This is a genomic window from Vibrio sp. (assembly GCF_984391705.1).
In genome coordinates, this window is sequence record NZ_CFHWOM010000010.1 from 1 (window position 1) to 57,671 (window position 57,671).

Here is a 57,671-nt window from a genome sequence, read left to right on the forward strand (position 1 = left end):
GTGCCAGCAGATTTACAGTCTGATCCCTTTGGCCACTCGGGAACCCCTCCAGGGTATTTTTATCCTTAACTAATGTTTTCCCAACACGTTAATCAAGTGTTTCCCACAACTTATCAAAAGGTTGTTCACCTAAAGTAAGTCACAAGAATAAATATGGTGGAGGGGGACGGATTCGAACCATCGAAGGCAGTGCCAGCAGATTTACAGTCTGATCCCTTTGGCCACTCGGGAACCCCTCCAGGGTATTTTTATACTTAAGCTTTGTTTTCCCAACACAACTCTCAAGTGCGGAGCGAATCATAGCAAACTCGCTCAAGCTGTAAAGCGTTTTCTTATAATTTTGAATCGAATGGTGCCTTTTTGGGCAAAGGTGGCAGGAAATGACCATTAAGCTCAAACAATCAACGGCTTTGCTTACATAATATTTATTCCTCTTTACATTACTTGACGTTCCAGTTGCGTATAAAGGGATACAATAAACAGAGTTAATCTATGCAGAATACCAACATGAAAAACAAAATTGTTCTGAGTCTAATATCCTTGTCTATTATCGCCGCGTCGCCAAGTGTTTTGGCTAAGAGGCAAGGTCCATCATCTGTGACTGTTGTTACCGAGCAAGTGCAAACCCACCAAGTTTCTCAATCTCTTTCACTTGTCGGTAAGTTAGCGGCCGATCAATCCGTCATTATTGCACCTGAAATTGCTGGTAAGGTTGATGTGATCGCGGTTAAAGCAAATCAAGAGGTGAGCAAAGGCCAGCTCCTCGTTCAACTAGATGATGATAAAGCGCGAGCAGCCGTCGCGGAGGCACAAGCGTATCTCAAAGATGAGCAGCGTAAACTGAAAGAGTTTGAGCGATTAGTTAAGCGCAATGCAATTACGCAAACTGAAATTGATGCTCAGAAAGCAAGTGTAGACATTGCAAAAGCTCGCTTGGATGCCGCTAATGCAAACTTAAAGGACCTACATATCAGCGCACCTTTTGCCGGTACGGTGGGGCTTATTGATTTTAGCCGAGGAAAGCTTGTAAGTGCGGGCTCCGAACTATTGTCGCTTGATGACCTATCTGTGATGCAATTGGATTTGCAAGTGCCAGAGCGTTATTTGTCTCAGTTGAGTAAAGGGATGCAAGTAAAGGCGACAACGGCTGCATGGCAAGGTTTGGTTTTTGAAGGTGAAGTGGTCGGAATTGATTCGCGGATTAATCAAGAAACATTAAACCTCCGAGTTCGAATTCACTTTGAAAATAGAGAGCAAAAGTTAAAGCCTGGCATGTTAGTTTCTGCTGATATGGATTTCCCAGCGATTGAAGCTCCGATCATTCCGGTTCAAGCGCTTGAGTATTCCGGTACTAAACGATATGTGTACGTCGTCGGTGAAGACAATAAAGCCGTTCGAACCCAGGTGATTTTAGGTGCGCGCGTTGATAACTTAGTTGTGATTGAAGACGGATTGTCTATCGGTGACAAGATTGTCGTTCAAGGTATCGTCAATATGCGTAATGGCGTTACGGTCGCCGAACTAGGCAGCGATGGACGTCCCAAAGGCGAGCCAAATCATCAAGAGGGCAAGTAATCATGTTGCTCTCTGATGTGTCCGTAAAAAGACCAGTCGCAGCGCTAGTATTAAGCTTGCTGCTTTGCGTGTTTGGTATTGTTTCGTTCAGTAAGCTCGCTGTACGTGAGATGCCTGACATTGAAAGCCCTGTTGTATCGATCAGCACGCGTTATGAAGGGGCATCTGCCACCATCATTGAAAGCCAAATCACCTCAGTACTGGAAGACCAGTTATCGGGGATAAGCGGTATCGATGAAATCTCCTCGACAACCCGCAATAGTATGTCGCGGATTACGATTACCTTTGATTTAGGCTATGACTTAAATACAGGGGTAAGTGATGTTCGAGATGCCGTTGCCCGTGCCCAGCGCTCACTGCCTGATGAAGCTGATGACCCTGTTGTGTTTAAGAACAATGGTTCCGGAGAAGCCTCTCTCTACATTAACTTAAGCTCTTCTGAAATGGATCGCACTCAGCTTACTGATTATGTTGAGCGTGTCTTGATGGACCGCTTTAGCTTGATATCAGGTGTTAGCTCAGTGGATATTTCTGGCGGTTTGTACAAAGTGATGTACGTTAAGCTAAAGCCAGAGCAAATGGCAGGTCGAGGCGTCACCACATCCGACATTACTTCAGCATTACGCAGCGAAAATATTGAAAGCCCAGGGGGCGAAGTGCGTAATGACCAAATTGTTATGTCGGTACGCACGGCGCGCAGCTATAACCAAGCCGAAGATTTCGAATACTTGGTGGTTAAGCGTGCCAGTGATAATTCGCCAATCTATTTAAGAGATGTGGCAGACGTATACATAGGAGCGGAAAACGAAAATTCCACTTTCAAAAGTGATGGCGTAGTCAATGTGAGTATGGGGATAGTGCCTCAATCTGATGCGAACCCACTGGAAGTTGCAGATCGAGTTCACGCGGAAGTAAAGAGCATTCAGCAATTTTTGCCGGAGGGAACTCGTTTAGCTATCGATTATGACTCTACAGTGTTTATCGAGCGCTCGATTGCCGAAGTATATAGCACACTCTTTATTACTGGCGGATTGGTGATTCTCGTCCTGTACATCTTTATTGGTCAAGTCAGGGCAACTCTGATTCCTGCGGTGACTGTGCCAGTATCCTTAATTTCCTCTTTCATTGCTGCGTATTACTTTGGCTTTTCAATTAACCTGATCACCTTGATGGCATTGATTCTATCAATCGGTCTGGTTGTCGATGATGCGATCGTTGTCGTCGAGAACATTTTCCACCACATCGAAAATGGTGAAAAGCCGCTGCTCGCTGCGTACAAAGGCACGCGAGAGGTAGGTTTTGCGGTGATCGCCACTACGCTGGTTTTAGTAATGGTCTTCCTACCGATATCCTTTATGGATGGTATGGTCGGTCTCTTGTTTACTGAGTTCTCAGTATTACTGGCAATGTCGGTTATCTTCTCATCTTTGATTGCCTTGACGCTAACTCCGGTTCTGGGGAGCAAGCTTCTAAAAGCTAACGTAAAACCGAACCGCTTTAACCTGTTTATTGACCGTATGTTTGGCCATCTTGAATCAGGTTACCGTAAAGTTCTAAAAGCGGCACTGAAATGGAAATGGGCTGCGCCACTTGTCATCCTTGCTTGTATTGGCGGTAGTTGGGGGTTAATGCAGCAAGTGCCAGCGCAGCTCACACCATCGGAAGACCGGGGAGTAATCTTTGCTTTTGTTCGTGGCGCTGATGCGACCAGTTATAACCGCATGTCGGCGAATATGGATATTGTTGAAGAGCGCTTGATGCCTTTGCTTGGTCAAGGTTTCTTGAAATCATTCAGTATTCAGTCGCCTGCCTTTGGCGGTAACGCAGGTGACCAAACGGGCTTCGTTATCATGATCTTAGAGGACTGGAATGACCGTGATGTCACTGCGCAGCAGGCGCTTGGCCAAGTCCGTAAGGCGTTGGCTGGTATCCCTGATGTTCGCGTCTTCCCATTCATGCCCGGTTTCCGAGGTGGTTCGAGTGAGCCGGTTCAATTTGTCTTAGGCGGTAGTGATTACCCAGAGTTAAAACAATGGGCGGAAAAATTGGAGCGATTAGCGGAAGAGTCGCCTTATATGGAAGGTGCAGACATCAATTACTCCGAAAAAACGCCTGAGTTAGTCGTCACAGTGGATAAGCAGCGCGCAGCAGAGCTGGGTATTCGAGTCTCGGATATTTCCGACACGCTTGAGATTATGCTTGGTGGTAAGAGTGAAACTACGTTTGTCGAACGTGGTGAAGAGTACGATGTTTATCTGCGAGGTGATGAAGATAGCTTTAATAACGCCGCTGATCTGAGCCAAATCTACATGCGCACTGCTTCTGGCGAGTTAGTCACTCTTGATGCCGTGACTAAGATTGAAGAGGTGGCTTCATCCATTCGTCTTTCGCACTACAACAAGCAAAAGGCGATTACGATTACGGCCAACTTATCCGATGGCTACACGCTTGGCGAAGCTCTCGACTTTTTAGATCAGCAAGCGATTGAGTTACTTCCGGGGGATATTTCCGTCAGCTACTCCGGAGAATCGAAAGATTACAAAGAGAATCAATCGAGCATTTTAGTGGTCTTTGCTTTGGCTCTGTTGGTTGCGTACTTGGTTCTTGCTGCTCAATTTGAAAGCTTTATTAACCCGCTGGTGGTGATGTTCACGGTTCCTATGGGCGTGTTTGGTGGATTCCTTGGATTATTCTTGATGGGGCAGGGGCTCAACATCTATAGCCAAATCGGTATGATCATGCTGATAGGTATGGTGACCAAAAATGGTATTTTAATCGTTGAGTTTGCTAACCAACTTCGTGATAGAGGTATCGAGTTTGAAAAAGCAATTGTAGATGCATCGGCTCGCCGTTTGCGTCCAATCATGATGACTGCGTTTACGACACTGGCGGGGGCGATTCCTTTGATTGTGTCTACTGGAGCAGGCTATGAAAGCCGAGTGGCTGTCGGTACTGTGATTTTCTTCGGTATGGCTTTTGCCACGCTAGTTACTCTGTTCGTTATTCCTGCTATGTACCGCTTGATTTCGGCAAGTACACAATCACCAGGTCATGTAGAAGCAGAGCTAAACAAAGAGCTCAGCCATGACGTGAAAGCGCGAACCTCTCATGGAGAATTGAGTTAAAAAGAAAAGGGTTGATGCTGATGCATCAACCCTTAATTTTATGAGCGGTAGTTACTAGCCGTAATTCACGGAGTAGCGAGTTGGTTTATGGTTCATTGCCAGTACAAGGTTTAGAGCAATAGCGCCAAGAATCGATAGACCAATGACTTCTGGTGAAACGAAGAAGCAAGAGGCAACTAAGATACAAAAGTCGATGGCTAGCTGAGATTTACCCACCGAAATGCCAAACTTGTCTTGAATAAATAGACACAAAACGTTGAATCCACCTAAGCTCGAACGATGGCGGAATAAAATCAACATGCCTAATCCCATCAGTAGTCCACCTGCAACTGCGCAGTACACTTCATTAATGGTATCTAAGCTAATCACTAGGTAGAGGTGGTCGGCAAAAATAGAGACTAAAGCACCGGAAACGGCACTATTAAACGCAAATCGTGCCCCAAAGCGCTTCCAGGCCAATAAATAGAATGGACAGTTAGCAATAAAATAAAGCGTACCGAATGAAATCGATACAAATTGGCTAACTAATAATGCTAAGCCCGTAGTTCCGCCAGTCAGTAAAGAAGCGGATTGTAAGAAGAAGACACCTTGAGCGACTAAAAATGTGCCAGTAAGAATTGCGACCCAGTCTTCTTTTCTTGAGTGTTTTTCCATCAATTTGAAATTTAACCAGTAAATAATGGCGTGCATACTATTTAAAAAATAAGGATTTCGGTAGCTTGAGAGGCAAATTTAAGGTAAACCTATGTAATTATCGTTTTACGGGGTGTAAAGGATAGATTTGACACTTGTCTCAGTGAGAGGCGTAAAAAGTGTCAACATGACGATCCTTGTAATTCATTATGAAAAAACTGCATGAGAAAAAATTCAATTTTCTCTTTATGACCCAGATCAAATTATGTAGAATGCGCGTCATTAGCTTAATGCAAACGTTTGCGTCGGTTAAAAACGTCGGTATTGAGGTCAGAAATCAGTTTTTTTGCAATTTTTAAGTCTTAATCTGAGTCAGGAGATACAGATGCTAAAGCGTGATATGAACATCGCAGATTACGATGCGGAACTGTTCGCAGCAATCCAAGAAGAAACTCTTCGCCAGGAAGAACACATTGAACTTATCGCTTCTGAGAACTACACAAGCCCACGTGTAATGGAAGCTCAAGGTTCTCAGCTAACTAACAAGTACGCTGAAGGTTACCCAGGCAAGCGCTACTACGGTGGTTGTGAGTACGTTGATAAAGCAGAAGCTCTTGCTATCGATCGTGCATGTGAGCTTTTCGGTTGTGAATACGCAAACGTACAGCCACACTCTGGTTCTCAAGCAAACAGCGCTGTTTACATGGCTCTTCTGAATCCAGGCGACACAGTTCTAGGCATGAGCCTAGCGCACGGTGGTCACCTGACTCACGGTTCACCAGTAAACTTCTCTGGTAAGCACTACAACGTAATTCCTTACGGTATCGATGAAGCTGGCCAAATCAACTACGATGAAATGGAGCAACTTGCCCTAGAGCACAAACCAAAGATGATCATCGGTGGTTTCTCAGCTTACTCTCAAATCGTAGATTGGGCTCGCATGCGTGAAATCGCAGACAAAGCAGGTGCTTGGCTATTCGTAGATATGGCGCACGTAGCGGGTCTTATCGCTGCAGGTGTTTACCCAACACCAGTACCACACGCGCACGTTGTGACAACAACAACGCACAAAACACTAGCAGGCCCACGTGGTGGTTTAATCCTGTCTAACGCTGGCGAAGAGATGTACAAGAAGCTGAACTCAGCAGTATTCCCTGGCGGTCAAGGTGGTCCACTAATGCACGTTATCGCTGGTAAAGCAGTGGCGTTCAAAGAAGCAATGGAACCTGAGTTCAAAGAGTACCAAGCTCGCGTAGTTAAGAATGCAAAAGCGATGGTTGCTCAGTTCCAAGAGCGTGGTTACAAAATCGTATCTAACGGTACTGAAAACCACTTGTTCCTAGTCGACCTAATCGACAAAGATATTACAGGTAAAGATGCAGATGCGGCACTAGGCGCAGCAAACATCACTGTAAACAAGAACTCAGTTCCAAACGATCCACGTAGCCCATTCGTTACTTCAGGTATCCGTGTAGGTTCTCCAGCAATCACTCGCCGCGGTTTCACTGAAGAAGATGCGAAAGAGTTAGCGAACTGGATGTGTGACGTTCTAGATAACATCGGCAACGAGGAAGTTATCGAAGCAACGAAAGCGAAAGTACTCGAGATCTGTAAGCGTCTACCAGTTTATGCTTAATTTTTCTTCGTAGAGTGAACGAACTTCTGTGTCGCACATACTCATTTGCTAGCGCAAACTCCGTGTGAGCTCCTTGAATTTCGTCCATCTACTTTGAAACTATTTTGAAAGGGCTCATTGAGCCCTTTTTTGATCTTGGTTTTTTGTCATTCCATAGAGTGACGAAGGAGCGAGTAGGGAATCTCTTGAAGATGATACATAAAACAAAAAGGGCTGATGTTTTTACATCAACCCTTTCAGTAATGGTGTACCGAGCTTATTTTGAAATGCTCAGTAATGTTCCTGATTTGCACTTGAACGAGTAGTATTTTCTGCTCTCGTTAAATTTACCTAGACCTTCTCCGTCACAGTAGTCGATATTAATATCGCGCATGGTTTCTAGCGTATCTTCACTTGTTAGAGCGAATTTAGAGCCGTCTGAACAAACGATTCTTACACGACCATCATCACTGACGGAGTAGATATCTACTTCAGTGTTACAAAGCTCAAAAGAAGCTTCACGAAAATTATCTTGCTTTGTATTTGAAGCGCAGCCTACTGAAAGTGCAGCGAGAGCGATTGCAGCTAATCCCAACTTTTTCATATTTGATCCTTGGAAAGATTACCTTATTCTAGGTTTTGTAATAGTCATAGACTAAGCCTATAGAAGAGCTCTGTCTCATTCAAGATTCCATAAAAAAAAGGCTGACTTATTCAGTCAGCCTTTCGACAATATGAGTACTTCAATTAGCTTACTTCTACACCTTGTGCTTGAAGGTCGGCGTGGTATGAAGAACGTACAAATGGACCACATGCTGCATGTGTAAAGCCAAGCTCAAGTGCGATCTCTTTTAGTTCATCAAACTCTGAAGGTGGTACGTAACGCTCAACCGGTAAGTGGTGACGACTTGGCGCTAAGTATTGACCTAAAGTCAGCATAGTCACGCCGTGCTCACGAAGATCTTTCAGTACTTGGACGATTTCTTCTTTGGTCTCACCTAAGCCCATCATGATGCCAGACTTAGTTGGGATATCAGGGTGCTGCTCTTTGAACTTTTTCAGTAGATCCAAAGACCATTTGTAGTTCGCGCCAGGGCGTGCTTTACGATACAAGCGTGGGGCTGTCTCTAGGTTATGGTTAAAGACATCTGGTGGATTGTCTTTAAGAAGCTCAAGTGCGACATCCATACGACCACGGAAGTCAGGGACCAAAGTTTCAATTTTGATGTGCGGGTTTAGCTCACGGATTTCACGGTTACAGTCAGCAAAGTGCTTAGCACCACCATCACGGAGATCGTCGCGGTCAACCGAAGTAATAACCACATATTTTAGCTTCATGTCTTGGATGGTTTTTGCCAGCTTTTTCGGCTCTTCCGCTTCTGGCGCCAGAGGGCGGCCATGAGCAACATCACAGAATGGACAGCGACGGGTACAGATTGCACCTAGGATCATAAAGGTAGCAGTACCGTGGTTGAAACATTCAGCAAGGTTAGGGCATGAGGCTTCTTCACAAACTGAGTGCAGATTGTTTTTACGCATCGCAGACTTAATGTCCTGAATACGTTGACTATCTGCTGGTAGCTTGATTTTCATCCAGTCAGGTTTACGCAGAACTTCTTTCTGTTCGGTTGGCATATTTTTTACTGGAATCAATGCCATTTTGTCAGCGTCGCGGTACTTAACGCCTTTTTCCATTTGGATTGGTTTACTCATGCTTCTTTTGCTTCTCTTTACTTCTTATCGTACAGAAGGAGCTTCTGTGCTGAATTCTACTTGCTCGTAACCTAGCAGAGTCACAAGTTCATCGACTAATGTCTTTTCTACTTGCTCTAGATCTTTTGGTCCACCCAATTGGCTCACCTGAACCATTTCCATTCCGGCATAACCACAAGGGTTAATGCGTAAGAATGGGCTGAGATCCATGTTTACATTTAATGCTAGACCATGGAATGAGCAGCCTTTACGGATTCTTAGCCCTAGAGAGCAGATTTTTTTACCGTCGACATAGACGCCAGGAGCGTCAGGTCTTGCTGCTGATTCGATATTGTAATGCTTAAGAGTGCTGATCACGAGGTTCTCAATATGAGTAACGAGATCGCGAACGCCCAATTTTTTACGACGAAGGTTAATCAAAAAGTAAGCTACTAGCTGGCCTGGGCCATGGTAGGTTACTTGGCCACCACGGTCACTTTGGACTACCGGTATATCACCTGTGTTTAAAAGGTGCTCAGCTTTGCCTGCTTGCCCTTGAGTAAAAACTGGGTTGTGCTCTACAAGCCAAATTTCATCGCTGGTTTCTTCAGTTCGGGTATCAGTAAAGTCATGCATCGCTTGCCAGATTGGCTGGTAATCCTGCCGACCTAGATACTTCACTACAAGCTGGTTTTGCATCGCTGATCCTATCGTCGAGTCATAAAGTTGAAAGATTATAAACTGGATCCACAGAATCAACTATATACCAGTAACACATTTTTAACCCTAGAGATTCTGCAGGATTATTATCTATCTGATATCTAAAAAGAAAGCAGCTTTCGCTGCTTTCAAAAAAAATTGAATAACTCAAAAAATATTATAGAACCATGCGAACAATATCGATCTCACCTAGCTCTTTGTAGAGAGTTTCAACTTGCTCAATCGAAGTCGCGGTGATGTTTACCGACACTGAGTGGTAGTTGCCCTTTGCACTAGGTTTTACAACTGGGCTGTAATCGCCTGGAGCATGACGTTGGATTACTTCAAGAACCTTTTCTGGTAGTTCAGGTTTTGCATAACCCATTACTTTGTAGGTAAATGAGCATGGGAACTCTAGCAGGTCTTTCAGTTTTGCATCTGAGTTAATAGTCAGCATAGGACACTCCAAGTTGAACAGATTTTTTAGCAGCGCGGAATAGTACTGCTAATAACGTTAAATCTCAATACATCAGCGATGAAGCCAATGTGATAAAAAAAGCCGCTATTAAGCGGCTTTTTCGATGAATTCGTTATGAATTACAGGAAGCTCTTAAACAGCATTACGATGTAATCCCATAGACGACTAAACAGACTACCTTCTTCTACGTCTTCAAGAGCAAGAAGTGGGTACTGTGCGACATCTTCGCCTTCTAGTTGATAGTATAGCTTACCAACTACGTCACCTTTACTAATTGGGGCTTCTAGCTCTTTTTCAAGTACGAAGCTAGCTTTTAGGTTTTTAGCTTGGCCACGAGGCAGTGTTACGTATGTATCTTGGTCAAGACCTAGAGCAACCATATCTTTGTCACCCATCCAGATCTTCTCTTCAACAAAGGTTTCACCTGCTTTGTGTGGTGCAACTGTTTCAAAGAAGCGGAAGCCGTAGCTTAGTAGCTTTTTACTTTCTGACTTACGAGCATTCGCATTCTTAGTACCCATTACTACAGCAACTAAGCGCATTTTACCTTCGGTTGCTGAGCTTACTAGGCTGTAACCTGCATTACTTGTGTGGCCTGTTTTGATGCCGTCAACGTTCATGCTCTTATCCCAAAGTAGACCGTTACGGTTGTACTGGGTAATGCCGTTGTAAGTGTATTTCTTCTCAGAGTAGATTCGGTACTCGTCTGGCACGTCTCGGATAAGAGCGCTGCCAAGAAGTGCCATGTCGTATGGCGTAGAGTACAGATCTGGATTGTCTAGACCGTGCACGTTAGCAAAGTGCGTGTCTTTCATGCCAATGGTATCAGCCCACGCGTTCATCAGATCAACAAATGCATCTTCAGAACCAGCGATGTGTTCAGCCATTGCCACACAAGCATCGTTGCCTGATTGAATGATAATGCCGCGGTTTAAGTCTTCAACTTTAACGGTCGTACCAACTTCAATGAACATCTTTGAAGAGTCCGGGAAGTTTTTCGCCCAAGCGTTTTTGCTTATGGTGACATCGTCTTGAAGTGAGATATTGCCGCGCTCAAGCTCTTGGCCGATGACGTAACTGGTCATCATTTTGGTCAAGCTTGCTGGAGACAACTTAGTGTTCATCTCTTTTTCGGCAAGAACTTTGCCTGAATGGAAATCCATCAGCACATAGCCTTTAGCAGCAATTTGTGGTGCATCTGGAACAACAATTGGCGTCGCGAAAGTAGAAGTTGCGAAAGTTGCAGAAAGCGCAATAGAAGACGCAAAAACGGATTTAATTAGCGTTGTTTTTTTCATATTGACTACAGGTTTATCTTTAACTGTCCATATCTTAACAGAATCACTCTTCCAAGCTAGTGTCGTTGCATTAGCTTGGAGGATTAACTCTACAAGGATTTAATAAATGCACTTGGATAGCCAAGTGTTTTTACTTGTTCTAATGTTTTTTGAGTTTGCATGTAGTCATTGAAAGGTCCAAGAAGTACTCGGTGGACGTTTTTCTCTGAGCCTACATAACTCTCTACCGCAAGCTTTTGACCTAAGTCTTGCGCTAAAGTTCGCACTCGTTCGGGATGTTGTGACGAAGCTACTTGTACCACGAATTTTGGTAATGCTTGCTGTTTATGCGCTTCGGTCGGTTTGTCGACTTTAATCACGCGTATCGAGACATTAGCCGTTCCGGTTTTTATCACATCCAACTTGGTTGCGGCCGCGTAGCTAAGGTCAATAACACGACCTGGGTGAAATGGACCTCGGTCATTGACTCGAACGATCGTTGTTTTGCCGTTGTCTTTGTTGGTCACTTCAACATAGCTAGGTAATGGCAGCGTTTTGTGTGCCGCTGTCATGGAGTACATGTCATAGATTTCGCCATTAGAAGTAAGGTGACCATGGAATTTTTTACCGTACCACGATGCAATGCCTTCTTCGCTAAACCCTGTTGAGTCTTTAACTATCTTATAGTGATTGCCACGCAGGGTGTAATCCTTGTTGCCGCCTAAACTATAGGGTTCATACTGTGGAACCGCATCTTCAATGTGGTCGACAGAGATTGGTTTCTCCGGTGCGACATCATCATCAATCGAGTAGCGCTTAGATGGTGATGATGAACAACCCGCCAGAATGATACTCGTGCATGCGAACGCCAGCAGTGATTTGTTTTTCATATTATGTTGCCTTAGAAAACGCTTTTCTGTGGGTGTGTATAGACATCAGGATGCCGAAGCCTGCCATTAATGTCACCATTGATGTGCCGCCGTAGCTGATTAGCGGTAAAGGCACCCCAACAACCGGAAGAATACCGCTCACCATACCAATGTTTACGAATACGTAAACGAAGAAGCTTAAAACGATACTGCCTGCCATCATGCGTCCAAAAGCCGTTTGAGCTTTGCTGGCCAGATATAAGCCGCGTCCAATGATGTAAAGGTAGATGCTGAGCAGAGCTAGAATGCCAATTAAGCCCCATTCTTCAGCAATTACTGCAAAAATAAAGTCAGTGTGGCGTTCTGGCAGGAACTCTAATTGTGATTGAGTTCCTTGCAACCAACCCTTACCCGCAAGTCCACCAGAACCAATAGCTATTTTACTCTGAATGATGTGATAACCTGCGCCAAGTGGATCTGACTCTGGGTTAAATAGAGTTCTTACGCGTACTTTTTGATACTCGCGCATCAAGAAGAACCAAAGAATAGGTAAGAAAGCACCGAGACCACAGGCTGCAGCAAAGATGATTTTCCAGCTAATACCGGCGAGGAAAATAACAAAGATGCCTGACGCAGCGATAAGGATTGATGTACCCAAATCCGGTTGTTTTGCAATTAGGATCGTCGGAACAAAAACCATCACTAACGAAAGAACTAAAGTCTGGAACGTTGGCGGCAGGGCTCGTTTACCTATATAGCGCGCTATCATCAAAGGTACCGCTAGTTTGAGTAGTTCGGATGGCTGGAAGCGAACAAAACCGAGATTCAACCAGCGCTGTGCACCTTTAGAGGCTTCACCAAAGAAGAGTACCCCGAGCAATAGCATGATACCGCCAGCAAACATTAATGGCGCAAGGCTTTCGTACGTGCGTGGAGGAATTTGAGCAAGAAAGAACATCACGCCCAGTGATAACCCCATACGCATTGCTTGGCGATCCATCATCGCGAGACTCTGACCACTCGCGCTGTACATCACGATAAGTCCGAACCCCATCAGTACTAGAATGCCGAGCAGTAGAGGCAAATCGATATGGAAGCGCTCAAATAGAGCTCGGTTCTGGCCAGTTGAAGGATCAAAATCCATTATTTATCAGCCTCTTTCTTTTCTACGAGTACATGGTCAAAGACACGGCGTACGACAGGGCCACCATTGCTGGAGCCACCACCTGCGTTTTCGAGGACGATGGTTACGACAATTTTGGGGTCTTCAATTGGGGCAAATCCAGTAAACAGAGCGTGATCTCTTAGGTGTTCCGCGATTTCGTCTGCGTTGTATTTTTCATCCTCACCTAGACCAAAGACCTGCGCTGTTCCTGATTTTCCTGCACTGACATATTCTGTGTTAACGAAAGATCTACGCGCGGTGCCTTTCTTACCGTGGTTTACTAGACGCATGCCTTCAATCGCCATATCCCAGTACTTTTCTTTTACACCTTCGATTGGTGGATAAGTATAGGTTTCCAGACCAGACAGCTCTTGTTTGTCAAAACGCTCACCATTCACAATGGTGGCACGTAATAAGTGTGGAGCAATGCGAGTACCACGGTTGACCAGCACCGACGTGGCTTTGGCAATTTGCATTGGTGTAGCGGTCCAATAGCCTTGGCCAATACCGACAGGGATAGTATCCCCTTGATACCAAGGCACACGGTGTCTAGCCATTTTCCATTCGCGAGTAGGCATGTTCGCTTTACTCTCTTCACGAATATCGATACCTGTGTAATCACCAAAACCAAACATCATCATCCAATTGGAGATCCTGTCGATACCCATGTCATAGGCAATTTGGTAGAAGAAGGTGTCGACTGACTCCTCAATAGATTTGACGATATCGACTTTACCGTGACCCCATGGAAGCCAGTCACGGAATGGACGAGTTTTAGAATTTGGAATTTTCCAATAACCCGGGTCGTTACGTGTGGTATATGGAGTGATAACGCCTTCCTGCAAAGCAGCAACCGCCATAAAAGGTTTGATTGTTGACGCAGGAGGGTAAATGCCTAATGTCGCGCGGTTCACCAGTGGGCGATCTTTGTCATTGAGCAGTGCTCGGTAAGCTTTTCCAGAAATACCATGGACAAAGGCATTGGGGTCGTAGCTAGGGCTCGATACCATAGCTAAGACTCCATTGTCTTTCGGGTCGAGTACAACAGCGCTACCCCGTCGGTCCGCTAACAGTTCATGTATATAGAGCTGTAAGTCGATATCAAGGTTTAGAACGATGTCTTTACCTGGTACTGGTGGTACATACTTAAGTGTTCGAATGATGCGACCACGGCTATTGACTTCGACTTCTTGATAGCCAGCGGTGCCATGTAATAGGTCTTCATAGTAGCGTTCGATACCTAGTTTTCCGATATCACGCGTAGCTTGATAGTTGGCATCTTTTTCTTCGCGGATCAGTCGCTGCATATCTCTGTCATTAATACGAGATACGTAACCAATGACGTGAGTGAGCACTTCACCATACGGGTAATGACGCTTGAGCGCTGCATTGACCGACACGCCAGGGAATTTATGCTGGTTGACGGAAAATTTTGCGACTTGTTCCGGAGTGAGCTGGGTCAAGATTGGGACGGACTTAAAGCGGCGCGTTTGACGACGTTCTTTTTTGAAGCGTTCAACTTGCTCTGGGGTTATGGTCAAGATTTCTTGCAGGTTCGCAATGGTCTCATCCATGTCCTTAATTTTTTCTGGCGTGATTTCTAAGCTAAAAACCGGTCGGTTTTCTGCCAGTAATTGGCCATTGCGGTCGTAGATCAAGCCGCGGTTTGGTGCGATAGGTACAACTTTGATACGGTTGTCGTTTGAGCGCGTTTTGTAGTCTTGGAACTGGTTAACTTGAATATTGTACAAGTTCGTTACCAGAAGCCCCATCATGGTAACTATGCCCATAAAAGCGACAATAGCACGACTTTTAAATAGTCGTGCTTCTTCTTGATAGTCCCTTATTTGGGAGCGCTTCCGTAACATGGATAGATTATTCTCGGTGGTATGGGTGGTTGGCAGTAATGCTCCACGCTCGGTATAAACTTTCCGCCATCACAATACGGACTAGAGGGTGAGGTAAAGTTAGTGCTGATAGAGACCAACTCTGGTCGGCAGCTGCTTTACATGCAGGAGCGAGACCTTCTGGGCCACCAATCAAAATAGACACATCCCTTGCGTCAAGCTTCCAACTTTCAAGCTGTTCGGCAAGTTGCGGCGTATCCCATTTTTTCCCAGGAATATCTAGCGTAACAATTCGATTGCCTTTTGGCACGGCTGCAAGCATAGCTTCGCCTTCTTTTTGCAGAATCCTTGCAATGTCGGCGTTTTTCCCACGCTTTCCTGCTGGAATTTCAATCAGTTCCAGTGGCATGTCATGAGGGAAGCGGCGTTTGTACTCTTGAAAACCTTCTTCCACCCACTTTGGCATTTTTGTGCCTACGGCAATCAATTGTAGTTTCATTGCTTAGCCCCAAAGCTTCTCTAATTGATAAAGCTCACGTTGCTCTTCTTGCATAACATGGAGGATAGTTGTGCCCATATCTAGAACAACCCATTCACCTTCCGCTTCGCCATCAATACCTAAAGGTACGATACCTGCTAATTTAGACTCTTTAGCCACGTGATCTGCGATTGATGATACGTGACGCTTTGAAGTTCCCGTACAGATAATCATGTAGTCAGTAATGCTTGATTTACCTTGAACATCAATAGTTTTGATGTCTTGAGCTTTCATATCATCGGCTTTGTCTACTAAGAAATCATTCAGTTCTTCAAGTTGCAAGGTGTTGTCCTCGTTAGTTCAATTTGGTTCTTATATGGGGCTCTCCCCAAAAGGCGGCGCAGTATATCACGCTTTTTATAGCTTCACCTGAGGTAAGCACATTTGAGTACTTAACTGGTGTAATAGTGGCCAACTGGATTGGTCGTATTGAGTTTTGGTCAATATTTCAATCTTGGCTAACAGTTGTAAAAGCTCGCTTACGTTAGCGATAGATAATCGGTTTAAGGCAGCAGAGTAGAGCGGGCGCTTAGATTGCCAGATTCTGTAAGACTCAAACACTCGATTAATTGGCTCAGTTTGCATCATCTGCAGCATGGCAAGGAGTTGGGACAATTCTTTTTGAATGGTCCGAGCGAGAATAACAATCTCAATTCCCTCAGCTTCGAGTTGACGCATAATGCGTTGGGAACGATTTGCTTTACCTGCGAGTAATGCGTCAATCCAGTGGAAAGCCGTAAAATGGTTATGGCGGCTGAGGGACTCTTCTAATCGAATTAAATTCAATTGCCCGTCGGGGTAGAGCAATGCCAATTTTTCCAAACTTTGCGTTAGCGCAAATAGATTGCCTTCATGCCACTGTGCCAGCATTTGGACCGCTTCTGGATCTGGCTTTAGATTGAGCGCACGACAGCGAGCTTGAACGAACTGAGGTAAACGCTGAATATCAGGTGTGAGGCAATTTACCCAGCAGCCATTTGTTGAAAGAGCTTTAAACCACTTGGCATTTTCTTGCGCTTTGGTGAGTTTGGTACCGATAACGACAAGAATGATGTCTTCGTGGAGTAAATCAGCGATCGCTAGCAACTCTTTGGCTATAGAGGCGTTAACCCCTGCTTCCGGAAGCTCTAACTCGATTATTTGGCGAGCAGAGAATAGGCTCATCGCTTGGCAACAGTCATAAACAACATTCCAGTCAAATGAGCTGTCTACCGCAAATCGGTGGCGTTCTTCAAAACCTTGGGAAAAGGCACTTTTTTGAATAGCTTGACGCGATTCCTGTAGGAGAAGAGGTTCATTGCCAAAAAGGAGGTAGGTTGGGTGGAGCTGCTTGTTCAGCTGCTCCAAAAGTCGATCGGCGAAAATGCGCATTAGTACCTCTTACTGACCTACTGAGTCAGTCGAAAAGGTTTTGATGCGATACTGTTCATCATCATCTTTTAATGACAATTCTTCTGCTTCATCATTGAGTTCATCGTGCTCGATATCTGCTCTCAATCGAGCCATCTGGCGAACAATTTGTGTTGCAGCAAGTTTACGCATTTCGTCTTCAATCATGTCACGCTCAACCGACTTTGCTAGTGCACTTAGCGGGTTATCTAGATAGCTTCGCGTTACACTGGTTGAATACGTCTTTGCACCAACTTCGGGAATGGTTACGCGATAAGAGGCTCGGAAGGTGATCTCTTTTTCTGCTGCTCGAGTGTTTTGGTATAAAGATAATGTACGCTCACCAACACCTTCACTTACTAGGTGAAGATTAGGTACGTTAGCTGCGGGTGGGACAATATCCACTTCACTCAGGCGCAGCTGACCTTTCATCATACGGGTAAAGGTGCTGTATGGGTCATAACTGGTCAGAGATAATGTATTGAGTTCATCAGGAACTGAGTAATCACCGCGTAGGTGAAAGCCACAACCAGCCAATAGGCTTGCAATGAGTACAACAGAAGTGAGCTTTGCAGTGGAATCAGAAAACAGGCGCAATACACGGCGAAACATAGATTAATAGCTCTCGGTTATGGGTTTACTTATCTTACTGCTCTATACAGTGATGACTGGTTAGAACTTTAAGATAAATAAAGCAGGGCAATGAGTTGCCCTGCTTATGACTTATTTATCTGCGATTAGTTCGCCACAATGTTCAGAAGTTTACCTGGTACGTAAATAACTTTACGAACTGTTTTGCCTTCTGTGAACTTAGTAACGTTCTCATCGTTTAGACCTAGCGCTTCGATATCTTCTTTCGAGATATCAGCTGGTACTGTCAGCTTCGCACGTAGCTTACCGTTAACTTGAACTACAATAGTTTTCTCGTCTTCAACAAGCGCTTTCTCGTCGAATGTTGGCCATACTGCGTTGTCGATATCTGACTCGCCTAGTACAGTCCACAATTCGTAAGAGATATGCGGAGTGATTGGGTAAAGCATTGCAACCACGGCTTTTAGTGCTTCATCAAGGATTGCACGATCTTGCGCAGACTCTTGAGGTGCTTTCGCCAGCTTATTCATCAGTTCCATGATTGCAGCGATAGCCGTGTTGAACGTTTGACGGCGAGCGATATCGTCAGTCACTTTCGCGATTGTCTTATGCACGTCACGACGAAGTGCTTTTTGGTCACCAGAAAGTGCTGCTGCATCTACTGCTTCTGCTGCGCCTTTTGATGCGTGCTCGTTCACTAGCTTCCACACACGTTTCAGGAAGCGGTTTGCACCTTCAACGCCAGACTCTTGCCACTCAAGCGTCATGTCTGCAGGAGATGCAAACATCATGAATAGACGTACTGTATCAGCACCGTATTTGTCTACCATTTCTTGCGGGTCGATACCGTTGTTCTTCGACTTAGACATCTTGATCATGCCTGAGTGTGTTACGTCACGGCCTTCGTTGTCTTTAGCTGAAGTGATACGGCCTTTACCGTCACGCTCTACAGCAACGTCAGTTGGAGCAACCCACTCTTTACCGCCTTTGTCGTTCTCGAAGTAGAACGCATCCGCTAGAACCATGCCTTGACATAGAAGCTGTTTGAACGGCTCGTCAGACGTTACGTAACCTGCGTCACGTAGCAATTTATGGAAGAAGCGAGAGTACAGTAGGTGCATACAAGCGTGCTCGATACCACCGATGTACTGGTCTACTGGTAGCCAGTAGTTTGCTTTTTCTGGATCTAGAATGTCGTCAGCTTGTGGTGAACAGTAACGTGCGTAGTACCAAGAAGATTCCATGAACGTATCGAATGTATCTGTCTCACGTAGAGCAGGTTCGCCGTTGAATGTTGTCTTCGCCCATTCTTTGTCAGCTTTGATTGGGCTAGTTACACCGTCCATTACCACGTCTTCTGGAAGAATGACTGGTAATTGGTCTGCTGGTACTGGGTGAACTTCACCATCTTCAGTGGTTACCATTGGGATTGGAGCACCCCAGTAACGCTGACGAGAAACACCCCAGTCACGTAGACGGAAGTTAACTGTCTTAGTACCTTTGCCTTCTGCTTCTAGCTTCGCTGCGATTGCATCAAATGCCGCTTGGAACTCAAGACCGTCGAACTCGCCTGAGTCAAACAGCACACCTTTCTCAGTGTATGCTTCTTCAGCGATGTTTAGCTCGCTGCCGTCAGCAGGCTTGATTACAGGGATGATATCCAGACCGTACTTAGTTGCGAACTCGAAATCACGTTGGTCATGTGCAGGTACTGCCATTACAGCGCCTGTACCGTAGTCCATTAGTACGAAGTTAGCGACGTAAACTGGCACTTCACGACCGTTCAATGGGTGAATAGCAGTAAGGCCAGTCGCCATACCTTTCTTCTCCATTGTCGCAAGCTCAGCTTCCGCTACTTTGTTGTTCTTACACTCTTCGATGAAGGCTGCTAGCTCTGGGTTGTTCTCAGCTGCTACTGCCGCTAGAGGGTGACCTGCTGCGATACCTACGTAAGTCACACCCATTAGTGTGTCTGGACGTGTTGTGTAAACTTCTAGGTCTTGTTGACCTTTCACTTCAAACTTAAGTTCTACACCTTCAGAGCGACCGATCCAGTTGCGCTGCATGGTCTTAACCATTTCAGGCCAGCCATCTAGGTTATCTAGATCGTCTAGTAGTTCTTGAGCATATTCAGTGATCTTAATGAACCACTGCGGGATTTCTTTTTGCTCTACAGGCGTGTCACAACGCCAGCAGCAGCCATCTTCAACCTGCTCATTTGCAAGAACAGTTTGGTCGTTTGGACACCAGTTAACTGATGACGTCTTCTTGTAAACTAGGCCTTTGTTGTAAAGTTTAGTGAAAAACTCTTGCTCCCAACGGTAGTACTCAGGTGTACACGTTGCGAACTCACGGTTCCAGTCGTAACCAAAGCCTAGAAGCTTAAGTTGGTTCTTCATGTACTCAATGTTTTCGTAAGTCCATGGTGCAGGTGCAGTGTTGTTTTTTACCGCTGCGTTTTCTGCAGGAAGACCAAACGCATCCCAACCAATTGGTTGCATTACGTTTTTGCCTTGTAGGCGTTGGAAACGAGATACCACATCACCGATAGTGTAGTTACGCACGTGACCCATGTGCAGTCGGCCACTTGGGTATGGGAACATTGATAGACAGTAGAATTTTTCTTTATTTGGGTCTTCACTTACAACAAAGGTCTTGTTGTTATCCCAGTGCTGTTGAACTTTTTGTTCAATATCTTGCGGGTTATATTGTTCTTGCATCGATGATATCCGGTTATCTTGGAATTTGTGAGTTCGGTTAGAACAGACATTAATAGATCGTCATAGAATACCTAAAGGAGAGGGGCACAACAATAGCCAATACCCACTCAAATCACGTAAAGATGGTGATGTTTATTGCCTTTAACTGGCTTTATGAATGTGCATCAGTGAATCGAAAAGGAGGTTAGCGATGCCAAAACGCAAAACAGGTTATGAGGAGATGTTTGAAGACGTGGTCGAAGCTCTCAAACATAGCCCTGATGAAGTTAACCACGTTTTAGAAACCTCGGGTAAAGTTGTTAATGCAGCCAATGACTTAACCAAAGATGAGCTGGCTTTGGTTTCTGCTTACGTGAAGTCGGATTTAAAAGAGTTTGCTGACAACTATGAAGACTCAAAAAGTGGTCCGTTTTACTTGATGATTGCTGACTCCATCTGGCAAGGCTTGTTGGAGATTACTGATCGAACTAAAGTGGAATGGGTTGAATTGTTCGAGGATCTGGATCATCAAGGCTTGTACGAAGCTGGCGAAGTCATAGGCTTGGGCTCGTTGGTTTGCGATGACTGCGGCCATAAAACGGAATACAACCACCCAACGATTATCATTCCATGCACTAAGTGTGGCTGCAAAGGCTTTAGTCGCCAAGCGCTGAAACCATAATGCAGGCTCAATTTTCACCAAATATGAAAAGGGCTGACATTTTGTGTCAGCCCTTTGGTGTTTATGAATCTGAGTGTTTGCTTCTCATTTTCCAGCCGATGGCTAAGCTCAACAATACCCAGATATAGAGTGGCCAAGTACCTACCTGGCGGTAAGGCGTCTGCCCCTCAGTGGAAATGATCTCGGTTCTTAACACACCTGTTTCAAACTGAGGAATCTGAGCGACCACATGACCTTGATAGTCTGTCACTGCCGTTACGCCATTATTGGTGGAACGAATGACAGGCTTACCTAACTCTAAAGCACGCATTCGCGCGATTTCCATATGTTGCAGTGGGCCAATCGAGCTGCCAAACCATGCGTCGTTTGAGAGCGTAAGGATGAAGTCTGTATCGTCGTTAACGTTTTGGCGTACTTGCTCATTAAAGATGATTTCGTAGCACAGCGCGGGCGCCATTTGTTTTCCACTGGCGTCGATGTTCTGTTGAACAAAGTCACCTCGGCTAAAAGATGACATTGGCAAGTTAAAGAACGGAGCCAGTGGTCTTAAAATGGTTTCAAATGGTACAAACTCACCGAAAGGCAGGAGGTGGTGTTTATGATAGCGTTGGTTCATGTCGTAACTATAATCACCGTAGGCGGTTTCACCGACAGTTAGGATACTGTTATAGAACTTTCTATTTTCCCCTTGGTTTACCACGCCGGTAATTACTGCACTTTGGTTGAGTTTGGCGGCGGAATCTAAGTTGCGCAGGAAAGACGAAATTTCAAACTCAAAAGCTGGGATGGCAGCTTCTGGCCAAATGATAATATCTGCATCCCAGTTTTCACGGGTTAAGTCAGTATATTTCATAATGGTTGGCCAGCGTTCGCTTGGTAGCCATTTTAGTTCTTGAGCAATGTTGCCTTGAATCAATGCGAGCTTAGTACTGCTATCAGGGTTTGGCGTCACCCAACTTGCCGCTTTTAGCCCATAGCCAGCCGATAAGATTACGGCAGGGATAACTAAATGCAGCCATTGGCGATGCAGTGATGCGTAAGCGATAGCTCCAGCACTTAGTACAACAAATAACGTCAGTAACTCTACACCTCCGATTGGTGCAAAATTAGCCAGCGGGCTTTCTATTTGGCTGTAGCCAAGCCATAACCACGGAAAACCTGTCATTACCCAACCGCGTAGCCAATCAGCAATAAGCCAAAGAGCAGGAGCGACTAGCAGTAAACGAGTTCTATTTGATTGAGGGAAGAATCGGTTCAGTGCCCAAGTGAAAAGAGCGCTATAGATGGCTAAATAACCGATCAATAACGTCATTAGGAATACACTGGCTATCTTGGGCATACCGCCAAAATTATCAATACTGATATGAACCCAACTGATACCAGTGGCAAATTGGCCGATGCCCCAAGCATAACCAATCCATAAAGCTCGTTTTGCGCTTTGCTGATGAATAAGCAGCAATAATAGAGCAGGGGAGAGAATGGCTAATGGCCAGAGTTGGTATGGAGCAAAAGCTAGTGTGGTTATCGCGCCAACAAAAACGGCCGCAAGCGGCCGTTTTAGGCGATGAAAAAGAGTATTTAACATCGTTATCTTTTCTGAATATCCCACAAGGGAAATTAGCGTTACTCTTCGGCAGGTTCCGGAAGAGACTCTTCGTCTGGAATAGTTACTTGTAGCTGTAACACACGACGGTTATCTGCAGAGGTAACTTTAAAGCTGTAGTGTTCAATCTCTACGACTTCACCACGTGAAGGTAGGTGACCAAACGCTGTCATTACCATGCCTCCCACTGTATCCACTTCATCATCGCTGAAAGAAGTGCTGAAGGTTTCATTGAACTCTTCAATGGTGGTAAGTGCTTTAACTGCATAGGTGTGTTTACTCAGTTTGCGGATATCGAGTTCTTCTTCATCGTCGAATTCATCTTCGATTTCTCCAACGATTTCTTCAAGAATATCTTCGATAGTCACAAGACCAGAAACCCCACCGAACTCATCTACGACAATCGCCATGTGATAACGTTCCTCGCGGAACTCTTTAAGTAGGCGATCGACTCGCTTACTTTCAGGAACAACGACCGCAGGGCGGATCACTTGCTCAATATCAAATGGCGCACTTTGAGAGCCTAAATACTTTAGTAAGTCCTTCGCTAACAGAATACCTTCTACATGGTCTTTGTCTTCACTGATAACTGGGTAGCGTGAGTGCTGTGCGTCAGTGATCAAGTTGACTAGAGCGTCTAAATCGTCGCTACGGTCAACCGTAACCATTTGCGAGCGTGGGATCATAATGTCGCGCACTCGCATTTCAGAAATCTCCATAACACCTTCGAGCATGTCGCGGGTATCGTGGTCGATTAGGTCATTTTCCTCAGAGTCACGGAACACTTCCACAAGCTCTTGGCGATCTTTTGGTTCACCTTGGAATAATTGACCTAGGCGTCCGAAGAAGGACTTTCTACTCGGACCTTCAGATTTTTCTTTCTTACCTTCTAGAGAAGAGGGCGAATTGTCTTCGTTCATTGTTTCTCATTTAAGTAACGCTATCAGATGTGTGATAGCACACGTTCATAGAAACGAAAGGGGATATACGCATTCAGGATGAAAATGCCTGTTTACGTGGCTTTCGCTTCTACTCTTTCTCAGCTAAGTATGGGTCTTCAAAACCCATCTCTTGCATGATTTCTGTTTCGAGTGACTCCATCTCTTCGGCTTCGTCATCCTCGATATGATCATAACCTAGCAGATGCAAGCTACCATGTACAACCATATGCGCCCAGTGAGCCATAAGAGGTTTATTTTGCTCTACGGCTTCACGCTCTACGACCTGACGGCAGATGATCAAATCACCCAGTAGGTTGATTTCCATACCTGGAGGCGCTTCGAATGGAAAAGAAAGCACGTTAGTTGGCTTATCTTTACCGCGATATTCGTGATTGAGCTGGTGGCTTTCTTCCACATCCACAATACGGATTGTTAACTCAGCATCCTTTTGGAACGGGATGATTGTTTTATCCAGCCAAGTTTGAAGATCTTGCTCACTTGGTAAGCCTTCTTCATTTTCGACTGCAAATTGTAGGTCGAGTTCAATACTCATTATTTACCTTCAGATGCTTCTGCTTGGACTTGCTTAGAGAGCTCAGCTTTTGCTGTTTCTAGTAGCTTTGCTTCTCTCTCTTCGCGACGCTTTTTCTCGAAATCTTTACGCTCTTTTTGGTCTTGCGCTTCCCACTTTTCGTAAGCGTTAACGATACGGGCGACAACCGGGTGGCGTACAACGTCATCAGCTTGGAAAAAGTTAAAGCTGATGTCATCCACTTCGCTTAATACTTCGATAGCATGGCGCAGGCCAGACTTCGCGCCGCGAGGCAAGTCAATCTGAGTGATATCACCGGTAATCACAGCGCGAGAGTTAAAGCCGATACGCGTTAAGAACATCTTCATCTGTTCTACGGTTGTGTTTTGGCTTTCGTCTAAGATGATGAATGCGTCGTTTAACGTACGACCACGCATGTAAGCCAGCGGTGCAACCTCAATAACGTTACGCTCAATCAGTTTTTCTACTTTTTCGAAGCCTAACATTTCGAAAAGGGCATCGTATAGTGGACGAAGGTATGGGTCGACTTTTTGGCTTAAGTCACCAGGTAGGAAGCCTAGCTTCTCTCCAGCTTCTACAGCTGGGCGGGTGAGCAAAATACGACGAATTTCTTGCCGTTCTAATGCATCTACGGCAGCAGCAACCGCGAGGTAGGTCTTACCAGTACCAGCAGGACCAATACCAAATGAGATGTCATGAGTAACCATGTTCATCAAGTATTGACCTTGGTTCGGAGTACGCGGCTTGATGACGCCCTTCTTGGTCTTAATAAACACTTCTTTACCGTGTTCAAATTCAGACTCAAGGTTCTGTTCTAATACACCCGTTTCTTTGATCGCTAAGTGGATCTCATCAGGCTCAACATCCGGGATGTTGCCACGCACAGGAGCGGTATTGACATACAAGGTCTTGATGATTTCAAGAGCTGCTGCGGACGTGTGAGGTTTACCCACGATGGTAAAAAAGTTGCCACGGTAGCTGATTTCGACACCTAAGCGGCGTTCAAGGTGTTTAATATTGTCGTCGAAAGGACCGCAAAGGCTTGCCAAACGGCGGTTATCTGAAGGTTCTAGATTGATTTCTAGGGTAACAATTTTATTGCTCAAAGTTGCCTCTCATTGTTTGTCACTCTAAAAAAGCCCGATTTAGACCGGGCTTTTAGTGACCTTATATACCTTTCTCTAAGATGGTATCAGAGTCGGGTAAATTCAAGCTAATTTCGAGCTTAAGGTGTAAAGGTTGCTACACCTAGCTCATCTTCACGCTTCGTTTTTGCCATCATTTGTGTCGGCGAAATGATAGTACGTAGATCCATGTCTTTTTCTGTACGCACTAAATCACCACGCAATGAGTTAGCAAATACGTCAGTGATCTTCACATCAACAAACTGACCGATTAGGTCTGCGCTACCTTCAAAGTTCACTACACGGTTATTTTCAGTACGTGCACGAAGCTCCATTAGATTCTTCTTAGATGGACCTTCTACCAGTACACGCTGCTCTGTGCCAAGCATTAGGCGAGAGTAGCGCATTGCTTGCGCGTTTACTGTTTGTTGTAGTTCATATAGACGCTCTTTTTTCTCTTGCTCTGGCACATCACATGGGTAGTCCGCAGCTGGCGTACCTGGACGTGGAGAGAAGATAAAGCTGAAACTCATGTCGAAATCAACGTCTGTGATTAGTTTCATTGTATCTTGGTGATCTTTCGCCGTTTCGCCTGGGAAACCAACGATAAAGTCAGAGCTGATTTGGATATCAGGACGTGCTTTACGTAGTTTACGAATGATCGATTTGTATTCGATAGCTGTGTGAGGACGCTTCATCATCGTAAGGATGCGGTCACTACCACTTTGGACTGGTAGGTGCAGGAAGCTCACCAGCTCAGGCGTATCTTCATAGACTGCGATGATGTCGTCAGTGAACTCTAGCGGGTGACTGGTGGTAAAGCGAATACGGTCAATACCATCGATAGACGCTACTAAGCGCAGTAATTCAGCAAAGCTACAGATGTCGCCATCGTGCATAGGACCGCGGTACGCGTTTACGTTTTGACCTAACAGGTTTACTTCACGAACACCTTGCTCGGCTAGCTGTGCGATTTCAAATAGTACGTCATCCATTGGACGGCTTACTTCTTCACCACGAGTGTACGGTACAACACAGTAAGTACAGTATTTAGAACAGCCTTCCATGATAGAAACGAATGCCGTAGCGCCTTCAGCACGAGGCTCTGGCAGGCGATCAAACTTTTCGATTTCAGGGAAAGAGATATCCATTACAGGCGCTTCATCCGATTGAGATTGTTTGATCATCTCAGGAAGACGGTGCAAAGTTTGTGGGCCGAAAATTACGTCAACAAACGGTGCGCGTTCACGAATGTGATCACCTTCTTGGGTTGCTACACAGCCACCCACACCGATAACAACGCCTGGCTTTTTGTCTTTAAGAGTTTTCCAACGACCTAGCTGGTGGAATACTTTTTCTTGTGCTTTTTCACGGATAGAACAAGTATTCAGTAGTAGTACGTCTGCTTCTTCTGGTTCTTCTGTTAGCTCGTAGCCATTAGCCGCGTTCATTAGATCCGCCATTTTTGATGAATCGTACTCGTTCATCTGGCAACCCCAGGTTTTAATTAGCAGTTTTTTACTCATGTTGTTCGCTCGATCGTTAGTTTAAATTAAGGGAGCAAATCGCCCAATATTTCCAGTAAATCAACAAAACCTATTCAGTTTGATGACTATATTTTAGCCGCCCTCTCGGCGGTAAGCGGCGTATTGTACTGCTTTCAATACCACCTGACTAGTGCTGGCTTAAAATCAGTTAAACCCTATATCGTACAAGGGGTTTACCCAGATAGTAGGTGAGGTTTTTAGTTACATTTTAGTAATGAAAACGTACAATAAAAAACAGTCAGTGAATCAATCAATTGAAGTGCAAATTATGAGCAAATTTGATGTGGCCGTTATCGGTGGAGGCATGGTCGGGGCCGCTATTGCGGTTGGCTTTGCTAAGCAAGGCCGACAAGTTGCCGTTGTAGAAGGTGCTGCGCCTAACCTATTTTCTCCAGAGCAACCTCTTGATATTCGTGTCTCAGCGATTTCAGAGCACTCAGTTTCTATTTTGACAGAGTTAGGTGCATGGGATGCAATCCAATCTATGCGTGTTTGTCCTTATCGTCGTTTAGAAACTTGGGAGCATCCAGAGTGTCGGACTCGCTTTCACTCAGATTCGCTTGGTATGGAACAGTTGGGGTACATTGTCGAAAATCGATTGATTCAACTCGGTTTATGGCAGCAGTTAGAATCGCTTGAAAACGTAACACTTTATTGTCCCGACACACTTGATGATATTGTCTTTGGCGAAACGAATCAGGTTAAGTTGTCATCTGGTCAATCTATCACTGCGGAACTAATCGTCGGCGCAGACGGTGCAAACTCCAAAGTTCGCCAGTTATCGGGTATTGGTATTACAGCCTGGGATTATCGTCAGCACTGTATGCTTATTAACGTTGAAACTCAATTGCCTCAGCAAGATATCACTTGGCAGCAATTTACTCCGACAGGCCCTAGGTCATTCCTTCCACTTGCCTCGCTTCAAGTTGATGGAAACGAAATCGCTCAAGGCTCGTTGGTTTGGTATGACTCTCCAAGTCGAATTAAGCGTTTATCAGCAATGTCTCCAGCACAATTGCGCGAAGAAGTATTGGCTCACTTCCCACAAGAGCTTGGTGATATCAAAGTGCTTCAATCTGGTTCGTTCCCATTGACGCGTCGTCATGCTCAAGCATACTCTGCGAATCAATGTGTGTTGGTTGGCGACTCTGCTCATACGATCAACCCATTAGCTGGGCAGGGGGTAAACTTAGGTTTTAAAGACGTTGAGGTGTTGCTTGCTGTCACCGAAGGTAAAGAAGAGCTTTCCCGCGATGTTCTAGCTCAGTATGAGCGTAAGCGTCGTCCGGATAACTTGTTGATGCAGTCCGGCATGGACTTTTTCTATAAGAGTTTCAGTAACGACATTGCGCCGCTTAAGCTGGTGCGAAATGCAGCTCTTAAAATGGCTGAAAACACCGGCCCTTTAAAAGCTCAGGTACTAAAATATGCCCTGGGCTTAAAGTGAAGTAGATATAAATCTTATAGGCAATAAAAAACGCAGCTATGAGCTGCGTTTTTTTGTGTTTGGCTAAGTAAAATTACTTAGTTACGCGTAGAACTGGAGTTTCACCAACAGTTACAGAACCAGAAAGCTTGTTCAGCTCTTTGATTTCGTCCATGTTAGAGATAACAACTGGAGTTAGTGTTGATTTCGCTTTCTCTTCTAGAAGAGCTAGATCGAATTCAATGATAGTATCGCCAGCTTTAACAGTTTGACCTTCTTCAGCGATGCGCTTGAAGCCTTCGCCTTTAAGTTCAACAGTATCGATACCGAAGTGAACAAAAAGCTCAACACCGTCGTCAGATTCGATAGAGAACGCGTGGTTCGTTTCGAAGATCTTACCGATAGTACCGTTTACAGGAGCTACCATTTTGTTACCAGCAGGTTTGATAGCAATACCATCACCAACGATTTTCTCAGCGAAAACAACATCTGGCACATCTTCGATGTTCACGATCTCACCAGATAGTGGTGCGATGATTTCGATTGCACCTGCGTCAGCGCTGTCGTCAGATACTAGCTTCTTAAGTTTGTCAAACAGACCCATTGTGTCATGCTCCTAACGTTTTTATTTAATTCTGTCGAATTATAGTATACCAATCTTACGAGATAGACGACTTTTTTTACCGTCTATCTCATTGGAATTAGTTGATTATTGAGTTTTCTCAGCGATGAATTTTTCTACAACTGCTTCAATTTCTGCTGCTGTTGGTAGAGAAAGTGCTTCTTCAGCCATCGCTTTTACTTCTGCGAAGTTAGAGTTACGGATAACTTTCTTCACTTTAGGGATAGAAATACCGCTCATTGAGAACTCATCTAGGCCCATACCTAGTAGAAGTAGCGTTGCACGCTCGTCACCTGCAAGTTCACCACACATACCAGTCCACTTACCTTCAGCGTGAGAAGCATCGATAACTTGCTTGATCACTGTTAATACAGCTGGTGATAGTGGGTTGTATAGGTGAGAGATCATCTCGTTACCACGGTCTACTGCTAGCGTGTACTGAGTAAGGTCGTTAGTACCGATAGAGAAGAATGCTACTTCTTTCGCTAGGTGGTGTGCGATAGCTGCTGCTGCAGGAGTCTCAACCATTACACCGATTTCGATATTCTCATCGAATGCTAGACCTTCCTCACGAAGCTCAGCTTTGTACTCTTCGATTGCTTTCTTCAGTTCACGGATCTCTTCGACAGAGATGATCATTGGGAACATGATGCGAAGCTTACCGTGTGCAGACGCACGTAGGATACCGCGTAGTTGGTCACGAAGGATTTCACGACGGTCTAAGCTGATACGAACTGCGCGCCAGCCTAGGAATGGGTTCATCTCTTGTGGAAGATCCATGTAAGGAAGATCTTTATCACCACCGATGTCCATAGTACGGATGATTACCGACTCGCCGTTCATTGCTTCAGCAACTTCTTTGTACGCTTGGTACTGCTCTTCTTCAGTAGGAAGTGCATCACGGTCCATGAATAGGAACTCAGTACGGTACAGACCAACGCCTTCACCACCGTTACGGATGATGCCGTCACAGTCTTTAACTGTACCGATGTTACCGCAAACTTCTACGCGGTGACCGTCTAGAGTTTCTGCGTGTAGGTCTTTTAGCTTAGCCAGTTCTTCTTTCTCAGCAACGAACGCTGCTTTAACTGCTTTCGCTTCTTCAAGTTCAGCTTCAGATGGGTTGATAACAATCTTGTTGTTCATCGCATCAAGAATCAGCATGTCGCCGTTCTTTACTTGCTTAGTGATATCGTTAGTACCAACGATAGCAGGAAGCTCTAGTGAGCGCGCCATGATTGAAGTATGAGAGGTACGACCGCCGATGTCACAAGCAAAACCAAGAACGTAGTCTAGGTTGATTTGTGCAGTTTCAGATGGCGTTAGATCGTAAGCTACTAGGATAACTTCTTCATCGATGTCGCTTAGAGAAACGATGTTGATGCCTAGTGCGTTTTTAACAAAACGTGTACCGATATCACGGATGTCAGTTGCACGTTCTTTTAGGTATTCGTCGTCTAGAGATTCTAGAGCAGATGCTTGCTCTTCGATAACTGTGTAGATTGCGTTATCCGCGTGCATCTTGTCATTTTTGATTAGTGCTAGGATTTCTTCCTCTAGCTCTTCGTCTTCAAGAAGCATGATGTGACCTTCAAAGATCGCTTCTTTTTCTTCACCGAAAGTTTCAAGCGCTTTTTGCTTAACAACTTCGAGTTGAGCTGAAGATTTGTTACGAGCGTCAAAGAAACGCTGAACTTCTGCTTCAACTTGGTCTTCAGTGATAGTGTTAGTGTTTAGAACGATTTCATCTTCTTGAAGTAGTAGTGCTTTACCGATAGCAATACCAGGAGATGCTAGGATGCCTGAAATCATAGCCTTACCTTAAATTGGTCAACTTTAAAAACGGGAGAATAATGAGTGCGCTAACGAATATTTGTAGCTTATATTTTGGCCTATTTCCAACAAAGCCATTTTGCTTTCACAAAATGGCTTTGAAAATAGGAGACCGAATTAGTGTAGTTGGTCCATTAGAGCAACTAGGTGGTCAACAGCTTGTTGAGCTTGTGGGCCCTCAGCTGAGATAGAAACTACTGTACCTTTAACTAGGCCTAGAGTTTGTAGCTTGAATAGGCTCTTTGCGCTAGCGCTTTTACCGTTAGAAGTCACAGTGATGTCCGCGTCGAATGCTTTAGCTTCTTTAACGAACTGTGCAGCTGGACGAGTGTGAAGACCGTTTTCTGCAGTGATTTCTACTTGCTTCTCGTACATGTTATATACCCCAATTGATTTATATTTTGATAGTTTCTTAACCAGAACTAGCTTAACCGTAAATATTATATTCTGCTAGATGCACAACGTTCATTTCGTGTCAGAACTGATACTGGTTGTAAATTTTCCACTAGTGATTCGAATCTTTGTTCAATCTCACTAGCGAGATAAATACTTAATTAGCTCTTTTATTTTGAAGCTAAAAATAAAACTGCCCCGATATTACCAAAGGTGTGGCGAGGATCAACAAAAAAGCCCCTAAATGGGGCTTTTTTGGACGAAAAATTGATTTGACAACATATTACTGTTGGTTTTCTTTCTCGGTAAAGATGCCTGCAAACAGTGCTGTACTTAGGTAACGTTCACCAGAACTAGGTAGAACAGTAACAATGGTTTTCCCTGAAAATTCAGGTAGTTCTGCCAATCTGTTAGCTGCAACCACTGCTGCACCTGAAGAAATACCAGCCAAAATACCTTCTTCTTCCATTAGGCGACGAGCCATTGCGATCGCTTCTTCCGAAGTAACAGCTTCAACACGGTCAATCACCTCTAAATCAAGGTTACCAGGAATGAAACCTGCGCCAATACCTTGGATTTTGTGTGGTGCTGGTTGAATTTCTTCACCTGCTAGAGCTTGAGCAATCACTGGTGACTCTGCAGGTTCAACGGCTACTGAAACAATGTTCTTACCTTTTTCACCTTTGATGTATCGGCTAGTACCTGTGATAGTACCACCTGTACCTACGCCCGCTACGAATACGTCTACTTCACCGTCTGTCGCTTCCCAGATTTCTGGACCCGTTGTCTTTTCGTGGATCTCTGGGTTAGCAGGGTTGTTGAATTGCTGTAGAAGTAGGTATTTATCTGGGTTGCTCGCTACGATTTCCTCTGCTTTAGCAATCGCGCCTTTCATACCTTTCGCTGCTTCTGTTAGCTCAAGGTTTGCACCGAGTGCTTTAAGCAGTTTACGACGCTCTAAGCTCATTGACTCAGGCATTGTTAGCGTTAGCTTGTAACCACGAGCAGCTGCTACGAAAGCAAGAGCAACACCAGTGTTACCACTTGTAGGTTCTACTAGCTCAACGCCTGGTTTCAAAGTGCCTGCTTTTTCAGCTTCCCAAATCATGTTTGCACCGATACGACATTTAACGCTGAAGCTTGGGTTACGTGCTTCGACTTTTGCCAATACTTTACCGTTACTAACTTTATTAAGGCGTACAAGTGGGGTGTTACCGATTGTTTGCGAATTGTCTTCGTAGATCTTGCTCATAGCGATGTTCCTTCATTACACGTTTTGTGAATACAGATAGAAGAATATGTGGTCTGAAAAAAAGGGAAAAGGATTAAAAAGTTATATCTTATTAGTATGCTAGGTGAATCATAATTTGAACGGATACTTAATTTAATCGGTAAGTCAAAGATGAGGCTTGGATTGCTCGGCAATTATAGAGCAGCAAATAGAGGAAACACACTAAGCCAATATAAGAGACTTAGTGTGGATACACGTAGGTGTTATGAAAGGGTTACTGCTGGTTTTTGAACTCAGCTACCCACATCGCTGTAGCACCACAAACCGCTACTGGCATGACAATTAAGTTCAGAATCGGAATCGTAGTGAAGATACTGACTAGTGCACCAAACGAATATGCTTTGCCCTGTTTTTGTTTCAAATTGTAACGCATGTCGTTAAAGCTAATTTTGTGATTATCAAATGGGTAATCGCAATACTGAATAGCGAGAATCCAAGCAGTAAAGGCGAACCAAAGAATCGGACCAATTGTTTGACCTAGAGCAGGAATCAATAGCAGTAAGAAAAGCCCAATTGCTTTTGGCAACACGTAAACTAACTTTCGCCATTCACGCGCAAGAATTCGAGGTGTGTCTTTTAAGGTTGACAATAGTCCCTCTTCATTCACTTTTTGTTGGGTAAGGTGTTCTTCTACTTTTTCTGCAAGCAACCCATTAAACGGTGCGGCGACAAAGTTAGCCAGCGTACTGAAAAAATAGGAAAAAGTGGCAAGTATTGTTAAAACCAATAAAGGCCAAAGTAGATAAGTAAGCCATGAGAGAAACTCTGGAAGCTGACCCATAAGCTGATTAATCCAAACATCTAGATTAGAGAAAAGATAAAACAGTGCGCTGCCCACAAGAAGCACATTGGCTAGTAGCGGTAATAATACAAATTGTCGGATCCCTGGTTTCATAGCCAAATCTAAGCCATAAAAAAAGTAACCGAATCCACTACGTTGGTGTTGGGAAGAATTCATAGTTGAGAGCCATTTACTGGTTTAAAAACGAACGCTGAATATCTTAACAAGAAAAAAGCGTGTTCAAAATCACAACATTCTCGGAACTTCTAACATTAAGTTGTTCTAAAACAGGGGAGAGTTTTGGTAGAGTTACTGAAGTTTAGATATAACCTAATTCAATACGGGTGCTTTTGAAGCATGATTATTGAGTAATTGAGAGCTAAAAATGCAGGAACTGCGATTCGTACTCATAATTGTTGGAGCGTTAGCGATAGCCGCTTTATTGTTCCACGGTTTATGGACAAGCAAAAAAGAAGGGTCGACAAAGTTTGGCAATAAACCAATGCGTAAACTGGATGTCGATAATGAAGAAGAGTCTGAAAGCATCCCTGATCGAGGATTTGCGCCAGAAGATGACTTCGAAATTATTCGTAAGGAACGCAAAGAGCCTGAATTTGCGCCAGAACCTGTGATGGCTGATCCACTAATTGATAGTTATCAGGACGAGGCTGAAGCTAAGCTCCAATCAAAGATCATCGATGAACCTGAACTCGAAGTCCCATCGATTTCTACTCAAGCTTTTGATGAAATTGATGCGCGTATTGAACCATCTGTTCCGCCTGAGACGGAGTTAGACGTCCAACCTATAGCCGTTAAGGAAGAAGAGGCAGAAGCTCAACCTGAACCAGAGATGGAAGTGATCGTTTTAAATGTTCACTGTGCTGGTGAAGAACCGTTTGTTGGCACAAAGTTGTTCGATAGTATGCAACAAAATGGTTTGTTATACGGAGAAATGGACATTTTCCATCGTCATTCCGATTTGTCCGGTACGGGTAAGGTTCTGTTTAGTGTTGCGAATATGATGCAGCCAGGCACATTAAAACATGATGATCCTGCGGAGTTTTCAACCAAAGGTATTTCGTTCTTTATGACGTTACCTTGTTACGGTGAACCCGATCAAAACTTCAAATTGATGTTAAAAACGGCTCAGCAGATTGCTGACGATTTAGGTGCCAATGTTCTTGATGATGCACGCAACCTAATGACACCAAATCGTATTGATGCTTATAAAGCTCAAATACAAAAGTTTAAAGCAGCGACGTCTGCGTAAATCGTCGTACAATCTATTCCTAAGGCTCCGAATCGGGGCCTTTGTTGTTTCTAGCGTGTTCATGATGATTGATAACTTGAGCACGCCTAGCCATACTAAATGGCAAATTATTTCTACCGTACCGTTGTGCGGTTTGTGATTCCAAATTATTAACAACCAGAGTTAGTTATGCCGCAACAGATTCAAGAAAAACTCAACCAGTTACGTGAGAGCCTGCATTATCACGGAGTGAAATACTATGTTGAGGACTCTCCGGAAATCCCCGATGCAGAATATGACCGTTTGATGAGAGAGTTGATTGAGCTAGAAGCGCAAAACCCTGATATGGTAACTGTTGATTCCCCGAGTCATAGAGTCGGGGGAGCACCGCTTGACGGCTTTAATTCAGTCGCTCACGAAATCCCAATGCTATCGTTAGATAATGCTTTTGATGATAGTGAGTTAGATGCGTTTTACAAACGTATGTCAGATCGCATTGTCGGTGCCTCTGTAGACGCGTTCTGTTGTGAGCCCAAGCTAGATGGCTTAGCCGTGAGTTTGCTCTATGAAAACGGTGTGCTTGTCCAAGCTGCGACGCGTGGTGATGGTACTACCGGAGAAAATATCACAGAAAACGTACGAACTATTAAAGCCATTCCGCTGAAACTTCAAGGTGAAGGGTGGCCACAGAGAATTGAAGTGCGTGGCGAAGTGTTTATGCCTAAGGCGGGGTTTGACAAACTCAATGAACAAGCATTAAAGAAAGGCGAGAAGGTGTTCGTTAACCCGCGTAATGCAGCTGCTGGTAGTTTACGCCAATTGGATTCTCGCATCACAGCGACTCGTCCTCTCAGTTTCTATGCTTACAGTGTCGGTGTTGTCGAAGGAGCAACATTGTCAGAAAGTCATTACGAGCGTTTTTTACAGTTAAAGGCATGGGGATTACCCATGTGTCCTGAAACGCGAAAAGTCGCAAATTTAGACGATGTGAAAACGTACTACCAAGACATTCTGCAGCGTCGCGATCAGTTAGCTTATGAAATAGATGGCGTTGTCATTAAGGTTGATGCTATCGCGCTTCAAGAGCAATTGGGTTTTGTTGCCAGAGCTCCCCGCTGGGCCATCGCGTATAAATTTCCAGCTCAAGAAGAAATCACGTTGTTAAATGATGTTGAGTTTCAAGTCGGGCGTACGGGGGCGATTACGCCCGTAGCTAAACTTGAGCCTGTATTTGTAGGTGGGGTGACGGTCAGCAATGCGACGTTACATAACGCTGATGAAATTGCTCGTCTCGGTGTAATGGTCGGTGACAGCGTTGTCATCCGTCGAGCTGGTGATGTGATCCCTCAAATTGTATCGGTTGTGTCAGATCGCAGACCAGAAAACGCGAAAGAGATTGTCTTTCCGGCTCAATGCCCAGTTTGTAGTTCGCAAGTAGAGAGAGTTGAAGGAGAAGCTGTTGCGCGTTGTTCTGGTGGCTTGGTTTGCCAAGCACAACGTAAAGAAGCGTTAAAGCACTTTGTTTCGCGTAAAGCTCTAGATGTGGATGGTCTTGGTGAAAAAGTTATTGAGCAATTAGTTGACCGAGAAATGGTGGAAACACCTGCCGATTTGTTCAAACTTTCAGCTGGTATTATTACTGTTTTGGACCGTATGGGGCCAAAATCTGCACAGAATGTCGTTGATGCTCTCGTTAAGGCGAAAGAAACGACCTTAGCGCGGTTCTTGTATTCATTAGGGATTCGAGAAGTGGGTGAAGCAACTGCGGCTAATTTGGCGCAACATTTTAAAACGCTTGATCAGATCAAGTCGGCAACCCATGACCAGTTAATCGAAGTCTCTGATATTGGCGGGATTGTAGCAAGTCATATCACAGCCTTCTTCGCGCAAGAGAAGAATCAGATTGTTATTGATGATTTGATCAAACAGGGAATTCATTGGCCCGATATTCAAGAACAGGATAATAACGTCCCTCAGCCACTCGCGGGTAAAACAGTTGTGCTTACAGGGAGTTTATCTCAGCTGTCACGCAGTGATGCTAAAGCGGCATTGCAGAACTTAGGTGCTAAGGTTACGGGCAGTGTATCAAAGAAAACGGACATATTGTTTGCTGGAGAAAATGCGGGGTCGAAATTGGCTAAAGCGCAAGATTTAGGTGTTGAAGTCCGCACAGAACAAGACTTAATAGACTTGATTTAATTAGCTTCATTGTATTTTAAAGCCACCTTAGGGTGGCTTTTTTTTGTCATGAAATAACTTCATTTTTAGAACGCTTTAAATGCATTCTTGCGTCAGTGATCTTGTTCAAACAAATTTTAATTGACGTAAAAGAGTAAAAAAAATGCGACGCACTTCAATGCGTTTTTAGTGTTTTTTATATTTAAGTTATTGTTTTTGTTTGTTTAATTTTGTTTTTAGGGTTTTTGTTCTGTTTGGTTGAGATCAAGATCACTAAGGTTATAAAAATTTGTAGCAGGTCATATTTTTTTAGATAAAAAGAAACTTCTCGTTGATGTTTTGCTCCGCGAAGTTAGTCTAGAAGCATGGATACACGGTGTGTATGCAGGAAATAGAAAATCAAAAGTTAAAGGTTAATTTGCGGTTTTCGACATAGGAAATGAGTTCTCCCTTCGGCGGCCAACTTAAGGTGAGAAAAAAGAAAAAACAGCTATATCCATTTTTAGGAGTTTTTCCATGGACAAAATGTTTAAACGTACTCTGCTAGGTGCTGCAGTTGCAGGTGCAGTATTAGCAGGGCCAGTTATGGCTAACCAGGACAACTTAGGACCAGAATATACTGGTGCTGTGTCTGAGTTTTTTGCAGAGTCTGCTATTAGCGGTAACTTAAACTTCTGGATGCGTGCTCGCGACCGTGCTCCAGCACAAGATGCAGAAAAAGAAACTAACTTAAACCACGGTAGTATTTTCGTTAACCTAGGTTTCAACTCTGGTTACGTTAACGACGTTGTTGGTGCAGACTTCGTAATCTACAGCACGTGGGATATGTGGAACGATACTTCGGCGTCAGGTGGTAATGCACTAGGCCATGAAATGAACTTCCTTCCATGTGACGGCCCTGCAAGCAGCAACTGTTACAGTAACGGTCCTGAAAAAGGCGGTGTATCTTTCGCTACAGCAGCAGCTAAGTTTAAGTTTGGTGACAACGTAAATGCTAAACTAGGTTACTTCCAACCTTCTGTACCTAGTTCACTAGGCGTGAACTGGTCGTTTGCTCCAGGTACTTACCGTGGTGGTGAAATCGGTGGTAGCTTTGGCGGTGTTGATCTAGGCTTTGTGGTTGCGGATGAATACAAAGCTCCATGGTACAAAACTACAGATAAGTTTGTTGGCGTAGATGGCGATGATGAGGTGTTATTCTCTCTAGGTGCACGTTACAAGCTTGAAAATGGCATTAGCTTAGACGGTGCTTACGCTAAACTTGACGAGCGTTCAATTGCTCACTTTAAAGTTAAGGGTACAACAGACGGCGGCATCTACTGGTCTCCTCAACTATACGTAGTTAATGATGAAAACCAATACGAAGATGGCGACAATGGTTACCAACTAGCGTTCCTATCTAGCTACGGTTCAGGTCAGTACTCATACCGCGCAGAAGCTACCTACACAATGGCTCAAGACGATGGCAACTGGTTTGCATACCGTCCAACAGCAGGTTATGGTGGTTCAAATGGTGCTTACGAAATCTGGTGGAACAACCGCTCAGACTTTAACCACCACGAAGAGCTAGCAGTGTTTGGTTCTGTATCTAGAGATTTTTCTGATATTGGTGGTACAGGGTTCAGCGCAGGTATCAGCGGCGCGTACGGCTTCGGTTCTTCAGTTGATGGGTATAAAGATCTGAAAGAATATGCATATAGCTTGTTTGCGAACTACGCAATTCAAGGTGGTGCACTTAAAGATGCTAATGTAGCATTCCACTACACTCAGTACTTCAACGATACAGATGCACCTAGCTGGAATGGCTACGCTAACTTGTTCCAAGATGAAACAGACTTCAAATTGGTCCTAGCGATTCCTTTCAGTGTTAAGTAATACACACTAACTAATAAAAGCCAAACTTGATAGTTTGGCTTTTTTGTTTTTATTAACAGCTTCTCTAAATAGTTAATAAAAAACAAAAATTATTGTAAGAGCCATATGTTAGAAAGTCGAAGTTGACTTAGAATATGGATGTGTTTTGACGTTATATAATCTTGGTTGTCGCCCTAGCTTTAGTTCCGAGACAATTACTAGGTTATGAATTGATCCTTCATTAATTTAGCTAGATTTTTGGATACGTTGAACCCTAAAGGAGGTTTAGCAATGAAAAAACTTTTACTACCGTTAGCATCCATTATGCTTGTTGCTTGTACTTCAACCCCAAAAACGGCTAGTGAATATTGGTTTGGGCTTGGTGAACGTTTAGGGAGCCTTGGTTACTCGGAGAGTATTACTGAGATAAATAAATACAAGGAAAAGGTCCCGTTTGACGAACTGGCTTACCAAAAAGGTTATGCGAAAGGAAAGGCTGACTATTGTGATCCTTCCCAAGCATTCAACAAAGGTATTGGTGGAATAAGGTACACCGGTCAATGCGAAGGCTTTAGCCAAGAAGCGATGATAGAGTCAGAATGGCGAAGAGGCTGGGAGGCGTTTATTGGTGCAGATTTCTATTAGCCAACAGAACAACAAATATATTGCTCTGTTGACTGAGTTATTATGCTCGGATTTACTGAGACTCTCCGCCATAAATTCGGCACATATCTCTAGGCATTGATTTAACAGATCCATCGCTTAGTGTACATGACACGCCTGCTCCAAAGGCTTTACCAGCATTTTGAGATGCAAGAGCTGTTACTGGAGTCATAAGTAAAGCCATGATAGATAATAAAGACAAAAATTTCATATTTCACCTCGTGAATGAATAATTCTTTAGTTGATGTTGTTCTCGTCCATAAGTATGGATATATAAGCGCTAAGATCAAAAATAATTTAATAATTCAAATTTTTCTCTAATAAATAACTTTGTCTTTATATTTGAAGAGAATTAATAAGGCTATGAAATAATTACGATGCGAAAATGTAAGCATGAACTTTAAAGCTCATAATTCTTTTTTATTTTGGCTTAATTGACGATCTTATTTTGTTGTGATTTGTCTATAAGTTGTTGGGATGTCGAAGAAAATAAAAAAGCGAAGCCAGAAAGCTTCGCTTTTTTGTATTTGAGGGATGATTAGGTGAGATCTTTTTGCTTAATTGTGAGCACGATTCCATCAATTTCAGTAATAATTACTTGTGAGCCCGCTGCGATTTTTGACTCTGACTTAGCTGTCCAAGTTGTATCGCCGACTTTTATTCGCCCCTTTCCAGCGGGAAAATCTTCATTCAAAGTAATAATTTCACCGACAAGTTGTTTCTCTTTTTGGTTTAGCTCTCTTGTCGCATCCCCACGTTTATCGTTAGTAAATTGCCTGCGCCACCATAACCACGTTGTGAGTAGAGAGAAGGCACCAAATGCTGTCCATTGAAGCTGCCAGCCCATTGGGATAAAAGTAAGAATAACCCCAACAATGAGTGCGGATAGTCCCAGCCATAAGAAGTATCCCGCTGTACCAAACAGCTCAATGGCAAGCAGTGCTAAACCAAATGCTAACCAATGCCAATGATTTATCGAGCCGAGTAGTTCAAACAAGGTTACCTCTACTTATCTTGTTCAGATTGATGCTTAAACATTTCAGCAATACCTGCCACGGAGCCCATTAAACCGGAGGCTTCAAGTGGAAGCATGATGATTTTTCCATTTTCAGCCTGGCCGATAGATTTCAGCGCCTCGGTGTATCCCTGAGCAATAAAGTAATTCACCGCTTGCATGTCTCCTTTTGCTATGGCTTCAGACACCATAGAGGTAGCTTTCGCTTCTGCTTCTGCGGCTCGCTCGCGAGCTTCTGCTTGAAGTATTGCGGCTTGTTTATCACCTTCGGCTTTCAATATTTCTGACTGCTTATGACCTTCAGCTTTTAGAATCTCAGCTTGACGAACACCTTCAGCTTCCAATATATCAGCACGTTTATTACGCTCCGCTTTCATTTGAGCGTTCATTGCTGCAGTGAGATCAGCTGGTGGCTGTACGTCTTTTATTTCGATACGTGTGACTTTCACTCCCCAAGGGTTAGTTGCGTCGTCAACGATCGTTAATAAGCGACTATTGATCATGTCGCGTTGACTCAGCATTTCATCCAATTCCATGGAACCAAGTACGGTACGAATATTGGTTAGCGTTAGGTTCCTGATAGCGTGCTCTAAATCGTTCACCTCATAGGCGGCTTTAGGAGCGTCTATGACTTGGACAAAACATACTGCATCAATAGTTACATTCGCGTTATCTTTCGAAATGACTTCCTGTGCAGGAATATCTAATACCCTTTCCATCATATTTACTTTGTGGCCAATGCTGTCGACGAATGGAATGATAATGTTCAAGCCTGGCTTTAAGGTATGGGTATAACGACCAAAGCGTTCTACTGTCCAGTGATTGCCTTGTGGGACTGTCTTGATGCCTGCAATGAGTAGGGCAATGATAACGACGAGAAATACGCCGATTGTGATCAATGAATCAATAGCCATTTGGAGTTCCTTTTTATAAATATCTATGTCGATTGTTGCTTATTTGTGCATGCGAAACAATGACAGAAATGAGAACCATGGCTAACTTTGAATAGAATTAAGGCCGATATAATCGACCTTAACTTTATGATTTAGAAAGAACTAGTAAAGAATCGAGTATAGCTGGCGGCGGTATTTGCCTGCGATCGGGTTGCCTTGGCCAAGTGCGGCCAAAATATCCATGAAAGACTTTTTAATTTCACCGTCCAGAGCATTTAGATCGCGGCAAAGGTGAGCCCAGAGTAACTCCAATGCTTCTTCATCGCGATTAACTTGATGGTAGGCCAATGCAAGTTGGTTTACTAGCTCTATACTGTCAGGCTCTTGCTCCAACGAAGCTTCCAACGATTGAATTTCAGGGCTGTTCGCTGCTTGGGCATGTAACTCCAGCTTGGCGATAAGTCCTTTGTAGAAATTGTCTTGGTATTCAAGAGGAATATGATCGAGGAGTATTTTTGCTTGATCGAAGTTTTGCGTTTCTAGGTAGCAGTCCGCTAAAGCAAGTTTAACGTCACCTTTTTGCTTAATAGAATCATCTAAGCTTTCTAGTAACGGTAGAGCTTGTGCATGCTGCCCAGCTTGAATAAAGTCTGTTGCTTGCTTGAGAGTTAATTCATCTTGGCTAGGAAGGTGCTTCGTTACCATTTCCTTGATAGCTTCTATGCTCTGTATACCGCCCATGCCATCAACAGCTTGACCGTTAATGAACAGAGCTATGGTTGGTAGAGCTTGGACGCCAAATTGGCTTGCAATTGCTTGCTCTTGTTCACAGTTGAGTAGAGCTAACGTGAATGCACCATTGTACTGTTGAGTAAGCATTTGAAGATCGGGGATAACTTGCGCACTTTCTTGGCTCATTGGAGCCCAGAAATGAATCAGAACGGGCGTTTGCATTGAGCTTTCAAGTACTTGGCGGAAGTTTTGTTCGTTGAGCTCAACAATAAATGGTGATTGCATGTAAAGAGTCCTTGCAACATAGATGATATAGCAAAGATATGGGCTGACGGTTAAGAGTTCAAGGTAAGTCTCTGAATAATACAAAAACACCGCCATATAGGCGGTGCTTTGTGACTAAATTGCAAGCGAAGGTGTTTATAAAACGATAAACAGAGTTAGCGCAACACCCACACTAATCCAGTTTAGCTGATTAAGTGTCATGTTATTTTACCGAATGTAACGCTTAAATTTATAGGGAAGGTCAATCTTCGCTCACTAAGATAGCGTCCAAATGTTACGATAAAATTACATGACTTTCTTTTTATTTATGCTGCCCGTCGCAAAATTAAATCTAACCAACGAGTCGGTAAGAACCGTTTTAGTACTGCAAACACTTTTGTCGGTGTCGTAACTCGGTAACGAATTTTCGGGGTTGAGGATTCAAGTGCGTGTATCAGGGGGGCAATACAGGACTCAGCTGGTAACACAAACGCATTATTAGATGATGTGTTCGCCAGTCGTTCTAATTGCTGTTGATACTCATTTTTGTGTCTGCTTTGATCAGTGTCTATCCATTTTAAGAAGGCTTTTTTGGCATTGGCTCTAAATTGGGTTTCAATAGGTCCTGGCTCTATTAAGCTTATGTGGATATCTGTATCTGTGAGTTCAAGACGTAAAGTATCTGTCCAGCCTTCGAGAGCAAACTTGGAAGCGTTATAAGCCCCACGGTACTTCATTGCAGCAAAGCCAAGTACGGAACTGTTTTGAACGATTCGTCCGTAACCTTGCTGGTGCATGATTGGCAATATCAAAGTAACGAGTTGATGCCAGCCGAAAAAGTTGGACTCAAATTGTTCCCTAAGGGCCTGAGTGGGAAGATCTTCTAGCGCACCTGGTTGGCCATAAGCCCCGTTGTTAAATAATCCGTCTAGTTTCCCATTGGTGAGCCGCAAAGCTTCAGCAACTCCGTTTTGGATACTGTCACTATCGGCTAGATCGAGCTGAATGCAAGTTATTCCGTCATTGCTCAATCGTTCAACATCTTTTTCATTCCGACAAGATGCGATGACTTGATAGCCTCGCTGATGTAAAGCGTGAGCACAAACATACCCTATGCCGGTTGAGCATCCGGTGATTAAAATGGACTTAGTCATGTCTCTGTATTCTTGTTCCCTTTGGAGAAAACTAGAGTAAAAGATTATTCATGATGTTGTAACAAGTTTTTTAAGGCAGGCTCTATACGAGAGTAGCTGAATCGAAAACCTAACTCTGTGAGTTTCTTTGGCTTTGCACGGATGCTATCGAATAAGAGTATAGAACTTTCCCCCATCGCAAGTTTTAAGGCCCATTTAGGTGTGAAAAGCAGATGAGGCCTACGAAGGGATTTGGCTAACGTTTGGCTAAATTGTTTATTCGTAACAGGATGAGGAGCGCACAAGTTAAATTCACCATGAGCGTGCTCTGTTTCCAGTAGGTAGACGATGGCTCTCACCATGTCGAGCATATGAATCCAGGGCATATATTGCTTACCGCTTCCGATTGGTCCGCCCAGTCCGCACTTGTATGGCAATAACATCTTGTTTAACGCGCCTCCATCGGGAGCAAGGACGATGCCTGTACGAAGGATACATACGCGAGTTGACTCAGAACGGGCACGATTAGCGATATTCTCCCATTTTGCACATACGTGATGTGGGAATCCTTCGTGATGAACATGCAGTGCTTCGTCAAATGGGTGCTCTTGTTGGTCACCGTAATAACCTACTGCGGAACCACTAATAAAGACAGAAGGTGGTGAAGTACTCGCATGGATGAGATCGACGATTTTCTCGGTTAGCTTCCAGCGACTGTCACAAATCTCTTTTTTCTGTTTTTTACTCCAACGCTTATCGGCAATCGGCTCTCCTGCAAGGTTTATTACTGCATCAAATTCGTTCAAATCGTGAAACTGTTCGAGATCAGAAATGTACGAGACGTTTCCCATATCTGCATAATAAATAATGGATTTCGCATTTGTAGGGGAGCGCGTAAGTAGCGTGACATCGTGAGTCGTGAAGTGTTTGAGTAGCTCTCTACCAATAAAGCCAGTACCACCCGTTAACAGTATCTTCATTAATCTCTCCTCTTCCTCCTACGATCTCTATAGGAACACCAATATGATAGGTAATGCTAATAATTATAGCGAGTTAGCCTCAAATAGGATCACTATTTGTTTATGAGCTATGATTATCACAAAATTAACATTTTGTTACGTTTTGTTGGTTTGGCGCAACGAATGTCACATCACGAGGGGATTTGGTTTGTCATCATAAGCGTGTTGACTAGGTCAGTCGCCCATCATTACAAGGACGCAGAATGGAAGCAATGACTGCGCTAATTAGAGCGTTTTTAGGAAGTTCACGGGATTTACTTCCCATTGTTGTCGTTATTGCATTCTTTCAGCTGGTGGTTCTCCAAGAGCCCCTGCCAAACTTATTGTCAATTCTATTTGGGTTGCTGCTAGTAGTTTGTGGTTTAACGCTATTTATCTTTGGCTTAGAGATGGGGCTTTTCCCTATTGGGGAGTCGATGGCACAAGCCTTCGCTCGTAAAGGTAGCGTTTTTTGGCTCATGCTTTTTGCCTTCTGCTTAGGTTTTGGAACGACAGTCGCAGAGCCTGCGTTAACTGCCGTTGCCGATGAAGCCGCCGAGGTGGCCGCAGAAGGGGGGATGATTGAGCATAGCCCAGATTCAATGGAGCAATATGCTAACGGGCTTCGCTTTACCGTAGCATTGTCGGTGGGCTTTGCCATTATGTTGGGGGTGTTGAGAATTCTCAAAGGGTGGTCAATTCAGTACATGATTATCGGCGGATATATTGGCGTCGTCGCTTTGACCATGTTTGCACCAGAGAGCATTATCGGTGTCGCCTATGACTCAGGAGGCGTGACGACATCTACGATTACAGTGCCCCTAGTGACGGCGCTTGGTGTTGGATTGGCCTCTGTGATTAAGGGGCGCAACCCCATGATTGATGGATTTGGCTTGATTGCCTTTGCTTCACTATTGCCGATGATGTTTGTGATGATATACGGAATGGTGATTGCATGATTGAGTGGACTCAGTTTAGTGACACTTTCATCGGAACAGTCAGGGATGTTTTCCCCATAGCCACAATCATATTTGGTTTTCAATTTGCTGTGTTACGTAAGCCCGTCAATAACCTAGCTAAAGTTTTATTGGGTTTTTTCTATGTGATTTTGGGGCTCTCTCTGTTTCTTATTGGGCTAGAAATGGCGCTATTCCCACTTGGTGAAACGATGGCTATTCAGCTTACCGCTCCTGAGTTTTTGTCCCAGTTTAAAATATCTGACACCTTAGAAATTAGTTGGCATGACTATTATTGGGTGTATCTATTTGCATTTTGTATCGGGTTTAGTACGACCATTGCTGAGCCATCGTTAATTGCGGTGGCAATCAAAGCCAATCAAGTTTCTGCTGGAGCCATCAGTGTTAATGGTCTTCGAATTGCGGTTGCGTTAGGTGTTGCGGTTGGGATTTCACTTGGTAGTTACCGCATTGTTGCTGGTGACCCAATTCATTACTACATCATAGCTGGCTACATTGTTGTCGTGATTCAAACGTTTTATGCGCCCAAATTTATTGTTCCGTTGGCTTATGACTCCGGTGGGGTGACGACGTCGACTGTAACCGTCCCACTCGTTGCTGCGTTGGGCCTTGGCTTAGCGTCTACTGTACCAGGACGAAGTCCGATGATTGATGGTTTTGGGTTGATTGCTTTTGCCAGCCTTTTCCCGATGATTTCCGTAATGGGCTATGCCCAGTTAACCCGCCGATTAGCTCAACGATCGGCGAAGGAGGATAGCGAAGATGCGCTTTAAACTGATTTTAGCTTTTGTCGAAGATAGTAAGACGGATCGAGTGCTGGATGCGGCTCGAAAGGCAGGAGCAACAGGAGCGACTGTGATTAATAACGCCAGAGGAGAGGGGCTAAATAAGAAGCGTACCTTCTTTGGTTTGACGCTAGAAGTTCAACGAGATGTGCTACTTTTTGTGGTCGAAGAGCATTTATCGAGACACATACTTGAAACCATCAATGAAGTTGGAGAGTTTGACCAGGAATCAGGCCAGGGAATTGCCGTTCAGATCGATGTGGAAGATGCGGTGGGGGTTGCGCATCAGGTAGAGCAATTAACCAAAGTGGTTGAGGATGAGTTATGAAAAATCATGAGAAGATTCGTGTCAGAGATGTCATGGCAAACACTTACGCTATGATAGATGGTCTAAGAACCGTCAGTGAAGGGATAGAGGTGGCAAGAGAACATCGTGTAAAAGCACTGGTGGTCAACAAACGTCACGAGGATGATGAGTTTGGTTTGGTGTTGATGAATGACATTGCAAAAAAAGTGTTAGCAATGAACCGCTCTGCTGAAAGGACGAACATCTATGAGATCATGACGAAGCCTGCTCTTAGCGTCTCACCAGATATGAATGTAAAGTATTGTGCGAGGTTGTTTGAACGTTTTGGTATCAGTCGAGCACCTGTCATTGAAAATGGAGAGGTAATTGGCATGGTCAGTTACAACAACATTGTTATTAACGGCATGGCTAGGATGACTGACAATAGTTAATTACGTACAATGCCCTCATAAATATGAGGAGACAATGTTGTGAAACTATTTTTTGCCTCTGACTTGCATGGTTGCTTACCTGCTACAGAACGCACGCTGGCTGAGTTTGAACGCTCCGGTGCTGATTATCTTCTGCTTTTAGGGGATATTCTTAACCATGGTCCGCGAAACCCTGTTCCTGAAGGCTACAATCCACCTTTGGTGGCTGAAAATCTGAACAGATTTGCCGATAAAATCATTGCTGTGCGTGGAAACTGTGACAGTGAAGTCGATCAAATGCTGCTTGATTTTCCAATGATGATGGATTTCGCATGGGTGTTACTGGAATCGGGGCAACGATTATTCTTAACTCATGGCCACATTTATAATGCATCGAAACGACCAAAGTTAACAAGTGGTGATGTGATTGCCCACGGTCATAGCCATATTCCAGTCGCTGAGCTCGATGGAGAGCAATATATCTTCAACCCTGGTTCAGTCACTCTCCCAAGGAATGGTTATGCCGCTAGCTATGGACTATATGAGGACGGTGAACTCAAAGTGGTGGCATTTGACGGTAACGTGATTACATCTAAAGTTATCGAGTGAAGAAAGGGCAGCATTTGCTGCCTTTTTTATTTGCTATCCGAATGACCTAAATCTCTCTCAGGGTCAATGACGTCACGAACTTTCTGTTTTAAGACTTTCGCCTCAGGGAAGCCTCCATCTCGTTTCCTTTCCCAAATCATTACGCCGTTGCAATGTATTTCAAATCGCCCTCCAGTATCTGGGTGAAGGGATACAGTTTCGATTTCTTCACTGAAAGTGTGCAATAACTCTTGGGATAGCCACGTTGACCTCAGCATCCAATTACATTGACGACAATAAAAGATGTCAATAACCGCTTTATCCATAAAACCTCAAATCTAGAAAAGTAATTTTAAGCCAACAGCAAAGGTCAAGACCTCAAAGCAGACTTTGACCACTTGATTACTGTAACGCGTAGTTAAGTAGGCACCAAGGCTTCCCCCAGCGAAAGAACCTAGCAGTAGTATTGGTAGCCAAGGCCAGTATATCGGAGCCCCAGCTTGGTAGATGGCTACACCACCAATACCATTCCAGAATAAACCAACACAGATTAGCGTTAAAGCAACGGCTTGTTTGTAGCTATAACCAAACCAACGTACAAGAAATATGGTCATTAACAGTCCGGATCCTGCTGTAAGAGAGCCGTTAATCATGCCAATTATCATCAGCCCCAATCCGCCTATGATCCAACCCGGTAGATCCCTGTTAATTGGGGTTTCTTTTTGCCCAAGCTGTTTTTTTAGCCGAGAGTAGATACCGAGAGTTAAAATCATCAACCCAAGCAGCGTTTCTGCGATTTTGTCCGGGATAAGTAGAACGATATTCGCCCCAATGACAACCCCAACACTTCCGACGAGAATCAGGTAGATAGCGACGCCGTAGCTGAACGTGCGTTTTTTGAGATGGGTAAATGCTGCGCCCAACCCGAGCGCTACACTGGCGACCTTATGTGTTGCGAGAGCGACCGAGAAAGGAAGACCTAAAAAGATCAGTAACGGGAATTGCAGCAAGCCTGCACCGCCTCCTGAAAGAGAGGCTAGGGTATTCGATAAAAATGAGCCCAAGAAAAGGCCAAGGGAATTAATCCAGTCCATGGTTGTATTTAAAGGGGCGTCCTGCCCCTTATGTAAGATTAGTTAGAAAATAGCACTGTTGAACCGTGGCTTAAGCTCGTTAAAAGTAGGGTTTTACTGTTAACGATGTCAATACGTCGACTTTGTTGAGCGTCCATTTTAAACAGTTGCGTAATCAGTTCGAGTTGGGCGGTAGTAAACTCTTTGCTCTGTGCTGAAGAAATATCTTTAAACTCTAAAGGAGAGACTAGTAAGTAGTTATCGCTGATGTCCCAGTCACCGGTTTCTGAAATATTGATGACAACATCATTTTCCTCACGATCTGCATCGTCTGCGAATAAGCGAACGGTAGAAACGCGAATGTAAGTCTTGTTTGGTAGATATTTTACGTTGGATACAACATCAGCTTTGCGTAATGGTCCGACAGACTCTTCTTGCATTGGCGCAGCGATGACGGTCACCATCTTCGACTGCCATTCTTTTGAAGTTAATACCTGTTCTACTTTGAGGTCACTGCCCCAATAAAGCCAGCTGCTAAATAGAGCGGAAACAACAAGGAGGCCTGCGGCTAATTTTTGATTCATAGTCATAGTTCCTATTGGCAGACCTTACCGAGATCTTTTTGTTCAGCGAAAATACGCAACGTGATGTTTTCGCCAGATTGGCTTAGAGAGTGGATGTAATTCAGCACTAACTGATTATTCTGACCACCTGTTGCTATCACTTCAATAGGGGCTAGCTCTCCGGTATGAGTTTCATTATATTTTTTCACGCATTGTTCAATTGATGGATACCAACTGGACAAGTCAGGGTGATTAATTGGAGTTTTAATAATGGTGTTATCGAACTCTGCAATCTGACGGAACTTAGACTCTGCAGGGTTAGTAAAGAGCAACACACAGATTGGCAAGAAAAGCGCTATTGCCAAGAGCACTCGAGATAGCACTTTGTTTGTTTTGACAGGGTTAGTAGATAGCGAAGCAGGTGCAGTTACAGTTTCTTCTACAATCTCAATAGAAGCTTTAGGAGTCGATTCTTCCACCAACTCGATACTCACTTCCGTCGTATCGTTAGACGTTTCTTCAATATCATTATCACCACTCATCAACGGCGTTGTGCGTTCAACACTAGCGATGAGTTGATAGCCACGCTTTGGTACAGTCTTAACGTATTGAGGAGACTTAGTTGAGTCTTTTAGCAGTTTACGCAGTGTAGAAATAGCTTGAGTTAAGCTTGAGTCGTCTACTTCAAAGCCTTGTTTACGCCATACAAAGTCATGCAGTTCATTGCGAGAGACTACTTCACTTGGCTTTTCACACAGTAGAAGTAGGATTCGGCTTTCATTACTGCCTAAGCGAATCAGTTCATCTTCACATTCTCTATCAATCAAAGAGTTCGTGTTTGGATCGAAAGTAAATCGGTTCGCTAGATTAAACTTAGTACCTATATTGCTCATCAATTTCGGCCATTGTTATTGAAGTTTCGGTGAATTTTCACAGCGATAGATCGTTGTGGCAGTCGTAATTATGACTGATTTTTAGTTTTTTTGATTTTTTCGGGGTACAAGGATAGTCAAACTTGAGACAAAAAAACACTGTTTTTATGTGTTTTGACCTTGAATTTACATTTGTCACCCTCATGTTAACTTGCAGATTATCTTTGTCATAACCTCGTATCATTCTAAGAGGTTTGATTGGTATAGGTGCAATGGAGCGAACATGAGCGAAACAGCAACACAAAACAAAGAAACTCGTGGTTTTCAATCTGAAGTTAAACAGTTACTTCACCTGATGATTCACTCTCTTTACTCGAATAAAGAGATTTTCCTACGTGAGTTGATTTCAAACGCATCAGATGCGTCAGACAAACTGCGTTTTCAAGCGCTATCAAATTCAGAGTTGTATCAAGGAGATGCAGACTTAGGCGTCAAGCTTGCTTTTGATGAAGCAGCAAACACTCTAACGATCTCTGACAACGGAATCGGCATGAGCCGTGAAGACGTTATTGAGCACCTAGGTACTATTGCTAAATCGGGTACTGCGGACTTCTTCTCGAAATTGTCTGAAGACCAATCTAAAGATTCTCAACTGATCGGCCAATTTGGTGTTGGTTTCTACTCTGCCTTCATTGTGGCAGATGCTGTGACCGTCCGTACTCGTGCAGCGGGTTTAACGCCTGAGCAAGGTGTGCAATGGCACTCTGCTGGCGAAGGTGAGTACACAATTGAAGATATCAACAAAGAGTCACGTGGTACTGATATCATTCTTCATATGCGTGAAGAAGGCAAAGAGTTCCTGAATGAGTGGCGTCTGCGTGAAGTGATCAGCAAATACTCTGATCACATCGGTATTCCAGTGTCGATTCAAACAGCGGTGCGTGATGATGAAGGCAAAGAAACTGGCGAGAAAAAGTGGGAGCAAATCAACAAGGCGCAAGCACTTTGGACTCGCAACAAATCAGACATCACCGAAGAAGAGTACCAAGAGTTCTACAAGCACGTTTCGCATGACTTCGCTGATCCTCTAGTTTGGAGTCACAACCGTGTAGAAGGTAAGAACGACTACACAAGCCTACTTTACATTCCGTCTCAAGCGCCTTGGGATATGATGAACCGTGACCACAAATCAGGTCTAAAACTCTATGTGCAGCGTGTATTCATCATGGATGATGCTGAGCAGTTTATGCCATCTTACCTACGTTTCGTTCGTGGCTTAATAGATTCAAACGATCTACCGTTGAATGTTTCTCGTGAAATCTTGCAAGACAACAAGGTGACTCAGTCGCTACGTGGTGCTTGTACTAAGCGCGTTCTGACTATGCTAGAGCGCATGGCTAAGAATGATGAAGAGAAATATCAAACGTTCTGGAAGCAGTTTGGCCTAGTAATGAAAGAAGGTCCTGCTGAAGACATGAGCAACAAAGAAAAAATTGCAGGTCTTCTACGCTTTGCTTCGACAGAAGTGGATTCTGCAGATCAAACTGTGGCTCTAGCGTCTTATGTTGAGCGTATGAAAGAAGGTCAAGATAAGATCTACTACCTAACAGCAGACAGCTACGCAGCCGCGAAAAACAGCCCTCACCTAGAGCAATTCAAAGCGAAAGGTATTGAAGTTGTTCTCATGTACGATCGCATCGATGAGTACGTAATGAACTACCTAACGGAGTTTGATGGTAAGCAATTCCAGTCAATCACCAAAGCGGGCTTAGATCTTAGCAAGTTCGAAGACGAAGCAGAAAAAGAGAAGCAGAAAGAGACGGAAGAAGAGTTTAAGTCTGTGGTTGAGCGCACTAAAGAATACTTGGGTGACCGAGTAAAAGAAGTTCGCACAACGTTCAAGCTTGCTTCGACTCCTGCCGTTGTTGTAACGGATGATTTCGAAATGGGCACTCAGATGGCGAAGCTTCTAGAAGCGGCTGGCCAAGCGGCACCGGAAGTGAAGTACATTTTTGAAATTAACCCAGAGCATGCACTGGTTAAGCAGATGGCTGATGAGGCTGATGAAGAAGCCTTTGGCCGCTGGGTTGAAGTGCTACTTGGTCAAGCAATGCTAGCTGAGCGAGGCTCGATGGAAGATCCTTCTCAGTTCTTGGGTGCTATTAATAGCCTTTTGACTAAGGGCTAATAGACCAAAATGTTCGAAAAGCTCGCAATTTGCGGGCTTTTTGATTTATTTGCGCTAATCGTGAATAAAATGCTTATAAATTGCAGCTAAGTGTGAGTGTTTAAGCATTCTTTAGTCTAAATTCGCGCTTCGTCAGATTATTGTATGATAGAATGCAATCTTGAAACGAAGCTGACGGGCGTGTAATGTGCACGCCTGTTTTATTGTTAAACGTTTGACCCGTTATACCGAAACTTACCGTGAAGCATGACAAAGTCAGTCATAGTGAGCTTCGGTATAAATCATCATTATCTTAAGAGGATTCAACATGCGCATCATTCTTCTAGGTGCTCCAGGTGCAGGTAAAGGCACACAAGCTAATTTCATCATGGATAAATACGGTATTCCGCAAATCTCTACTGGTGACATGCTGCGTGCTGCTATCAAAGCAGGTACAGAGCTTGGTAAACAAGCTAAAGCTGTTATCGACGCTGGTCAGCTAGTTTCTGATGAAATCATCCTTGGTCTAATCAAAGAGCGCATCGCTCAAGATGACTGCGAAAAAGGTTTCCTATTAGATGGCTTCCCACGCACAATCCCTCAGGCTGATGGCTTAAAAGAGATGGGTGTTGACGTTGATTACGTTATCGAATTCGACGTGGCTGACGATGTGATCGTTGAGCGTATGGCTGGCCGTCGTGCTCACCTTCCTTCTGGTCGTACTTACCACGTTGTTTACAACCCGCCTAAAGTTGAAGGCAAAGATGACGTAACAGGTGAAGACCTAGTCGTTCGTGATGACGACAAAGAAGATACCGTACGTGCACGTCTAGGTGTATACCATGATCAAACGGCTCCTCTAATCAACTACTACGGTAAAGAAGCAGAAGCGGGCAACACTAAGTACCTTAAGTTTGACGGTACTAAGCAAGTTGCTGAAGTAAGTGCTGATATCGAGAAAGCACTAGCATAAATTGCTAACCGCGATTTTTGAAAATTTGTTATAGTAAAGCGACCTAATGAGGTCGCTTTTTTTTGCTTACAAGTTGATCTTTAACGATCTTCTTTACGTAAAGAACGAATTTAGTGTAGATAGGAAGTTATGCAGAATAATAAAAAACAGGGTGTACTACTGGTCAATTTAGGTACTCCAGACGAAGCCACAGCCCCTGCAGTTAAACGCTTTTTAAGTCAGTTTTTACACGATCAACGTGTTGTCGATATGACGCGCTGGTTGTGGTGTCCTATTCTACATGGCGCTATTTTGCCAATCAGGTCACCTAAAGTTGCTAAACTCTACCAAACAGTATGGATGGAAGACGGCTCACCTTTGATGGTGTATTCCAAGCGTCAGGCTGACAAATTAGAAAAGAAGTTGGAGATGCCTGTCGAGTTAGGAATGACTTATGGTAATCCAAGTTTGTTATCTGGCGTTGAGTCATTGCTTGCTAAAGGCGTTGAAGAAATCATTGTATTGCCTTTGTACCCTCAATATTCAGGGACGACTACCGCGGCGGTTGCTGATGGTTTAGCTAAAGCATTTAAGCAAGTTCCGGTTCTGCCAAGCTTCCAACTTATCAGTGACTACCACGACCATCCTCTTTACATTAAAGCTTTGGCTGAGAGCGTGAAGCGATCTTGGGAGAAAAATGGCAAGGGAGATTATCTTCTTTGTTCTTATCACGGTATTCCAAAACGTTATGCCGATAATGGCGATATTTATCCTCAGCATTGTGAGCGCACGACAGAGCTACTCGGGAAAGAGTTAGGCTTAACCTCTGAACAAATAGGTATGACCTATCAGTCACGTTTTGGACGAGAAGAGTGGTTACAACCCTACACGGATAAGACATTAGAGAAGCTTCCAGCCAAAGGTGTTAAGAAACTCGATATCATGGCGCCAGCATTTTCTTCCGATTGCTTAGAAACACTCGAAGAGATTTCGGAACAGTGCTTGGAGATTTTTACTGAGCATGGTGGTGAGAGCTTCACTTATATTCCATGCCTAAATGATGATGATCGACATATTGAGATGATGTTAGATTTAGTCTCACGCTAACCACACTGTTATCAACTAGAAGCTGCCTAAAGGCAGCTTTTTTCGTTATTGAGTCGTCTAGTCACGTTGAAATGTCTATCTAAGTTCAAATTAACGCGCCAATTCACTTATTGATAGGTGTGATTATTTAGTGATCGAGATCGAATTATTATTATTGAAAATTAAGTGAAAGCTAAATCTTGTGTGAAGTAGATAACGGATCTTGAGCCGTAACTGCCTAAACGCGTGACCCTAATCACTATAGGTTTATTTAGGTATTTTTAAGTAACTGAATTATAGGTGTTAAATAAGGTTTTTCTTTTTGATAGTGAAGCTGGTCGCACAAAGTTTTGATTTATTTTTTATCGTAAATTAAATCCGTCAAGATACAAATCAAGCCAGGGAGGCAACTCTTCTTTGCGGTCAGTGGTGAAGAATTACCAGATAAGAGCCGCGGCTAATTTTTATGATTAAGGCAGATTACAATGAAAAAACTATTTACTCTTAGCGCACTTTCTCTTGCTTTCGCTTCAACTGCATTCGCGGGTTCTTCATACGTAACAGGTAACGTACAATTTCATTCAGACGACCTACATGGTTCAGATGTCACTTCAACGCTAGAAGCTGGTCATACGTTTGACAACTCGATTGGTGGTTTAACGGTTTATACTGAGTTTGATGGTATTCAATTAGGTGATCTATCAACAGAGCGCGAGACTATCGATACGCCAAATGGACCGGTAGTTTCTAACGGTAGCTCTTCAAGTGCGTATGTGACAATTGGTGGTGAGCAGTCGTACAACATCACTGATAATTTGTGGGTAGCAGCAGGTTACCAGCATCTATTATCTGAAGGTGAGAGTGTTCAATACCGCCCATTAGTTAAAATTGGCTACAACTTCGATAACGGTTTATCCATTAGCAACCGCACGCGTGCTCACATCGATGCAACAGATGCGGATAATGATACAGATTTTCGCATGGATAACCGTGTTGCTTACACGGTGAATGAAGAATTAGCGCTTAGCTACAACAACGTTTACATGATTGATGCATCTGTAATGGATCATGAGCTTCGTGCAACGTGGACTCGTAAAGGCGTCCAACCTTACTTTGAATACCGTAACCAAGCAGACAACGAAAACAATGCATTTGTTTTCGGCGCGTCTTACGGTTTCTAAACAATCCAGTACTGTCCATTAAGAATAAGCCCAGCGTGATTGCTGGGCTTTCGTTTGCGATTTATTTATTGCCGTTATAGTGACGATATTCAAATACTTGTCCTTTGTCGTTAAAGGCGTAGACAGAATACTCATCTTTTTCGTTTCCGTACTCCATGCCAGGAGAGCCCATCGGCATCCCTGGAACCGCCAATCCTTTAGCATTACGAGGAGGGTTTTCTAAAAAGGCTTTGATGTCGTCAGCTGGAATATGACCTTCAAACACATAGCCATTAATTTCTGCTGTATGGCATGACGCTAACTCAGGTGTGACGCCCAGTTTTTGTTTAATTGGATTCATGTTTTCATGCAGTTTTTCTTCAACAGTAAAGCCCGCATCTTGCATATGTTTAGTCCATTCGGTGCAGCAACCGCAGTAGGGAGACTTATGGTTGAGCACATCTGCTGCAAGGGCGTTGCTAGACATAAATGAGAGAGCTGTAAGAGCAAGTAGTTTTGTTTTCATAGTAACCTCTATGAGCGAGATGAAGTCTTAAATAATCTTAAGCGATTTGCATTGCTTACGACGGTAATAGAAGAGAGCGCCATTGCAGCCCCAGCAACTACAGGGCTAAGTAAAAAGCCAAATGCGGGGTACAACACTCCGGCCGCAATTGGGATGCCGAGCGAATTGTAGACAAAAGCACCGAATAGATTTTGTTTCATATTTCTTACCGTCGCCTTAGAAAGTTCAATAGCATTAACGACGGCCAGTGGTGACGAGTTGAGAAGAGTCATTTGGGCACTGTCAATGGCCACATCACTGCCGCTTCCCATCGCAATACCAATGTCAGCAAGGGCTAGAGCTGGCGCATCATTCACGCCGTCTCCTACCATAGCAACACGTTTACCTTGCTTCTGTAAATTTTCAATGTGCTGAGCTTTCTCATCAGGTAATACTTGAGAGATTACTTGTTTAATTCCTAACTTATTTGCTATGGCATTGGCGACGTGTTGATTATCTCCAGTAAGCATGACCGGCGTAATATGCATTTTTTCTAGAGCAGTAATAGCTTGTAATGCATCTTCTTTTATTGGATCAGAGACTGCGATCAGTCCAACGACTTGGCTATCTAATGCGATGATGATAGGTGTCCAGGCTTGCGACTGGCAAAGGGAGATCGAGCTGTTACATTCAGATAGATCCCAACCTTGTTGCTGAGCGAAGGAAAGTGATACGACATACAACTCTTCTCCATTCAATCGTGCAGAAACCCCTTTACCACGCAGATTTTCAAAGCTTTGAACTTCCTCGAATGACAAGTTCTTTAGCTTTGCTTCGTTAACGATGGCTTTAGCAAGTGGATGCTCGGAGTGGATCTCCACAGAGCTTGCTGTTGATAGTAACCACTCACTATCGTATTGAGTGGCAAATAGGTGCTGAACTTTGGGCTTTCCTTGGGTTAGCGTGCCAGTTTTATCGAACACAATCGTATCAATTTTGCTAGCAGATTGAAGAACATTGGCGTCTTTGATGAGGATTCCTAGCTCTGCCGCTTTACCTACTCCCACAGTTACGGAAAGTGGTGTTGCTAATCCCAGAGCACAAGGGCAGGCAATAATTAGTACGGTTGTCGCTACAACCAACATGTAGCTTGCTTTGGGAGTTGGACCGACCATAAACCAAATTAAGGCTGAAAGAATAGCGATAGCGACAACGACTGGCACGAAGACTGAGGATATTTGGTCTGCAAGTTTCGCAATTGCGGGCTTGCTACTTTGCGCTTCTCTTACTAGAGAGATAATGCGAGAGAGCATCGTACTACTGCCTACACTGGTCGCCTCGATAATAAGTGTGCCATCTTGGTTGATGGTGCCTGCAGAAACTGAACTGCTAGCCTCTTTGTAGCAAGGAATTGGTTCTCCCGTTAGCATAGACTCATCGACGTATGACTCTCCACTAAGTACAGCACCATCAACCGGGACTTTCTCTCCTGGTTTAATTCGCAGTTTCATACCAGTTGCAATGTCTTTGATTGAGATGGTTTCATCGCCACCGCTTGTGATGACTGTGGCTTCGTGCGGCTGTAGATTAATGAGCGATTGTAAAGATCGAGTCGTTTTAGCCTTCGCTTTTGCTTCTATATAGTGACCTAGAGAGATGAGACCAACGATCATCGCACTCGCTTCAAAATAAACGTGTCGAGATGCAGGTGGGAACCAACTTGGAAATAGGACCACGAGCATGGAAAACAGCCACGCAGATCCAGTACCAAGCGCGACCAGCGTGTCCATGGTTGCGCGTCGGTGTTTCAGGGCTTGCCATGCATTCGTAAAAAAGCTTTTACCCGCTGTAGCAAGTAATCCAAAACAGAGTAGGCCGATAAGCCCCCAGGCAATTTGATCTTGATTGCTGCGAATCATCATGTTGCCGCCTAGTACACCCCACAGCATTAAAGGTGCGCCTATAAGCATGCCTTGCCAAGCGTTTCTTTTATAGTGAGTTTGCAAGGCTTGTTGTTGTTCAAGTTGTTTTTGTTGTTGGATTTCTGGGTCTTCAATTTCTTCCGCTTTGTAACCTGCGTGATTGATTGCTGAAATTAATTGCTTTGAAAATGCTTCATTGCTTCGAGTCGAAACAACAAGCGCGCTTTGTTCCGCAAGGTTTATCTGAGCTTTAAAGACACCATTGACGCTCAATATCGCTTTTTCCACTGACGCGACACAGCTGGCACATGTCATCCCTTCGATTAAAAGCTGAGTG

General features: G+C 44.0%; 54 protein-coding genes and 1 tRNA gene (1 of these 55 running past the window's edge). 18 read left to right on the forward strand and 37 right to left on the reverse strand.

Annotated elements, in window-relative coordinates; all coding sequences use genetic code 11:
• Positions 1-154: 154 nt before the first annotated feature.
• Positions 155-239: transfer RNA gene (locus AC4MRV_RS08755), tRNA-Tyr, on the reverse strand.
• Between the two features lie 268 nt (positions 240-507).
• Here AC4MRV_RS08755 and AC4MRV_RS08760 point away from each other — a divergent pair.
• Together AC4MRV_RS08760 and vexH are read left to right on the forward strand one after the other, a co-directional pair.
• Positions 508-1,575, forward strand: coding sequence for an efflux RND transporter periplasmic adaptor subunit (locus tag AC4MRV_RS08760; RefSeq protein ID WP_491187047.1), 1,068 nt, complete (start codon positions 508-510; stop codon positions 1,573-1,575).
• A gap of 2 nt (positions 1,576-1,577) precedes the next feature.
• On the forward strand, positions 1,578-4,700 hold the full coding sequence (vexH, locus tag AC4MRV_RS08765) for a vibriobactin export RND transporter permease subunit VexH (protein WP_491187048.1): 3,123 nt from the start codon (positions 1,578-1,580) through the stop codon (positions 4,698-4,700).
• Between the two features lie 54 nt (positions 4,701-4,754).
• On the opposite strand, the gene AC4MRV_RS08770 is transcribed toward vexH, so the two are convergent.
• The gene (locus AC4MRV_RS08770) at positions 4,755-5,354 is read right to left on the reverse strand and encodes a YitT family protein (RefSeq protein ID WP_491187049.1); all 600 of its coding nucleotides are present in this window, start codon (positions 5,352-5,354) and stop codon (positions 4,755-4,757) included.
• 364 nt (positions 5,355-5,718) lie between these two features.
• Here AC4MRV_RS08770 and glyA point away from each other — a divergent pair, with 364 nt between their 5' ends.
• Positions 5,719-6,969, forward strand: a complete 1,251-nt coding sequence (glyA, locus tag AC4MRV_RS08775; RefSeq protein WP_491187050.1) for a serine hydroxymethyltransferase — start codon at positions 5,719-5,721, stop codon at positions 6,967-6,969.
• A gap of 256 nt (positions 6,970-7,225) precedes the next feature.
• Here the strand turns inward: glyA and AC4MRV_RS08780 are convergent, their stop codons facing one another.
• The 13 genes from AC4MRV_RS08780 to leuS all read right to left on the reverse strand — a co-directional run bounded on the left by AC4MRV_RS08780 (position 7,226) and on the right by leuS (position 20,213).
• On the reverse strand, positions 7,226-7,552 hold the full coding sequence (locus tag AC4MRV_RS08780; protein WP_008081420.1) for a hypothetical protein: 327 nt from the start codon (positions 7,550-7,552) through the stop codon (positions 7,226-7,228).
• A gap of 143 nt (positions 7,553-7,695) precedes the next feature.
• Positions 7,696-8,661: a lipoyl synthase gene (gene lipA, locus AC4MRV_RS08785; RefSeq protein WP_491187051.1), complete on the reverse strand. Its 966-nt coding sequence runs from the start codon at positions 8,659-8,661 to the stop codon at positions 7,696-7,698.
• Between the two features lie 24 nt (positions 8,662-8,685).
• Positions 8,686-9,339 carry a lipoyl(octanoyl) transferase LipB gene (gene lipB / locus AC4MRV_RS08790; RefSeq protein ID WP_491187052.1) on the reverse strand — a complete coding sequence of 218 codons (654 nt, stop codon included), beginning with the start codon at positions 9,337-9,339 and terminating at the stop codon, positions 8,686-8,688.
• Between the two features lie 178 nt (positions 9,340-9,517).
• A complete protein-coding gene (gene ybeD / locus AC4MRV_RS08795) occupies positions 9,518-9,796 on the reverse strand; it encodes a DUF493 family protein YbeD (RefSeq protein WP_008081427.1) in 279 nt (92 codons plus the stop codon).
• A gap of 140 nt (positions 9,797-9,936) precedes the next feature.
• Positions 9,937-11,115, reverse strand: a complete 1,179-nt coding sequence (locus AC4MRV_RS08800; RefSeq protein WP_491187053.1) for a serine hydrolase — start codon at positions 11,113-11,115, stop codon at positions 9,937-9,939.
• 89 nt (positions 11,116-11,204) lie between these two features.
• Positions 11,205-11,984: a septal ring lytic transglycosylase RlpA family protein gene (locus tag AC4MRV_RS08805; RefSeq protein ID WP_491187054.1), complete on the reverse strand. Its 780-nt coding sequence runs from the start codon at positions 11,982-11,984 to the stop codon at positions 11,205-11,207.
• A 1-nt stretch (position 11,985) separates the two neighbouring features.
• Positions 11,986-13,107: a rod shape-determining protein RodA gene (gene rodA, locus AC4MRV_RS08810; protein WP_491187055.1), complete on the reverse strand. Its 1,122-nt coding sequence runs from the start codon at positions 13,105-13,107 to the stop codon at positions 11,986-11,988.
• Positions 13,107-14,996 carry a penicillin-binding protein 2 gene (gene mrdA, locus AC4MRV_RS08815; RefSeq protein WP_491187056.1) on the reverse strand — a complete coding sequence of 630 codons (1,890 nt, stop codon included), beginning with the start codon at positions 14,994-14,996 and terminating at the stop codon, positions 13,107-13,109. The genes rodA and mrdA overlap by 1 nt, the downstream gene beginning before the upstream one ends.
• 7 nt (positions 14,997-15,003) lie before the next feature.
• Positions 15,004-15,474: a 23S rRNA (pseudouridine(1915)-N(3))-methyltransferase RlmH gene (rlmH, locus tag AC4MRV_RS08820; protein WP_159738148.1), complete on the reverse strand. Its 471-nt coding sequence runs from the start codon at positions 15,472-15,474 to the stop codon at positions 15,004-15,006.
• Between the two features lie 3 nt (positions 15,475-15,477).
• Positions 15,478-15,795 (reverse strand): ribosome silencing factor, encoded by a 318-nt coding sequence (gene rsfS, locus AC4MRV_RS08825; RefSeq protein WP_491187057.1) that lies wholly within the window; start codon positions 15,793-15,795, stop codon positions 15,478-15,480.
• A gap of 75 nt (positions 15,796-15,870) precedes the next feature.
• Positions 15,871-16,884 (reverse strand): DNA polymerase III subunit delta, encoded by a 1,014-nt coding sequence (holA, locus tag AC4MRV_RS08830; RefSeq protein WP_491187058.1) that lies wholly within the window; start codon positions 16,882-16,884, stop codon positions 15,871-15,873.
• A 9-nt stretch (positions 16,885-16,893) separates the two neighbouring features.
• A complete protein-coding gene (locus AC4MRV_RS08835) occupies positions 16,894-17,514 on the reverse strand; it encodes an LPS-assembly lipoprotein LptE (RefSeq protein ID WP_491187059.1) in 621 nt (206 codons plus the stop codon).
• 125 nt (positions 17,515-17,639) lie between these two features.
• Complete coding sequence (gene leuS, locus AC4MRV_RS08840) at positions 17,640-20,213, reverse strand: leucine--tRNA ligase (protein ID WP_491187060.1); 2,574 nt, start codon at positions 20,211-20,213, stop codon at positions 17,640-17,642.
• Positions 20,214-20,403: 190 nt separating this feature from the next.
• Between leuS and AC4MRV_RS08845 the strand changes: the two genes are divergently transcribed.
• A complete protein-coding gene (locus AC4MRV_RS08845) occupies positions 20,404-20,874 on the forward strand; it encodes a zinc ribbon-containing protein (RefSeq protein WP_491187061.1) in 471 nt (156 codons plus the stop codon).
• Positions 20,875-20,935: 61 nt separating this feature from the next.
• On the opposite strand, the gene lnt is transcribed toward AC4MRV_RS08845, so the two are convergent.
• The 5 genes from lnt to miaB all read right to left on the reverse strand — a co-directional run bounded on the left by lnt (position 20,936) and on the right by miaB (position 26,621).
• Positions 20,936-22,459, reverse strand: coding sequence for an apolipoprotein N-acyltransferase (lnt, locus tag AC4MRV_RS08850; RefSeq protein WP_491187062.1), 1,524 nt, complete (start codon positions 22,457-22,459; stop codon positions 20,936-20,938).
• Positions 22,460-22,497: 38 nt separating this feature from the next.
• Entirely contained in the window at positions 22,498-23,397 is a 900-nt protein-coding gene (corC, locus tag AC4MRV_RS08855; RefSeq protein ID WP_491187063.1) for a CNNM family magnesium/cobalt transport protein CorC, read from the reverse strand.
• 109 nt (positions 23,398-23,506) lie between these two features.
• Positions 23,507-23,971: an rRNA maturation RNase YbeY gene (gene ybeY, locus AC4MRV_RS08860; RefSeq protein WP_491187064.1), complete on the reverse strand. Its 465-nt coding sequence runs from the start codon at positions 23,969-23,971 to the stop codon at positions 23,507-23,509.
• Positions 23,971-25,077: a PhoH family protein gene (locus AC4MRV_RS08865; RefSeq protein ID WP_491187065.1), complete on the reverse strand. Its 1,107-nt coding sequence runs from the start codon at positions 25,075-25,077 to the stop codon at positions 23,971-23,973. The genes ybeY and AC4MRV_RS08865 overlap by 1 nt, the downstream gene beginning before the upstream one ends.
• Before the next feature lie 119 nt (positions 25,078-25,196).
• The gene (miaB, locus tag AC4MRV_RS08870; RefSeq protein ID WP_491187066.1) at positions 25,197-26,621 is read right to left on the reverse strand and encodes a tRNA (N6-isopentenyl adenosine(37)-C2)-methylthiotransferase MiaB; all 1,425 of its coding nucleotides are present in this window, start codon (positions 26,619-26,621) and stop codon (positions 25,197-25,199) included.
• Between the two features lie 289 nt (positions 26,622-26,910).
• Between miaB and AC4MRV_RS08875 the strand changes: the two genes are divergently transcribed.
• Positions 26,911-28,089 carry a 2-octaprenyl-3-methyl-6-methoxy-1,4-benzoquinol hydroxylase gene (locus AC4MRV_RS08875; RefSeq protein ID WP_491187067.1) on the forward strand — a complete coding sequence of 393 codons (1,179 nt, stop codon included), beginning with the start codon at positions 26,911-26,913 and terminating at the stop codon, positions 28,087-28,089.
• 73 nt (positions 28,090-28,162) lie between these two features.
• Here AC4MRV_RS08875 and crr read toward each other — a convergent pair whose 3' ends face one another.
• The 5 genes from crr to cysZ form a co-directional block, all read right to left on the reverse strand.
• The gene (crr, locus tag AC4MRV_RS08880; RefSeq protein WP_038139456.1) at positions 28,163-28,672 is read right to left on the reverse strand and encodes a PTS glucose transporter subunit IIA; all 510 of its coding nucleotides are present in this window, start codon (positions 28,670-28,672) and stop codon (positions 28,163-28,165) included.
• 105 nt (positions 28,673-28,777) lie between these two features.
• The gene (gene ptsI / locus AC4MRV_RS08885; RefSeq protein ID WP_491187068.1) at positions 28,778-30,502 is read right to left on the reverse strand and encodes a phosphoenolpyruvate-protein phosphotransferase PtsI; all 1,725 of its coding nucleotides are present in this window, start codon (positions 30,500-30,502) and stop codon (positions 28,778-28,780) included.
• A 138-nt stretch (positions 30,503-30,640) separates the two neighbouring features.
• Positions 30,641-30,898 (reverse strand): HPr family phosphocarrier protein, encoded by a 258-nt coding sequence (locus AC4MRV_RS08890; protein WP_004415108.1) that lies wholly within the window; start codon positions 30,896-30,898, stop codon positions 30,641-30,643.
• A 301-nt stretch (positions 30,899-31,199) separates the two neighbouring features.
• The gene (gene cysK / locus AC4MRV_RS08895) at positions 31,200-32,168 is read right to left on the reverse strand and encodes a cysteine synthase A (protein ID WP_491187069.1); all 969 of its coding nucleotides are present in this window, start codon (positions 32,166-32,168) and stop codon (positions 31,200-31,202) included.
• 253 nt (positions 32,169-32,421) lie between these two features.
• Positions 32,422-33,165, reverse strand: coding sequence for a sulfate transporter CysZ (cysZ, locus tag AC4MRV_RS08900; RefSeq protein ID WP_491187070.1), 744 nt, complete (start codon positions 33,163-33,165; stop codon positions 32,422-32,424).
• 208 nt (positions 33,166-33,373) lie between these two features.
• Between cysZ and zipA the strand changes: the two genes are divergently transcribed.
• From zipA to AC4MRV_RS08920, 4 genes are all read left to right on the forward strand, one after another.
• Entirely contained in the window at positions 33,374-34,258 is an 885-nt protein-coding gene (gene zipA, locus AC4MRV_RS08905) for a cell division protein ZipA (RefSeq protein ID WP_491187071.1), read from the forward strand.
• A 168-nt stretch (positions 34,259-34,426) separates the two neighbouring features.
• Positions 34,427-36,436: an NAD-dependent DNA ligase LigA gene (gene ligA / locus AC4MRV_RS08910; RefSeq protein WP_491187072.1), complete on the forward strand. Its 2,010-nt coding sequence runs from the start codon at positions 34,427-34,429 to the stop codon at positions 36,434-36,436.
• 495 nt (positions 36,437-36,931) lie between these two features.
• Complete coding sequence (locus tag AC4MRV_RS08915; protein ID WP_491187073.1) at positions 36,932-38,290, forward strand: multidrug transporter; 1,359 nt, start codon at positions 36,932-36,934, stop codon at positions 38,288-38,290.
• Between the two features lie 270 nt (positions 38,291-38,560).
• Positions 38,561-38,914 (forward strand): DUF2799 domain-containing protein, encoded by a 354-nt coding sequence (locus tag AC4MRV_RS08920; protein ID WP_491187074.1) that lies wholly within the window; start codon positions 38,561-38,563, stop codon positions 38,912-38,914.
• A gap of 52 nt (positions 38,915-38,966) precedes the next feature.
• Here AC4MRV_RS08920 and AC4MRV_RS08925 read toward each other — a convergent pair whose 3' ends face one another.
• The 6 genes from AC4MRV_RS08925 to AC4MRV_RS08950 form a co-directional block, all read right to left on the reverse strand.
• Entirely contained in the window at positions 38,967-39,104 is a 138-nt protein-coding gene (locus AC4MRV_RS08925) for a hypothetical protein (RefSeq protein ID WP_491187075.1), read from the reverse strand.
• Positions 39,105-39,470: 366 nt separating this feature from the next.
• Positions 39,471-39,929 (reverse strand): NfeD family protein, encoded by a 459-nt coding sequence (locus AC4MRV_RS08930; protein ID WP_491187076.1) that lies wholly within the window; start codon positions 39,927-39,929, stop codon positions 39,471-39,473.
• Positions 39,930-39,937: 8 nt separating this feature from the next.
• Entirely contained in the window at positions 39,938-40,861 is a 924-nt protein-coding gene (locus AC4MRV_RS08935; protein ID WP_491187077.1) for an SPFH domain-containing protein, read from the reverse strand.
• Positions 40,862-41,002: 141 nt separating this feature from the next.
• Positions 41,003-41,857: a co-chaperone YbbN gene (locus AC4MRV_RS08940; RefSeq protein WP_491187078.1), complete on the reverse strand. Its 855-nt coding sequence runs from the start codon at positions 41,855-41,857 to the stop codon at positions 41,003-41,005.
• 305 nt (positions 41,858-42,162) lie between these two features.
• Positions 42,163-42,990 (reverse strand): SDR family oxidoreductase, encoded by an 828-nt coding sequence (locus AC4MRV_RS08945; protein WP_491187079.1) that lies wholly within the window; start codon positions 42,988-42,990, stop codon positions 42,163-42,165.
• Positions 42,991-43,034: 44 nt separating this feature from the next.
• Positions 43,035-43,949 (reverse strand): TIGR01777 family oxidoreductase, encoded by a 915-nt coding sequence (locus tag AC4MRV_RS08950; protein WP_491187080.1) that lies wholly within the window; start codon positions 43,947-43,949, stop codon positions 43,035-43,037.
• A 242-nt stretch (positions 43,950-44,191) separates the two neighbouring features.
• Here AC4MRV_RS08950 and AC4MRV_RS08955 point away from each other — a divergent pair, with 242 nt between their 5' ends.
• From AC4MRV_RS08955 to yfcE, 5 genes are read left to right on the forward strand one after another with little or no spacing between them, the layout of a single operon-like run.
• Positions 44,192-44,926: a DUF1538 family protein gene (locus AC4MRV_RS08955; RefSeq protein ID WP_491187081.1), complete on the forward strand. Its 735-nt coding sequence runs from the start codon at positions 44,192-44,194 to the stop codon at positions 44,924-44,926.
• On the forward strand, positions 44,923-45,717 hold the full coding sequence (locus tag AC4MRV_RS08960; protein ID WP_491187082.1) for a DUF1538 domain-containing protein: 795 nt from the start codon (positions 44,923-44,925) through the stop codon (positions 45,715-45,717). Before AC4MRV_RS08955 ends, AC4MRV_RS08960 begins: the two co-directional genes overlap by 4 nt.
• Positions 45,707-46,057, forward strand: coding sequence for a P-II family nitrogen regulator (locus tag AC4MRV_RS08965; protein WP_491187083.1), 351 nt, complete (start codon positions 45,707-45,709; stop codon positions 46,055-46,057). The genes AC4MRV_RS08960 and AC4MRV_RS08965 overlap by 11 nt, the downstream gene beginning before the upstream one ends.
• Entirely contained in the window at positions 46,054-46,467 is a 414-nt protein-coding gene (locus AC4MRV_RS08970; protein WP_491187084.1) for a CBS domain-containing protein, read from the forward strand. Before AC4MRV_RS08965 ends, AC4MRV_RS08970 begins: the two co-directional genes overlap by 4 nt.
• Before the next feature lie 39 nt (positions 46,468-46,506).
• Positions 46,507-47,055: a phosphodiesterase gene (yfcE, locus tag AC4MRV_RS08975; RefSeq protein WP_491187085.1), complete on the forward strand. Its 549-nt coding sequence runs from the start codon at positions 46,507-46,509 to the stop codon at positions 47,053-47,055.
• 26 nt (positions 47,056-47,081) lie between these two features.
• On the opposite strand, the gene AC4MRV_RS08980 is transcribed toward yfcE, so the two are convergent.
• The 4 genes from AC4MRV_RS08980 to AC4MRV_RS08995 are packed head-to-tail and all read right to left on the reverse strand — an operon-like array spanning position 47,082 to position 49,563.
• A complete protein-coding gene (locus tag AC4MRV_RS08980) occupies positions 47,082-47,360 on the reverse strand; it encodes an Rdx family protein (RefSeq protein ID WP_491187086.1) in 279 nt (92 codons plus the stop codon).
• A gap of 12 nt (positions 47,361-47,372) precedes the next feature.
• Complete coding sequence (locus AC4MRV_RS08985; RefSeq protein WP_491187087.1) at positions 47,373-48,128, reverse strand: sulfite exporter TauE/SafE family protein; 756 nt, start codon at positions 48,126-48,128, stop codon at positions 47,373-47,375.
• A 38-nt stretch (positions 48,129-48,166) separates the two neighbouring features.
• Positions 48,167-48,691, reverse strand: coding sequence for a regulatory protein ToxS (locus AC4MRV_RS08990; protein ID WP_491187088.1), 525 nt, complete (start codon positions 48,689-48,691; stop codon positions 48,167-48,169).
• Between the two features lie 11 nt (positions 48,692-48,702).
• Positions 48,703-49,563 (reverse strand): winged helix-turn-helix domain-containing protein, encoded by an 861-nt coding sequence (locus AC4MRV_RS08995; RefSeq protein WP_491187089.1) that lies wholly within the window; start codon positions 49,561-49,563, stop codon positions 48,703-48,705.
• 262 nt (positions 49,564-49,825) lie between these two features.
• Here AC4MRV_RS08995 and htpG point away from each other — a divergent pair, with 262 nt between their 5' ends.
• From htpG to AC4MRV_RS09015, 4 genes are all read left to right on the forward strand, one after another.
• Positions 49,826-51,730, forward strand: coding sequence for a molecular chaperone HtpG (htpG, locus tag AC4MRV_RS09000; RefSeq protein WP_491187090.1), 1,905 nt, complete (start codon positions 49,826-49,828; stop codon positions 51,728-51,730).
• A gap of 307 nt (positions 51,731-52,037) precedes the next feature.
• On the forward strand, positions 52,038-52,682 hold the full coding sequence (adk, locus tag AC4MRV_RS09005) for an adenylate kinase (protein ID WP_491187091.1): 645 nt from the start codon (positions 52,038-52,040) through the stop codon (positions 52,680-52,682).
• A gap of 129 nt (positions 52,683-52,811) precedes the next feature.
• A complete protein-coding gene (gene hemH, locus AC4MRV_RS09010) occupies positions 52,812-53,768 on the forward strand; it encodes a ferrochelatase (RefSeq protein ID WP_491187092.1) in 957 nt (318 codons plus the stop codon).
• A 464-nt stretch (positions 53,769-54,232) separates the two neighbouring features.
• Positions 54,233-54,928, forward strand: coding sequence for an oligogalacturonate-specific porin KdgM family protein (locus tag AC4MRV_RS09015; protein ID WP_491187093.1), 696 nt, complete (start codon positions 54,233-54,235; stop codon positions 54,926-54,928).
• Between the two features lie 61 nt (positions 54,929-54,989).
• Here the strand turns inward: AC4MRV_RS09015 and AC4MRV_RS09020 are convergent, their stop codons facing one another.
• Positions 54,990-55,433 carry a DUF411 domain-containing protein gene (locus AC4MRV_RS09020; RefSeq protein ID WP_491187094.1) on the reverse strand — a complete coding sequence of 148 codons (444 nt, stop codon included), beginning with the start codon at positions 55,431-55,433 and terminating at the stop codon, positions 54,990-54,992.
• Between the two features lie 8 nt (positions 55,434-55,441).
• Positions 55,442-57,671: the 3' portion of a heavy metal translocating P-type ATPase gene (locus AC4MRV_RS09025; RefSeq protein WP_491187095.1), read on the reverse strand. Its footprint extends 476 nt past the window's final position; 2,230 of the gene's 2,706 nt are visible here — the last part of the coding sequence; the start codon falls outside the window, past its right edge; its stop codon occupies positions 55,442-55,444.

What these genes read in the sequence shown, in the direction of transcription:
- rodA (WP_491187055.1), bottom strand. Translation starts at nt 13,107, where the DNA reads ATGGATTTTGATCCTTCAACTGGCCAGAACCGAGCTCTATTTGAGCGC.
- crr (WP_038139456.1), bottom strand. Translation starts at nt 28,672, where the DNA reads ATGGGTCTGTTTGACAAACTTAAGAAGCTAGTATCTGACGACAGCGCT.
- AC4MRV_RS08950 (WP_491187080.1), bottom strand. Translation starts at nt 43,949, where the DNA reads ATGAAGATACTGTTAACGGGTGGTACTGGCTTTATTGGTAGAGAGCTA.
- lipB (WP_491187052.1), bottom strand. Translation starts at nt 9,339, where the DNA reads ATGCAAAACCAGCTTGTAGTGAAGTATCTAGGTCGGCAGGATTACCAG.
- vexH (WP_491187048.1), top strand. Translation starts at nt 1,578, where the DNA reads ATGTTGCTCTCTGATGTGTCCGTAAAAAGACCAGTCGCAGCGCTAGTA.
- leuS (WP_491187060.1), bottom strand. Translation starts at nt 20,213, where the DNA reads ATGCAAGAACAATATAACCCGCAAGATATTGAACAAAAAGTTCAACAG.
- AC4MRV_RS08990 (WP_491187088.1), bottom strand. Translation starts at nt 48,691, where the DNA reads ATGAATCAAAAATTAGCCGCAGGCCTCCTTGTTGTTTCCGCTCTATTT.
- AC4MRV_RS08970 (WP_491187084.1), top strand. Translation starts at nt 46,054, where the DNA reads ATGAAAAATCATGAGAAGATTCGTGTCAGAGATGTCATGGCAAACACT.
- AC4MRV_RS08945 (WP_491187079.1), bottom strand. Translation starts at nt 42,990, where the DNA reads ATGACTAAGTCCATTTTAATCACCGGATGCTCAACCGGCATAGGGTAT.
- AC4MRV_RS08890 (WP_004415108.1), bottom strand. Translation starts at nt 30,898, where the DNA reads ATGTACGAGAAGCAAGTAGAAATCACTGCAGAAAACGGTCTTCACACT.
- AC4MRV_RS08845 (WP_491187061.1), top strand. Translation starts at nt 20,404, where the DNA reads ATGCCAAAACGCAAAACAGGTTATGAGGAGATGTTTGAAGACGTGGTC.
- AC4MRV_RS08835 (WP_491187059.1), bottom strand. Translation starts at nt 17,514, where the DNA reads ATGTTTCGCCGTGTATTGCGCCTGTTTTCTGATTCCACTGCAAAGCTC.
- AC4MRV_RS08770 (WP_491187049.1), bottom strand. Translation starts at nt 5,354, where the DNA reads ATGGAAAAACACTCAAGAAAAGAAGACTGGGTCGCAATTCTTACTGGC.
- ptsI (WP_491187068.1), bottom strand. Translation starts at nt 30,502, where the DNA reads ATGATTTCAGGCATCCTAGCATCTCCTGGTATTGCTATCGGTAAAGCA.
- AC4MRV_RS08915 (WP_491187073.1), top strand. Translation starts at nt 36,932, where the DNA reads ATGGACAAAATGTTTAAACGTACTCTGCTAGGTGCTGCAGTTGCAGGT.
- AC4MRV_RS08760 (WP_491187047.1), top strand. Translation starts at nt 508, where the DNA reads ATGAAAAACAAAATTGTTCTGAGTCTAATATCCTTGTCTATTATCGCC.
- AC4MRV_RS08955 (WP_491187081.1), top strand. Translation starts at nt 44,192, where the DNA reads ATGGAAGCAATGACTGCGCTAATTAGAGCGTTTTTAGGAAGTTCACGG.
- AC4MRV_RS08780 (WP_008081420.1), bottom strand. Translation starts at nt 7,552, where the DNA reads ATGAAAAAGTTGGGATTAGCTGCAATCGCTCTCGCTGCACTTTCAGTA.
- AC4MRV_RS08940 (WP_491187078.1), bottom strand. Translation starts at nt 41,857, where the DNA reads ATGCAATCACCATTTATTGTTGAGCTCAACGAACAAAACTTCCGCCAA.
- corC (WP_491187063.1), bottom strand. Translation starts at nt 23,397, where the DNA reads ATGAACGAAGACAATTCGCCCTCTTCTCTAGAAGGTAAGAAAGAAAAA.
- AC4MRV_RS08960 (WP_491187082.1), top strand. Translation starts at nt 44,923, where the DNA reads ATGATTGAGTGGACTCAGTTTAGTGACACTTTCATCGGAACAGTCAGG.
- AC4MRV_RS08965 (WP_491187083.1), top strand. Translation starts at nt 45,707, where the DNA reads ATGCGCTTTAAACTGATTTTAGCTTTTGTCGAAGATAGTAAGACGGAT.
- AC4MRV_RS08875 (WP_491187067.1), top strand. Translation starts at nt 26,911, where the DNA reads ATGAGCAAATTTGATGTGGCCGTTATCGGTGGAGGCATGGTCGGGGCC.
- ybeD (WP_008081427.1), bottom strand. Translation starts at nt 9,796, where the DNA reads ATGCTGACTATTAACTCAGATGCAAAACTGAAAGACCTGCTAGAGTTC.
- miaB (WP_491187066.1), bottom strand. Translation starts at nt 26,621, where the DNA reads ATGAGTAAAAAACTGCTAATTAAAACCTGGGGTTGCCAGATGAACGAG.
- cysZ (WP_491187070.1), bottom strand. Translation starts at nt 33,165, where the DNA reads ATGAATTCTTCCCAACACCAACGTAGTGGATTCGGTTACTTTTTTTAT.
- AC4MRV_RS08800 (WP_491187053.1), bottom strand. Translation starts at nt 11,115, where the DNA reads ATGAAAAAAACAACGCTAATTAAATCCGTTTTTGCGTCTTCTATTGCG.
- ligA (WP_491187072.1), top strand. Translation starts at nt 34,427, where the DNA reads ATGCCGCAACAGATTCAAGAAAAACTCAACCAGTTACGTGAGAGCCTG.
- AC4MRV_RS08805 (WP_491187054.1), bottom strand. Translation starts at nt 11,984, where the DNA reads ATGAAAAACAAATCACTGCTGGCGTTCGCATGCACGAGTATCATTCTG.
- AC4MRV_RS08935 (WP_491187077.1), bottom strand. Translation starts at nt 40,861, where the DNA reads ATGGCTATTGATTCATTGATCACAATCGGCGTATTTCTCGTCGTTATC.
- cysK (WP_491187069.1), bottom strand. Translation starts at nt 32,168, where the DNA reads ATGAGCAAGATCTACGAAGACAATTCGCAAACAATCGGTAACACCCCA.
- lipA (WP_491187051.1), bottom strand. Translation starts at nt 8,661, where the DNA reads ATGAGTAAACCAATCCAAATGGAAAAAGGCGTTAAGTACCGCGACGCT.
- mrdA (WP_491187056.1), bottom strand. Translation starts at nt 14,996, where the DNA reads ATGTTACGGAAGCGCTCCCAAATAAGGGACTATCAAGAAGAAGCACGA.
- hemH (WP_491187092.1), top strand. Translation starts at nt 52,812, where the DNA reads ATGCAGAATAATAAAAAACAGGGTGTACTACTGGTCAATTTAGGTACT.
- zipA (WP_491187071.1), top strand. Translation starts at nt 33,374, where the DNA reads ATGCAGGAACTGCGATTCGTACTCATAATTGTTGGAGCGTTAGCGATA.
- glyA (WP_491187050.1), top strand. Translation starts at nt 5,719, where the DNA reads ATGCTAAAGCGTGATATGAACATCGCAGATTACGATGCGGAACTGTTC.
- AC4MRV_RS09015 (WP_491187093.1), top strand. Translation starts at nt 54,233, where the DNA reads ATGAAAAAACTATTTACTCTTAGCGCACTTTCTCTTGCTTTCGCTTCA.
- rlmH (WP_159738148.1), bottom strand. Translation starts at nt 15,474, where the DNA reads ATGAAACTACAATTGATTGCCGTAGGCACAAAAATGCCAAAGTGGGTG.
- htpG (WP_491187090.1), top strand. Translation starts at nt 49,826, where the DNA reads ATGAGCGAAACAGCAACACAAAACAAAGAAACTCGTGGTTTTCAATCT.
- ybeY (WP_491187064.1), bottom strand. Translation starts at nt 23,971, where the DNA reads ATGAGTATTGAACTCGACCTACAATTTGCAGTCGAAAATGAAGAAGGC.
- AC4MRV_RS08925 (WP_491187075.1), bottom strand. Translation starts at nt 39,104, where the DNA reads ATGACTCCAGTAACAGCTCTTGCATCTCAAAATGCTGGTAAAGCCTTT.
- lnt (WP_491187062.1), bottom strand. Translation starts at nt 22,459, where the DNA reads ATGTTAAATACTCTTTTTCATCGCCTAAAACGGCCGCTTGCGGCCGTT.
- AC4MRV_RS08920 (WP_491187074.1), top strand. Translation starts at nt 38,561, where the DNA reads ATGAAAAAACTTTTACTACCGTTAGCATCCATTATGCTTGTTGCTTGT.
- holA (WP_491187058.1), bottom strand. Translation starts at nt 16,884, where the DNA reads ATGCGCATTTTCGCCGATCGACTTTTGGAGCAGCTGAACAAGCAGCTC.
- AC4MRV_RS08995 (WP_491187089.1), bottom strand. Translation starts at nt 49,563, where the DNA reads ATGAGCAATATAGGTACTAAGTTTAATCTAGCGAACCGATTTACTTTC.
- adk (WP_491187091.1), top strand. Translation starts at nt 52,038, where the DNA reads ATGCGCATCATTCTTCTAGGTGCTCCAGGTGCAGGTAAAGGCACACAA.
- AC4MRV_RS09020 (WP_491187094.1), bottom strand. Translation starts at nt 55,433, where the DNA reads ATGAAAACAAAACTACTTGCTCTTACAGCTCTCTCATTTATGTCTAGC.
- AC4MRV_RS08985 (WP_491187087.1), bottom strand. Translation starts at nt 48,128, where the DNA reads ATGGACTGGATTAATTCCCTTGGCCTTTTCTTGGGCTCATTTTTATCG.
- AC4MRV_RS08980 (WP_491187086.1), bottom strand. Translation starts at nt 47,360, where the DNA reads ATGGATAAAGCGGTTATTGACATCTTTTATTGTCGTCAATGTAATTGG.